The 57,142-nt window shown below is 50.8% G+C and carries 57 protein-coding genes (2 of these 57 running past the window's edge); 27 read left to right on the forward strand and 30 right to left on the reverse strand.

Annotated features, from left to right (window positions below):
• The 3 genes from tus to OGY18_RS27315 form a co-directional block, all read right to left on the reverse strand.
• Positions 1 to 352 carry the beginning of a DNA replication terminus site-binding protein gene (gene tus, locus OGY18_RS07540; protein WP_286552439.1) on the reverse strand. 578 nt of this gene lie to the left of the window's left edge, so 352 of the gene's 930 nt are visible here — the first part of the coding sequence; its start codon is at positions 350 to 352; its stop codon lies off the left edge, out of view.
• Positions 353 to 425: 73 nt separating this feature from the next.
• The gene (rstB, locus tag OGY18_RS07545; RefSeq protein WP_003832829.1) at positions 426 to 1,727 is read right to left on the reverse strand and encodes a two-component system sensor histidine kinase RstB; all 1,302 of its coding nucleotides are present in this window, start codon (positions 1,725 to 1,727) and stop codon (positions 426 to 428) included.
• A gap of 232 nt (positions 1,728 to 1,959) precedes the next feature.
• Positions 1,960 to 2,478 carry a hypothetical protein gene (locus tag OGY18_RS27315; protein ID WP_219988115.1) on the reverse strand — a complete coding sequence of 173 codons (519 nt, stop codon included), beginning with the start codon at positions 2,476 to 2,478 and terminating at the stop codon, positions 1,960 to 1,962.
• Positions 2,479 to 2,712: 234 nt separating this feature from the next.
• Between OGY18_RS27315 and OGY18_RS07555 the strand changes: the two genes are divergently transcribed.
• The gene (locus OGY18_RS07555) at positions 2,713 to 3,057 is read left to right on the forward strand and encodes a DUF1294 domain-containing protein (protein ID WP_286552699.1); all 345 of its coding nucleotides are present in this window, start codon (positions 2,713 to 2,715) and stop codon (positions 3,055 to 3,057) included.
• 25 nt (positions 3,058 to 3,082) lie between these two features.
• On the opposite strand, the gene OGY18_RS07560 is transcribed toward OGY18_RS07555, so the two are convergent.
• Entirely contained in the window at positions 3,083 to 3,874 is a 792-nt protein-coding gene (locus tag OGY18_RS07560; protein WP_048214249.1) for an MBL fold hydrolase, read from the reverse strand.
• 189 nt (positions 3,875 to 4,063) lie between these two features.
• Between OGY18_RS07560 and OGY18_RS07565 the strand changes: the two genes are divergently transcribed.
• The gene (locus OGY18_RS07565; protein ID WP_267438059.1) at positions 4,064 to 4,906 is read left to right on the forward strand and encodes an aminoglycoside phosphotransferase family protein; all 843 of its coding nucleotides are present in this window, start codon (positions 4,064 to 4,066) and stop codon (positions 4,904 to 4,906) included.
• 120 nt (positions 4,907 to 5,026) lie between these two features.
• Positions 5,027 to 6,055: a HoxN/HupN/NixA family nickel/cobalt transporter gene (locus OGY18_RS07570; RefSeq protein WP_212023682.1), complete on the forward strand. Its 1,029-nt coding sequence runs from the start codon at positions 5,027 to 5,029 to the stop codon at positions 6,053 to 6,055.
• 52 nt (positions 6,056 to 6,107) lie between these two features.
• On the opposite strand, the gene OGY18_RS07575 is transcribed toward OGY18_RS07570, so the two are convergent.
• Both OGY18_RS07575 and rstA read right to left on the reverse strand, forming a co-directional pair.
• Positions 6,108 to 7,448, reverse strand: a complete 1,341-nt coding sequence (locus OGY18_RS07575) for an L-cystine transporter (RefSeq protein ID WP_048214246.1) — start codon at positions 7,446 to 7,448, stop codon at positions 6,108 to 6,110.
• Between the two features lie 246 nt (positions 7,449 to 7,694).
• Positions 7,695 to 8,438: a two-component system response regulator RstA gene (gene rstA / locus OGY18_RS07580; protein ID WP_239606448.1), complete on the reverse strand. Its 744-nt coding sequence runs from the start codon at positions 8,436 to 8,438 to the stop codon at positions 7,695 to 7,697.
• A gap of 117 nt (positions 8,439 to 8,555) precedes the next feature.
• On the opposite strand from rstA, the gene OGY18_RS07585 reads away from it, so the two are divergent.
• Positions 8,556 to 8,891 (forward strand): GlpM family protein, encoded by a 336-nt coding sequence (locus OGY18_RS07585; RefSeq protein WP_003832844.1) that lies wholly within the window; start codon positions 8,556 to 8,558, stop codon positions 8,889 to 8,891.
• On the opposite strand, the gene folM is transcribed toward OGY18_RS07585, so the two are convergent.
• The 3 genes from folM to ydgH all read right to left on the reverse strand — a co-directional run bounded on the left by folM (position 8,888) and on the right by ydgH (position 12,219).
• Positions 8,888 to 9,610, reverse strand: a complete 723-nt coding sequence (folM, locus tag OGY18_RS07590; protein WP_020996413.1) for a dihydromonapterin reductase — start codon at positions 9,608 to 9,610, stop codon at positions 8,888 to 8,890. The two genes, OGY18_RS07585 and folM, sit on opposite strands and share 4 nt — an antisense overlap.
• Before the next feature lie 36 nt (positions 9,611 to 9,646).
• Positions 9,647 to 11,029, reverse strand: a complete 1,383-nt coding sequence (locus OGY18_RS07595; RefSeq protein ID WP_126957135.1) for an amino acid permease — start codon at positions 11,027 to 11,029, stop codon at positions 9,647 to 9,649.
• A 245-nt stretch (positions 11,030 to 11,274) separates the two neighbouring features.
• A complete protein-coding gene (gene ydgH / locus OGY18_RS07600; RefSeq protein WP_003832856.1) occupies positions 11,275 to 12,219 on the reverse strand; it encodes a DUF1471 family protein YdgH in 945 nt (314 codons plus the stop codon).
• A gap of 525 nt (positions 12,220 to 12,744) precedes the next feature.
• Between ydgH and pntA the strand changes: the two genes are divergently transcribed.
• Positions 12,745 to 14,274: a Re/Si-specific NAD(P)(+) transhydrogenase subunit alpha gene (pntA, locus tag OGY18_RS07605; protein WP_286552453.1), complete on the forward strand. Its 1,530-nt coding sequence runs from the start codon at positions 12,745 to 12,747 to the stop codon at positions 14,272 to 14,274.
• A gap of 10 nt (positions 14,275 to 14,284) precedes the next feature.
• Positions 14,285 to 15,673 (forward strand): Re/Si-specific NAD(P)(+) transhydrogenase subunit beta, encoded by a 1,389-nt coding sequence (gene pntB, locus OGY18_RS07610; protein ID WP_003832859.1) that lies wholly within the window; start codon positions 14,285 to 14,287, stop codon positions 15,671 to 15,673.
• Positions 15,674 to 15,714: 41 nt separating this feature from the next.
• Here the strand turns inward: pntB and OGY18_RS07615 are convergent, their stop codons facing one another.
• Positions 15,715 to 16,566, reverse strand: coding sequence for an aldo/keto reductase (locus OGY18_RS07615; RefSeq protein WP_286552455.1), 852 nt, complete (start codon positions 16,564 to 16,566; stop codon positions 15,715 to 15,717).
• Between the two features lie 262 nt (positions 16,567 to 16,828).
• Between OGY18_RS07615 and OGY18_RS07620 the strand changes: the two genes are divergently transcribed.
• Entirely contained in the window at positions 16,829 to 18,025 is a 1,197-nt protein-coding gene (locus tag OGY18_RS07620) for a multidrug effflux MFS transporter (protein ID WP_126957137.1), read from the forward strand.
• Between the two features lie 31 nt (positions 18,026 to 18,056).
• Here the strand turns inward: OGY18_RS07620 and OGY18_RS07625 are convergent, their stop codons facing one another.
• Positions 18,057 to 19,091, reverse strand: coding sequence for an AI-2E family transporter (locus OGY18_RS07625; RefSeq protein ID WP_286552458.1), 1,035 nt, complete (start codon positions 19,089 to 19,091; stop codon positions 18,057 to 18,059).
• Positions 19,092 to 19,229: 138 nt separating this feature from the next.
• On the opposite strand from OGY18_RS07625, the gene OGY18_RS27495 reads away from it, so the two are divergent.
• The 3 genes from OGY18_RS27495 to mdtI all read left to right on the forward strand — a co-directional run bounded on the left by OGY18_RS27495 (position 19,230) and on the right by mdtI (position 20,189).
• Positions 19,230 to 19,400 (forward strand): protein YdgV, encoded by a 171-nt coding sequence (locus tag OGY18_RS27495; protein WP_087050578.1) that lies wholly within the window; start codon positions 19,230 to 19,232, stop codon positions 19,398 to 19,400.
• Positions 19,401 to 19,507: 107 nt separating this feature from the next.
• The gene (gene mdtJ / locus OGY18_RS07630) at positions 19,508 to 19,873 is read left to right on the forward strand and encodes a multidrug/spermidine efflux SMR transporter subunit MdtJ (protein ID WP_162623449.1); all 366 of its coding nucleotides are present in this window, start codon (positions 19,508 to 19,510) and stop codon (positions 19,871 to 19,873) included.
• A complete protein-coding gene (gene mdtI / locus OGY18_RS07635; protein ID WP_003832870.1) occupies positions 19,860 to 20,189 on the forward strand; it encodes a multidrug/spermidine efflux SMR transporter subunit MdtI in 330 nt (109 codons plus the stop codon). Before mdtJ ends, mdtI begins: the two co-directional genes overlap by 14 nt.
• 34 nt (positions 20,190 to 20,223) lie before the next feature.
• On the opposite strand, the gene OGY18_RS07640 is transcribed toward mdtI, so the two are convergent.
• From OGY18_RS07640 to msrP, 6 genes are all read right to left on the reverse strand, one after another.
• Positions 20,224 to 21,045, reverse strand: a complete 822-nt coding sequence (locus OGY18_RS07640) for a trypsin-like serine peptidase (RefSeq protein WP_286552459.1) — start codon at positions 21,043 to 21,045, stop codon at positions 20,224 to 20,226.
• A gap of 100 nt (positions 21,046 to 21,145) precedes the next feature.
• Positions 21,146 to 21,229: a small membrane protein YdgU gene (ydgU, locus tag OGY18_RS27500; RefSeq protein ID WP_049259791.1), complete on the reverse strand. Its 84-nt coding sequence runs from the start codon at positions 21,227 to 21,229 to the stop codon at positions 21,146 to 21,148.
• Between the two features lie 86 nt (positions 21,230 to 21,315).
• Positions 21,316 to 21,711, reverse strand: coding sequence for an acid resistance repetitive basic protein Asr (gene asr / locus OGY18_RS07645; protein ID WP_048214236.1), 396 nt, complete (start codon positions 21,709 to 21,711; stop codon positions 21,316 to 21,318).
• 137 nt (positions 21,712 to 21,848) lie between these two features.
• Positions 21,849 to 23,336, reverse strand: coding sequence for a carboxypeptidase M32 (locus tag OGY18_RS07650; RefSeq protein ID WP_286552461.1), 1,488 nt, complete (start codon positions 23,334 to 23,336; stop codon positions 21,849 to 21,851).
• A gap of 47 nt (positions 23,337 to 23,383) precedes the next feature.
• Positions 23,384 to 24,010, reverse strand: coding sequence for a protein-methionine-sulfoxide reductase heme-binding subunit MsrQ (gene msrQ / locus OGY18_RS07655; RefSeq protein WP_008784717.1), 627 nt, complete (start codon positions 24,008 to 24,010; stop codon positions 23,384 to 23,386).
• Positions 24,011 to 25,015 (reverse strand): protein-methionine-sulfoxide reductase catalytic subunit MsrP, encoded by a 1,005-nt coding sequence (gene msrP / locus OGY18_RS07660; RefSeq protein WP_003832879.1) that lies wholly within the window; start codon positions 25,013 to 25,015, stop codon positions 24,011 to 24,013.
• 189 nt (positions 25,016 to 25,204) lie between these two features.
• On the opposite strand from msrP, the gene OGY18_RS07665 reads away from it, so the two are divergent.
• From OGY18_RS07665 to OGY18_RS07675, 3 genes are all read left to right on the forward strand, one after another.
• Positions 25,205 to 25,927, forward strand: a complete 723-nt coding sequence (locus OGY18_RS07665) for a winged helix-turn-helix domain-containing protein (protein ID WP_008784719.1) — start codon at positions 25,205 to 25,207, stop codon at positions 25,925 to 25,927.
• Positions 25,924 to 27,414, forward strand: a complete 1,491-nt coding sequence (locus OGY18_RS07670; RefSeq protein WP_286552466.1) for a sensor histidine kinase — start codon at positions 25,924 to 25,926, stop codon at positions 27,412 to 27,414. The genes OGY18_RS07665 and OGY18_RS07670 overlap by 4 nt, the downstream gene beginning before the upstream one ends.
• Before the next feature lie 143 nt (positions 27,415 to 27,557).
• Positions 27,558 to 28,244, forward strand: a complete 687-nt coding sequence (locus OGY18_RS07675; protein ID WP_003832885.1) for a CPBP family intramembrane glutamic endopeptidase — start codon at positions 27,558 to 27,560, stop codon at positions 28,242 to 28,244.
• A 33-nt stretch (positions 28,245 to 28,277) separates the two neighbouring features.
• Here the strand turns inward: OGY18_RS07675 and ynfM are convergent, their stop codons facing one another.
• On the reverse strand, positions 28,278 to 29,531 hold the full coding sequence (gene ynfM, locus OGY18_RS07680) for a multidrug efflux MFS transporter YnfM/SxtP(Kp) (RefSeq protein ID WP_003832886.1): 1,254 nt from the start codon (positions 29,529 to 29,531) through the stop codon (positions 28,278 to 28,280).
• A 107-nt stretch (positions 29,532 to 29,638) separates the two neighbouring features.
• Between ynfM and ynfL the strand changes: the two genes are divergently transcribed.
• The 3 genes from ynfL (at position 29,639) to bioD (ending at position 32,708) form a co-directional block, all read left to right on the forward strand.
• Positions 29,639 to 30,538, forward strand: a complete 900-nt coding sequence (ynfL, locus tag OGY18_RS07685) for a multidrug efflux transcriptional activator YnfL/SxtR(Kp) (protein WP_003832887.1) — start codon at positions 29,639 to 29,641, stop codon at positions 30,536 to 30,538.
• A gap of 128 nt (positions 30,539 to 30,666) precedes the next feature.
• Positions 30,667 to 31,887 carry a sugar metabolism global transcriptional regulator Mlc gene (gene mlc / locus OGY18_RS07690; RefSeq protein ID WP_003832888.1) on the forward strand — a complete coding sequence of 407 codons (1,221 nt, stop codon included), beginning with the start codon at positions 30,667 to 30,669 and terminating at the stop codon, positions 31,885 to 31,887.
• 125 nt (positions 31,888 to 32,012) lie between these two features.
• Entirely contained in the window at positions 32,013 to 32,708 is a 696-nt protein-coding gene (gene bioD / locus OGY18_RS07695; RefSeq protein WP_020996409.1) for a dethiobiotin synthase, read from the forward strand.
• On the opposite strand, the gene clcB is transcribed toward bioD, so the two are convergent.
• The 6 genes from clcB to OGY18_RS07725 all read right to left on the reverse strand — a co-directional run bounded on the left by clcB (position 32,664) and on the right by OGY18_RS07725 (position 39,115).
• Complete coding sequence (gene clcB / locus OGY18_RS07700) at positions 32,664 to 33,953, reverse strand: voltage-gated ClC-type chloride channel ClcB (protein ID WP_286552468.1); 1,290 nt, start codon at positions 33,951 to 33,953, stop codon at positions 32,664 to 32,666. The two genes, bioD and clcB, sit on opposite strands and share 45 nt — an antisense overlap.
• Positions 33,954 to 34,075: 122 nt before the next feature.
• On the reverse strand, positions 34,076 to 34,690 hold the full coding sequence (gene dmsD / locus OGY18_RS07705) for a Tat proofreading chaperone DmsD (RefSeq protein ID WP_286552470.1): 615 nt from the start codon (positions 34,688 to 34,690) through the stop codon (positions 34,076 to 34,078).
• A gap of 42 nt (positions 34,691 to 34,732) precedes the next feature.
• Positions 34,733 to 35,587, reverse strand: coding sequence for a dimethyl sulfoxide reductase anchor subunit family protein (locus OGY18_RS07710; protein ID WP_198579175.1), 855 nt, complete (start codon positions 35,585 to 35,587; stop codon positions 34,733 to 34,735).
• Position 35,588: 1 nt separating this feature from the next.
• Complete coding sequence (locus OGY18_RS07715; protein ID WP_003832893.1) at positions 35,589 to 36,206, reverse strand: DMSO/selenate family reductase complex B subunit; 618 nt, start codon at positions 36,204 to 36,206, stop codon at positions 35,589 to 35,591.
• 10 nt (positions 36,207 to 36,216) lie between these two features.
• Positions 36,217 to 38,658 carry a selenate/tellurate reductase subunit YnfE gene (gene ynfE, locus OGY18_RS07720; protein ID WP_149280923.1) on the reverse strand — a complete coding sequence of 814 codons (2,442 nt, stop codon included), beginning with the start codon at positions 38,656 to 38,658 and terminating at the stop codon, positions 36,217 to 36,219.
• Positions 38,659 to 38,806: 148 nt separating this feature from the next.
• On the reverse strand, positions 38,807 to 39,115 hold the full coding sequence (locus tag OGY18_RS07725) for a DUF1161 domain-containing protein (protein ID WP_122973942.1): 309 nt from the start codon (positions 39,113 to 39,115) through the stop codon (positions 38,807 to 38,809).
• Positions 39,116 to 39,217: 102 nt separating this feature from the next.
• Here OGY18_RS07725 and OGY18_RS07730 point away from each other — a divergent pair, with 102 nt between their 5' ends.
• Positions 39,218 to 39,928 carry a YnfC family lipoprotein gene (locus OGY18_RS07730; protein WP_286552473.1) on the forward strand — a complete coding sequence of 237 codons (711 nt, stop codon included), beginning with the start codon at positions 39,218 to 39,220 and terminating at the stop codon, positions 39,926 to 39,928.
• Between the two features lie 6 nt (positions 39,929 to 39,934).
• Here OGY18_RS07730 and speG read toward each other — a convergent pair whose 3' ends face one another.
• Together speG and OGY18_RS07740 are read right to left on the reverse strand one after the other, a co-directional pair.
• A complete protein-coding gene (gene speG, locus OGY18_RS07735; protein WP_003832900.1) occupies positions 39,935 to 40,495 on the reverse strand; it encodes a spermidine N1-acetyltransferase in 561 nt (186 codons plus the stop codon).
• Between the two features lie 35 nt (positions 40,496 to 40,530).
• On the reverse strand, positions 40,531 to 40,872 hold the full coding sequence (locus tag OGY18_RS07740) for a DUF1283 family protein (RefSeq protein ID WP_003032382.1): 342 nt from the start codon (positions 40,870 to 40,872) through the stop codon (positions 40,531 to 40,533).
• Between the two features lie 153 nt (positions 40,873 to 41,025).
• Between OGY18_RS07740 and OGY18_RS07745 the strand changes: the two genes are divergently transcribed.
• The 5 genes from OGY18_RS07745 to OGY18_RS07765 all read left to right on the forward strand — a co-directional run bounded on the left by OGY18_RS07745 (position 41,026) and on the right by OGY18_RS07765 (position 46,772).
• Positions 41,026 to 41,352 (forward strand): YnfA family protein, encoded by a 327-nt coding sequence (locus tag OGY18_RS07745; protein ID WP_286552475.1) that lies wholly within the window; start codon positions 41,026 to 41,028, stop codon positions 41,350 to 41,352.
• 107 nt (positions 41,353 to 41,459) lie between these two features.
• Positions 41,460 to 42,674 carry a starvation-sensing protein RspA gene (gene rspA / locus OGY18_RS07750; protein WP_003832907.1) on the forward strand — a complete coding sequence of 405 codons (1,215 nt, stop codon included), beginning with the start codon at positions 41,460 to 41,462 and terminating at the stop codon, positions 42,672 to 42,674.
• Positions 42,675 to 42,687: 13 nt separating this feature from the next.
• Positions 42,688 to 43,707 (forward strand): Zn-dependent oxidoreductase, encoded by a 1,020-nt coding sequence (locus OGY18_RS07755; RefSeq protein ID WP_286552478.1) that lies wholly within the window; start codon positions 42,688 to 42,690, stop codon positions 43,705 to 43,707.
• 53 nt (positions 43,708 to 43,760) lie between these two features.
• A complete protein-coding gene (locus tag OGY18_RS07760; protein ID WP_286552480.1) occupies positions 43,761 to 45,140 on the forward strand; it encodes an MFS transporter in 1,380 nt (459 codons plus the stop codon).
• A gap of 165 nt (positions 45,141 to 45,305) precedes the next feature.
• Complete coding sequence (locus OGY18_RS07765) at positions 45,306 to 46,772, forward strand: mannitol dehydrogenase family protein (RefSeq protein WP_286552483.1); 1,467 nt, start codon at positions 45,306 to 45,308, stop codon at positions 46,770 to 46,772.
• A 74-nt stretch (positions 46,773 to 46,846) separates the two neighbouring features.
• Here the strand turns inward: OGY18_RS07765 and ydfZ are convergent, their stop codons facing one another.
• From ydfZ to ydfG, 3 genes are all read right to left on the reverse strand, one after another.
• Positions 46,847 to 47,050, reverse strand: a complete 204-nt coding sequence (ydfZ, locus tag OGY18_RS07770) for a putative selenium delivery protein YdfZ (protein WP_003032393.1) — start codon at positions 47,048 to 47,050, stop codon at positions 46,847 to 46,849.
• Positions 47,051 to 47,241: 191 nt separating this feature from the next.
• Positions 47,242 to 47,928 (reverse strand): GntR family transcriptional regulator, encoded by a 687-nt coding sequence (locus OGY18_RS07775; RefSeq protein WP_003032396.1) that lies wholly within the window; start codon positions 47,926 to 47,928, stop codon positions 47,242 to 47,244.
• 86 nt (positions 47,929 to 48,014) lie between these two features.
• Complete coding sequence (ydfG, locus tag OGY18_RS07780) at positions 48,015 to 48,761, reverse strand: bifunctional NADP-dependent 3-hydroxy acid dehydrogenase/3-hydroxypropionate dehydrogenase YdfG (RefSeq protein ID WP_032943401.1); 747 nt, start codon at positions 48,759 to 48,761, stop codon at positions 48,015 to 48,017.
• A gap of 137 nt (positions 48,762 to 48,898) precedes the next feature.
• Between ydfG and dcp the strand changes: the two genes are divergently transcribed.
• Positions 48,899 to 50,944, forward strand: a complete 2,046-nt coding sequence (gene dcp / locus OGY18_RS07785; RefSeq protein ID WP_286552485.1) for a peptidyl-dipeptidase Dcp — start codon at positions 48,899 to 48,901, stop codon at positions 50,942 to 50,944.
• A gap of 531 nt (positions 50,945 to 51,475) precedes the next feature.
• Positions 51,476 to 52,402 carry a diguanylate cyclase gene (locus tag OGY18_RS07790; protein ID WP_148362674.1) on the forward strand — a complete coding sequence of 309 codons (927 nt, stop codon included), beginning with the start codon at positions 51,476 to 51,478 and terminating at the stop codon, positions 52,400 to 52,402.
• 284 nt (positions 52,403 to 52,686) lie between these two features.
• Here the strand turns inward: OGY18_RS07790 and mgtS are convergent, their stop codons facing one another.
• Positions 52,687 to 52,782 (reverse strand): protein MgtS, encoded by a 96-nt coding sequence (gene mgtS / locus OGY18_RS07795; RefSeq protein WP_003032406.1) that lies wholly within the window; start codon positions 52,780 to 52,782, stop codon positions 52,687 to 52,689.
• A 486-nt stretch (positions 52,783 to 53,268) separates the two neighbouring features.
• Here mgtS and urtA point away from each other — a divergent pair, with 486 nt between their 5' ends.
• The 3 genes in view from urtA to urtC are tightly spaced (at most 43 nt apart) and all read left to right on the forward strand, a layout consistent with a single transcriptional unit that may run on beyond the window.
• Complete coding sequence (gene urtA / locus OGY18_RS07800) at positions 53,269 to 54,540, forward strand: urea ABC transporter substrate-binding protein (protein ID WP_148361994.1); 1,272 nt, start codon at positions 53,269 to 53,271, stop codon at positions 54,538 to 54,540.
• A gap of 43 nt (positions 54,541 to 54,583) precedes the next feature.
• Positions 54,584 to 56,158 (forward strand): urea ABC transporter permease subunit UrtB, encoded by a 1,575-nt coding sequence (gene urtB / locus OGY18_RS07805; RefSeq protein ID WP_286552488.1) that lies wholly within the window; start codon positions 54,584 to 54,586, stop codon positions 56,156 to 56,158.
• On the forward strand, positions 56,158 to 57,142 hold the 5' portion of the coding sequence (gene urtC, locus OGY18_RS07810) for an urea ABC transporter permease subunit UrtC (protein ID WP_003832929.1). It continues 89 nt past the right edge of the window; 985 of the gene's 1,074 nt are visible here — the first part of the coding sequence; it begins with the start codon at positions 56,158 to 56,160; its stop codon lies off the right edge, out of view. Before urtB ends, urtC begins: the two co-directional genes overlap by 1 nt.

Here is a 57,142-nt window from a genome sequence, read left to right on the forward strand (position 1 = left end):
TTATACGCTGGATTTGTTCTTCCAGAGCACATTGCGCCGCATTATCAACCTGGTAGCACAATACACCCGGTAGGCGGACGGCCGCTTTGCTGCTGCGGTTTTCGGACTGCTGCTGAATAAACAGGTGACGGTAATGACGCAATGCCAGCGCTTCAGCCTCTTTGCTTAAGTGCTGCTTAACATCAATGTTTTGCAGAGGGGCATGCTCTGCCTCTTTGACCACTTCCGGTAACGAGAATACGCGGGCAATAAGCAGCGTCTGCTGCAACAGGTTTTCGTTCAGAAGCGCCAGTTCTTGTTCCATCTGGCGAAAGGTGCCGTTCAGGCGGTCAACGAGATCGTAACGGGCCATAGGTTTACCATTTTAGTTACAACATACTTTTTTATAACACAACATCCATCGCCTGACCACCGAGCAGAATAGATCAGGCAGCTGAAATTTCAGGAATGTTATGCCAGACGGGCCAACGGAAAGTAAAACGGGCACCGCCAAGTTCACTTTCACCACAGACGACCGTCCCTCCCATAGCCAACGCTATTGAGTGGACGATGGCTAACCCAAGCCCACAACCCCCGGTCGCCCGATCACGGCTGGGATCAAGGCGTACAAACGGTTCAAAAACCTGTTCGCGTGCGTCTGGTGCAATACCGGGACCGTCGTCTTCCACTACCAGCGTGGCTTGATTGCCGCTCAGCAGCAGACTGGCTTGCACTGTAGACTGGCAATAGCGTAGGGCATTGTTCAGCAAATTATCCAGGACCCGCTCCATCAGGCGCATATCCAACGCGCCGTAGTCGCCAGTTTCGAGATGACGTAATTGCACCACACGGTCAGGATTCACGCTTTGCACATCCTCCAGATGGGTGGTTAACCAAGCAGGTAGGTCCGGTACGCTGAGTTTCAGTTCATTTTGCGGGCGATCCAAGCGGGCGTAGGTCAGTAACTCTTCGATCAACGCTTCCAGTTGGCCGATATCACGATTCAGAGCCTGAGATTCCTGCTCGGTGAGGTTATCACTCATTTCCAGCCGGTAACGTAAACGTACCAGCGGGGTACGAAGCTCATGGGCAATACCATCGATGAGCTGTTTTTTACTGGCGATCAGCGCATTGATATTGTCGGCCATTTGATTAAACGCTACGCCCAGGCGCTCAAAGCTGGAACCACTGTCAAAATGAAGGCGTTCACTCAGATGTCCTTCACCAAAACGTTGTGCGGCGGATTCGAGTCTGAGCATTTCCTGCCAGTGCGGGCGCATCCAGATCAGTACCGGGAAGGCCAGTGAGATAGCAATAAACGCCATCAGCGCGATGTCCAGCAAGCGCATTTGATGAAGAAAATAGAGATAAGGAACCGGGCCGACGGCTAGCACGTAATGGCTGCGAGGAATGCGTTGAATAAAGGTGTATTGATCGTCAAGTGCCACAATATCGCCTTCGCGCAAACGCTGCATGGTTGGGGCATCCAGTGTGTACTTATTTAGCGGTTCAACGCGAAGGTCAAATGAGAGGTTTAAATCCATCTCCTTCAGCGTCTTACCCCAGTCGCGTGGCGGGATTTCGCGTAGTTCACTGCGCATCAGGTACAACGAGCTTTTCATCAAATCGTCGAGCGACTGTCTGCCTGCGCGTTCTGCGGTGAATTTGTATACCAGACCGACCAACAGGGTCATCACCAAAAAGCAGACAAACAGCAGGAGGTAAAACTGCACAAACAGTTTCTTCATAAAAAATCACCGAACGCTCAATAAGTTAGCGAGTGCACGTGTCCCTCAGGGGAAAAAAGTGGGCACAGCGGTATCCGCCGATGCGTGGGTTCAGAAAGGTTCTCCGATCACCATCCGGCGTGCTTGTCCACGCAGAGTACACTGTATATCTCTTTTCTGCATTCTTATGGCTCCTAAGGGCGCGGAATGACCTTTCGCTGGATCACGCATTGCTTTCTACGCTGTAAGTTAATCAAAATCGGGATGGGGTTGTTCTGGCGTATGTCACGACCGCACCTAAAAGGTTACTTTGTTTCTCAACGTAGATGGTGTTGTTATATTCGTAGTTCCCTTCGGGATAGCAAATTCTGATGTTAGTCCCGAGATCCGGATCGTCAACATCAGCCCCCGAACAGCTTTTAGAACTTCCTGTAGCATAGACGTATGTGGCGGTATAGGACGAGGGGACACCCGGAATGAACCAGGTTATCGCCATAACCATGATCACTGAAAACAGCACCATGGCAATGCTGATGCCACCAAATAATTTCAGATAGGTTTGGAAGGGACTTTTTTTCATTATCCCATTACCTACCAGAAATAAGGTAATTAACAATGACACTGCCAGAGAAATAAGCATGAGGTATTTGGATGTGAGCGGGTAGAGAAATGTCGCTCTGTATATCGTTACCTTCCACCAGTAAAAGAGAAATATTGCGCCGAGAGATGAGACGGTAACAAAAAACAAATATGGATATGAGTATTTTCTCATCCTTGTGACTCCAGAACAATTTCTCCATTTGGGTTTAATAAATTACCATTTGTTTTGAATAATGAAAACGGCTCTCTTGTTTGAATTGTTAGGTACGCCGCAGACCAGAGAATTTGCGCTATCTTTGGGGATATAGGCATAATAATAAAATGGATATTCTCACCCGTGGCAGGGATGACTGACCTTGCGTATAATGCGTGCCGATACTTCCTGAAAAGTGCTGTGACTGAAAATATGAATCTCAATCGCTGTTGTTATTCGCTACTCATTTTCGCAGCGGTCGGCTGCATTTTCACCACTTATCCTCTTGTTATATGGTTTCTACTCGCCAACGTTCTGACGCTGCTGTTATACGGCGTGGACAAAATGGCGGCACGCAAGGACTGGCGCAGAGTGCCGGAATCCACATTGCTGGTGTTTGGCGTTGTGGGCGGATGGGGCGGCGCGATAGCGGGTCAACAAATCTTTCGCCATAAAACACAAAAGCAGCCTTTCAAAACCTACTTCATTATCAGTGTGATAGTGAGTGTTTCTGTGATGGGCGTGATTTATAAGTTCTATCCATTTTTACCTTCCTGAGCATGGTTGGTGAATAAACTGCGGTTTATTTGAGGCAGGAAATATATTTTTCACCTGAACGGCGCACAATTTCATCGGCATTTTGCGTAATATCTTTTCCTTCAAATGCGCCGTAAAGTTGCTTAAATTTCACTGTTCTCAGACGTTGGATGATGTCGCTGACGGTGGCGGCTGGCAACGGTAGCATATTGGGGTAGCTCCACATAAATGAGACTGCATGGGCACCTGGTGTAACTTGAACGATGTCGCCAGAAAGCACGACGCCTTCGTCACGCGCCCAGTGCAGGACGCAGCCGCCAGCAAAGTGCCCGCCGAGACGTATCATCGTGACGTCACGGGTTAACTCAATGGTGTCGCCATCCCAGAATCTAATCCACGGGCTGTCGCGCATTACCCACCCTCTGTCGCTGGCATGAAGGTAAATCGGCGCGTTAAATTCCGCAGCCCAGTCCTGCATGGTGGTGTAGTAATGAGGATGCGAAATCGCGATAGCCTTAAGGCCGCCAAGGGACGTTATTAGCGTTTTTGTGGCATCGTCGAGCGTGGCAATGCAGTCCCACAGAATATTTCCTTCTGGGGTACGCACAAGAAACGCGCGCTGATCAATTGCAAAATCAGGAACGGTGCGGATGCTGAGGAGAGTACTGTCGTGTTGCTTCCACTTATTTGTATGCGATGCACACAGGGTGTCAAAATCGATCCATTTCTGCCCGCTTGTGGGGACATATTGACGTTCATCCAGGCAGATATCGCAATGTTCCGGATGGGCGCCAGTTACCTCATAGGATGTTCCACAGGTTTTGCATAACGTGATCATCGTGTCCTCCTCATATACCGAACACAGTCAGCATGGCACACAGATACACAAGGATGTGCCTGTTAGTGCTCTACCCGATAAGTCAGTGATGATGGAAGTGGGGGTTGTGGCTCAACCAAAAGAAAACAGGAATAATGCCGACACGGATCCTTTTGATTACCATCTTCCAGAGAAAAATGAGGATATTGTTTGGAAAATCGTCTGTTCAACACCTGGCTCAACCGTTGGGGGCTCACTCCAGATGGTGAACCGTTTGAAACGCACACATCGCAGCTTTTGCCTGTGGTGGTGGTCAAGGACGGGCAGAAAGCCATACTAAAGATCACCGACGATGACAGTGAACGGATCGGCTGTGAACTCATGGTCTGGTGGAACGGAAATGGCGCAGCGAAAGTACTTGCTCATGCAGCAGGGGCGATTCTGCTGGAACGTGCGACAGAGACATGGTCTTTAGCGGACATGTCCTGGACTGGCAACGATGCGCAGGCCTGTCGCATTATTTGCCATGCTGCCAGTAGACTCCATCTCTCCCGAAATGCGTCTACGCCTGCGTTAACACCTCTGCACCATTGGTTTCGCGATCTGGCTCCTGCCGCGAAAAAGCATGGCGGTATCCTGACGCGTTGTGCTGCGGTGGCAAACTTACTGCTATCTTCACCCCATGATGCAGTCGTATTACATGGCGATCTACACCACGGCAATATTCTTGATTTCGGAACGAGAGGATGGCTGGCTATCGATCCCAAAGGGCTGGTGGGCGAGCGTGGCTTTGATTACGCCAATATCTTTACTAACCCCGATCTTGCCGAACCTACCAGACCTGTCGCCATTGAGCCTGAAAGATTCACGCAACGAGTCAACATTGTGTCTGAAATCGCCAGAATTGAACGGCAGCGTTTACTGATGTGGATTGTTGCCTGGTGTGGGTTGTCGTCCGTCTGGTTTCTGCAAGAGGGTGACAGCGCAACGGTACCTCTGCGTATTGCGGAGCTAGCGATGGCAGAACTTGCTTCAGGTGGTAATCAATTTTGATCTACGACACTGGGTTAGTAATTCTTAAGAGTTATCATTAGCCTGGTAAACGTTGTATTAATCAATCAATGAACGGCGGTGTGGTGTGTTGTTGAGCGAAAATTTGACAGGCCGGAAACAATGAACGCATTGTTTTCATTATTAAAAAAACGCCCGAATATTCTTTTGTTGATGGTCTTACTCATCGGGGCAAACATCGTAGCGTGGCTGTGGGCTTTCACCGAGTTTAGCAACAACACTTCCTTACTGGCACTGAGTCTGATTGCGTGGTGCTATGGTTTGCGCCATGCCGTTGATGCCGATCATATCGCCGCGATAGACAGCGCGACGCGTAAACTCATGCAGCAGAAAAAACGTGCCCTGACAACGGGGGCCTGGTTTTCTCTGGGACACTCTACCATTGTGGTGCTGGCCAGCATTGGCATTGCGTTAACTACCAGCGTGTTTAAGCAACATATGGCATGGTTTCAGAATGTCGGTGGTCTGATAGGAACTACGGTCTCTGCCGTATTTTTGCTGATTCTGGCTACCATCAATCTCATTATTTTCTGCCAGGTCTGGAAGGCATTCCGCCATCTTAAACGCACCGGTACTTACGATGGCACCACGGAAGACATTACAGTTTCAGGCCCTCTGAACTGGCTTTTCCGCTCAGCGTTTCGGCTGGTAGGTAAAGACTGGCATATGTATTTTGTCGGCTTTCTGTTTGGTCTGGGTTTTGATACCGCCACTGAAATTTCTCTGCTGGGAATTTCTGCTTCAAGCGCGTCCAGCGGCATGTCAGTTTGGTCAATTCTCGTATTCCCGGCACTGTTTACCTGCGGTATGGCGTTAATTGATTGTCTCGACAGTATTCTGATGGTTGAGGCCTACGGATGGGCGTTCAATAAGCCGCAACGTAAGCTCTATTACAATATGACCATTACCGGGACTTCCGTGATTGTTGCGCTATTTATTGGCGGGCTGGAGGCGCTGGGACTTCTCTCTGACGCGTTTTCGCTTCAGGGGGGGTTGTGGGATACCGTCAGCAATTTGAGTGACCATATGGGGAATGTTGGTTTTGCGATTATTGGCGTCTTTATCGGCTGCTGGATTATCTCCGCCGTAAACTACCGTTGGAAAAAATACGACGGACTGACGTTTAGTTGACACAAAAGAAAGCCTTCCAGGAACAGGAAGGCTTTGATCTTTTTAGGACTGACTAATTCGCGTTCACGGGTTGTGGTTTTTCAGCACTCTTTTTCAGGAGCCTGTTAGCCAGCACGCCAGACATCATCGAACCGTTCACGTTTAATGCCGTTCTGGCCATATCGACGACAGGCTCGATAGCAATGAAAATCCCCACCAGCGCGACCGGGAAGTTCAGCGTTGAAAGGACGATCAGCGCAGCAAATGTTCCGCCACCGCCGACACCCGCCACCCCAATAGAACCCAGCGCAATCGCAGGCAGCATGGCGAGCAAAAAATGTACTGATAGCGGATCAATCCCAATTGTTGGAGCAATCATCGCCACCATAATAGCCGGATAGATCCCGGCACAGCCGTTTTGACCCATGCTGGAGCCGAATGAAGCTGCAATATTAGCTATGGTGTTTTGCACGCCAAATTTTTCTTGTGCGGAAATAGCCAGTGGAATAGATGCTGCACTGCTGCGTGAAACAAATGCAAAGGTTAAAACTGGCCAGACAGTTTTAAAATAGTGAACGGGATTATTACCGCTCAGAACCAGTATCAGTGCGTGGACGATAAACATCATCAGAATCGCAAGGTAACAGGCAGCAATAAAGCCTAACAGACTGGCAAATTGTTCAAATCGATACGCGGAAAATACGCCTGCCATTAATGCCATCACACCATAAGGGGTGAGGGCAATAACGATACGCACCATTTTCATCACCCAAATCTGGATAGCGTTAATGCCAGCACTTAATTTTTTACCTTCTTGCGGGGCGTCTTGTTTGACCTTTAATAATGCCACGCCGGCAAGCAGGGTGAAGATAACAATGCCAATGACGGAAACGCTTCTGGCTCCTGTTAGATCAAGGAAGATATTCGTTGGGATCAGAGATGTAACCAGTTTAGGCAGTGAAATGGCGGCAGTTTTACTCACATCGTCTGCCGTCAGTGTGGACTGCATATGAACAAACGCACTGGCGTCCAGACCTAATACATGTGCAGTCAACAGCCCAATAAAACCGGCAATCATTACCAGACAGAGCATGCATCCGACAATGGTTAACGACATTTTCCCAATGCCAGCGCTGTTTTCGAGCTTATTAATGGCTGAAAGAATAGAGATGAAAATCAGCGGAACCGCAACCAGCTTCAGTAAATTAACATAACCGTTGCCGATAACATTATACCAGTCGATAACTGTTTTACTTTCGTCAGCAGCAATGAGATGCAGGGATAAGCCGATAACGGCCCCCATAAAAATAGCGATGAAGACGCTTTTTGAAAGAGAGTGACTTTTTTGGTTGATTCTAAAAATTGCCCATGAACAAACCAAAAAGAACGCGATATACGCGAGCGTTACGAACATATTGTAGCCTCTTGCCTCATTCAGCACCTGAAATGCCGGAAAGAGATTTGTTAGTGCGAAAAAAACCTATGAACCATAAGGGTTCAGGACCGCGACGGATTATAGGGAGGGGGGAGGGTAACAGCCACACAAAAAGTGTGGAACGGCGTCGGATGGCGTTTAAATGCCTGTTCTGTAGACGATTTTACGTGACGGTGTAACGTATTGTGAACAATCCCGCCGACCAATGAGATCGGCCCGGTTGGATTACTTATGAGGCTCGTCGTCCCAGGCGTGCGGTGCGAACAGATAACCTTTGTTGCGTACCGTTTTGATTCGATAGGGTTCAGTCGCGTTATCGAGCAGTTTTTTGCGTAACCGGGAAATCGCGACATCAACGCTGCGATCCATACCGTCATAACTTACGCCGCGCAGGTTCTTTAGCAACGCATCACGGTCCATAATCTGCCCGGCATGGGTTGCCAACTCCCACAGTAATTCAAAATCAGCGGTGGAAAGAGAGATTTGCTCGCCGCCGAGCAGCACGGAGCGGTTGGTGGGATCGATAGTGAGTGTGCCAAAGCGCAGCGTTGTGTGCGGAGTGATGGTTGCCGCTTGAATGCCTTTAGACAGTGCTGAGTGTTCATTCTGGCGCAGGTGCAGGCGCAGACGAGCCAGCAGCACAGCTGGCGGCGTTGTCTTCAGAATGTAGTCACAGGCGCCCATTTCCAGCGCCAGGATATGGTTCATGTCGCTGTCCAGCGAGGTGAGCAGGACAATCGGGCCTTGCCAGCGTCCGCGTAAATCGCGGCAGATAGTCATCCCGTCTTTGCCCGGCAGCATGATATCTAATAACACCAGATCGGGTTGAACATGCAGGATTTTCTCCTCGGCCAAATCACCACGAGGTTCAAGGATAACCTCAATATCATGTCGGGCCAGATAGGCTGCAATCAGTGAGCCAACTTCGGGATCATCTTCAACAAATACGATGGTGTTCATATCATTCATTTTGAATATAAAACGCCAACATACACCGCCCCGGTTTTTCCTTCCATTAATCTTTTCTAAACAAGAACGCTTCCGTTATGCTAGGGGCTGATGTTATTGATGTGTTAAGGCAGAGTGATGGGACTCGTTATAAAAGCGGCGCTCGGTGCGCTGGTGGTGGTGTTGATTGGTTTGCTGGCGAAAACAAAGAATTACTATATTGCTGGATTAATTCCACTGTTCCCGACGTTTGCGTTGATTGCCCACTATATCGTGGCCAGTGAACGAGGGATCGAGGCGTTACGTACAACCATTGTATTCAGCATGTGGTCGATTATTCCCTATTTTGTCTACCTTGTTTCACTGTGGTATTTCACCGGGTTTATGCGCTTACCCGTCGCGCTCGGCGGTGCAGTAGTGTGCTGGAGCCTGAGCGCGTGGTTACTGATCTTTTGTTGGATCAAACTGCACTAACGCAGATGACGCCCGCCATCAAGGGCAAAACTACGGCCGGTGACAAAACAACTGGTTAGGAGATAGTCAATTAAATCAATGACCTCTTTTTCACCTGGTGCGGTTTTCATCAGTGATTTGTTCAGTGCCTGCTGGCGATACTCTGCATCGTCACCCTCGTTAAACAGGATAAGCGAGGGGGCAATCGCGTTCACTTTCACCTCCGGTGCCAGTTTGCGCGCGAACGAGCGGGTCATATTATCCAGCGCCGCTTTGCTGGCAGCATAAGCAATGTGCTTGTCGCTGCCGCGCTCCACAACATAGTCCGTGAAATGGATGATGTCGCTGGCAGCGTGCCCATGACCGCGTAGCAATCCTTCCAGCGCGTGGTTGAGCAGGTAGGGCGTATTGACATGTATCTGCATCATGCGTGACAGTACTTCGCTAAGCGGTGTGCCGGGTTTTTCGGCTACCCAGGCGCTGGCATTATGCACAATGGCGCGCAAGCCATCCGTCTGTGCTTTGACCTCATCAGCAAAGGCCAGCACACCTTCATCCGTGGAAAAGTCAGCCGGGATACAAATCGCCCCTGCTTCTCGCAGGCCGTCAATGGCAGGATAGTGAGTACGGTAGCTGACAATAACTGGCTGTTTTTGATTCAGAAAGTGCCATGCGACGGCGAGGCCGATACGACGACCACCTCCGGTGATAAGAATTGGCAAAGGGTTTTTTTTACCCATCGTAATCTCCATATGTCGCGAACGATGGGTATAACGTTACCCCATCAGCATCCAGGTAGCCGGCACAGCAGCAACAAGCAGCAGGCCGATCAGCGCCATCTCCTGGCGTTTTAATACGTTTTCATGCGTGTGCGTTTTACGGGCATAAAGGAAAACCAACAGCCCTGGCGCATACAACACCACAGACAGCAACAGATGCATCGGACCTGACGCATACAATAACCATATGCCATAAATACTCGCGCCGATACCGACAGCCTTATGAATTGGACGGGTGGCAATTTTTAACAGAAATGCGCCGACCAGCAAATAGGGCACCAGAATCATCTCTGAGGCGATAGTCAGTAACGTATTGTAGTCGGAGCCTGTGAGCCAGATCAGCACAAGGCAGATTTGTACACAGATGTTGGTTAGCCACAGCGATGCCGATGGCGCACCCTGTGCATTCTGTCGCGCAAAAATACGCGGAAACGCTTTGTGCGTGGAGGCGAGGAACGGCACTTCCGCCGCCATAATCGTCCAGCTTAAATAGGCCCCGCACACGGAAACAATCAGACCCGCAGCAATAATAATTTCGCCCCATGGCCCCATCATTTTAACCATCAGACCGGCCATTGATGGATTGCGGATCTCCGCCAGTTCTGGCCGTGCGACAACCCCGAGAGATAGCAGGGTGACTAACAGGTAAACGCCCAGTGCGGCGAGTACAGCCAACAGCGTGGCGCGACCTACATCGCGTTTATTTCTGGCGCGGGCAGATACCACCACCGCGCCTTCCACACCGATGAAAACCCACAGGGTGATGAGCATGGTATTTTTGACCTGCTCCCAGACAGGCACGCCCAACGCGACGCCGGTAAAATCGAGAGTAAAGGTGTCGAGCTTGAACAGCATGAACGCCAGCACGATAAACAGGCCTAGCGGCAGTAGTTTTGCCAGAGTAGCAACCAGGTTAATGCTGGCCGCGGTTTGTACTCCCCGCAACACCAGAAAATGGACTATCCATAACAGTACCGATGCGCCGACAATCGACTGCCAGGTATTACCGTCGCCGAACAGACGTAATTCCGGTGTGTCGGTAAAGAAACTGAGCGCAGAGAAGACGATGACCAGATACGAAACGTTAGCGATAACAGCGCACAGCCAGTATCCCCACGCAGAGCAGAAGCCAATCAACTCGCCGAAACCTTCACGTGCATAGGTGAAGATGCCGCCGTCCAGTTCAGGACGGATACGCGTCAGGATCAGCATAGCAAAGGCGAGCAAAAGAATACCCGCACCGGTAATCGCCCAACCAATCAGTAACGCAGCCGGGCTGGCTACTGCCGCCATATTTTGTGGCAGGCTGAAAACGCCAGCGCCGAGCATTGAGCTTAAAACCAGCGCGGTCAGTGCGCTCAGACCCAATTTCTTTTCCATTTGTATCCAGTTACAAAAACGAGAGTGAGAGAATAATTATTTTGGCAAACCGCATAAAAATGGTGAAAGCCACTAAGGCGCGGGATTTTACGGAGAGAAGAGAACGCATGCAATGGGGATAGAGAGATTTGTGACTAATAGTGTGAAAAGTTGTCTTAATACTGCTGTTTTTGTTTTGTCTGGAAACAGAACTGCGCGAAATTATCAGGTCTACAAGGACTGTAGACCTGATAAGGCATTGGGTATTACTTATACAGATCGGCGCTGATCGTCACGTTGTTACCACGTTCTGACCACTGGCGGGTAATGTGATAGTACTTCGCGCCTTTCTTCGCTGCGCGTTTTGCTACCTGATAAGAGACTTCCGTCATGTTGCCGTAGTTACCGGTGAACTTGATGCTGTCGAACGGTACCATCATGGCGGCGGTCGCTTTGTTCAGCTCTTCAACTTTGGTTCCATCCGGTAGCGTGACAGTGTAACGTCCGCCTTTGGTGGATTGCGTTTCGAAGAAGCGGCCAACTTCAGCACTCGGAGAAGCGGTAGTTGCTACGCCCGGGATCTCAACTTTCTTCGCGGCTTCGCCACCTGCTGCTAATGCGGCACGACCAGCATCTGAATCTGCTGGGATCGCATCAGGGCTTTGTACAATGCGTTTTTTCGCATCAGCTTTATAGATGAATGCAGTAATACGCTGGTTGCCGCCCTGGTTGGCATCGACCTGACGCACGATATAGAAGGAGTAAGCACCTTTCTCTTTCGCTGCTTTGGTGATGGCATCGTTTACTTCAGGCTGGCTACGGTAGAAACCTTGCACTGTAACGGTGTCGTAAGGTTCTATCAGAACGGCCTGATCTTTTGGCAATTCCATAACGCCGTTAATGACACGGTTTTTTGACGCTTCCGCTTTTTCAGCGTCGGCTTTATAGACGTCGGCAACAACGCGCCAGTTACCGCCGCTGCCAAAATCTGAGGTATCAACAACATAAAAGGAGGCTGCACCGTCTTTATCTGCACGGCGCGAAACGGCAGCAACCGCATCACCGATAGCATTAAAACGACCGGTGACCACAATGCGGTCATAGGGTTTCAGGGCAGCCGCTTGCTCCGGCGTCAATTCTGTCGCTGCATTTACAGAAAAAGCAGTCGCAGAAATAAGTGCGGACGCCAGGAGAGTGTTCTTAAGCTTCATAAAAATAATCCTTCGCCTTGCGCAAACCAGGTACTGGTATTGTTATTGACTAGAAACGTCGCTGATTATTGCATTTAAATTGTGTCAGTGTCTGCGTCATTTTTCACTCATCGTGTCACGTTAGGTAACAACAGCGATAACATTTTGTGATATGCCGAAAATTTCGGCGTTTGGTGACCAAAACTGATAAAGCAGTTGAATTTCATAAGTTAATTTAATGTTAATCAATTGTTTTTGACAGGTAGGTAATCATGTTTTGCCGCTTCGCTTGAGCGAATTATCAGCCTTTGTGGGCTATTTTTAGGGCATTTTATCTGTCTGAGGTTCGATTCATCTCTATTTCGCGAATTTCATAATAAATACTGTTTTTTGGCGCTAGATCACAGGCGTCATTTTCAGTAGGTTATACAGAGTTTGTTACTGTTTTATTTTATTGAGGTAACACTGACCTCTCTCGAGAGTGCGCGCATGCCTCGTGCGAACATTGATAAACCATCATCATAATTACAGATGGAAGGGAACATTATGCGAATTGGCATACCAAGAGAACGGTTAACCAATGAAACCCGCGTTGCAGCCACGCCGAAGACGGTTGAGCAACTGCTTAAACTGGGTTTCAGCGTCGCGGTTGAAAGCGGTGCAGGTCAACTGGCGAGTTTTGACGATAAAGCGTTTGTACAAGCAGGCGCAGAGATTGTTGATGGAAATGCAGTCTGGCAGTCAGAGATTATCCTGAAGGTCAATGCGCCGGAGGAGGCGGAAATTCCGTTACTCAATCCGGGCACGACGCTGGTGAGTTTTCTTTGGCCCGCGCAAAACCCTGAGCTGCTGCAAAAACTTGCAGAGCGCAACGTGACCGTTATGGCGATGGACTCCGTGCCGCGTATTTCGCGCGCACAGTCGCTGGATGCCTTAAGCTCGATGGCGAACATCGCCGGGTATCGCGCTATTGTTGAAGCTGCACATGAATTCGGTCGCTTCTTCACCGGCCAGATCACCGCCGCAGGCAAGGTTCCACCTGCCAAGGTCATGGTGATTGGTGCGGGGGTGGCTGGTCTTGCGGCGATCGGTGCGGCAAACAGCCTGGGCGCTATCGTGCGCGCTTTTGATACCCGTCCGGAAGTGAAGGAACAGGTGCAGAGTATGGGCGCAGAGTTCCTTGAACTGGACTTTAAAGAAGAAGCGGGCAGCGGCGATGGCTATGCCAAAGTGATGTCCGAAGCGTTCATCAAAGCCGAAATGGAACTCTTCGCTGCGCAAGCGAAAGACGTCGACATTATCGTTACCACTGCGCTGATTCCGGGCAAACCGGCTCCGAAACTGATCACCCGTGAAATGGTCGATTCGATGAAAGCGGGCAGCGTAATTGTCGATCTTGCCGCGCAAAACGGCGGTAACTGCGAATATACCGTGCCTAACCAGGTGACCACCACCGAGAACGGGGTGAAGGTTATCGGCTATACCGATCTGCTTGGCCGTTTGCCAACGCAATCTTCCCAGCTGTACGGTACGAACCTCGTCAACCTGCTCAAACTGTTGTGCAAAGAGAAAGACGGCAATATCACTGTCGATTTTGACGACGTGGTTGTGCGTGGTGTCACGGTGGTTCGCGAGGGTGAAATCACCTGGCCTGCTCCGCCGATCCAGGTTTCTGCTCAGCCGCAGGCAGCGCCAAAAGCCGCACCTGCGCCGAAAGAAGAGAAAAAACCTGTCTCTCCGTGGCGCAAATATGCGCTGATGGCGCTGGTAGTGATTTTGTTTGGCTGGCTCGCCGACGTCGCGCCGAAAGAGTTCCTTGGTCACTTTACGGTGTTCGCGCTTTCCTGCGTGGTGGGTTACTACGTGGTCTGGAATGTGTCACATGCGTTGCATACTCCGCTGATGTCTGTGACTAACGCCATCTCGGGGATTATCGTGGTTGGGGCGTTATTGCAAATTGGCCAGGGTGGCTGGGTGAGTTTCCTGAGCTTTATCGCGGTGCTTATTGCCAGCATTAATATTTTCGGTGGCTTCACCGTGACTCAGCGCATGCTGAAAATGTTCCGGAAAAACTAAGGGGTAACATATGTCTGGAGGATTAGTTACAGCTGCATACATTGTTGCCGCGATCCTGTTTATTTTTAGTCTGGCGGGGCTTTCGAAACACGAAACCTCTCAGCAGGGTAACAACTACGGCATCGCCGGGATGGCGATTGCGCTGATTGCTACGATTTTTGGTCCGGATACCGGCAACGTTGCGTGGATCCTGGTAGCGATGATCATCGGCGGCGCGATTGGTATTCGTCTGGCGAAGAAAGTCGAAATGACCGAGATGCCGGAGCTGGTGGCAATTCTGCACAGCTTCGTCGGTCTGGCTGCGGTACTGGTTGGTTTCAACAGCTACCTGTATCACGATACTGGCCTGGAGCCGATTCTGGTGAACATTCACCTGACGGAAGTGTTCCTGGGTATCTTCATCGGTGCGGTAACCTTTACCGGTTCTGTGGTGGCCTTTGGCAAACTGCGCGGCAAGATCTCCTCTAAACCGCTGATGCTGCCGAATCGTCACAAAATGAACCTGGCGGCGCTGGTTGTTTCTTTCCTGCTGCTGGTGGTGTTTGTTCGTACCGAAAGCGTGGGCCTGCAGGTTCTGGCACTGTTGGTGATGACCATTATTGCACTGGCCTTTGGCTGGCATCTGGTGGCCTCCATCGGCGGTGCGGATATGCCGGTTGTCGTGTCAATGCTTAACTCCTATTCAGGATGGGCGGCGGCGGCAGCGGGCTTCATGCTGAGCAACGATCTGCTGATCGTTACCGGTGCGCTGGTCGGTTCTTCTGGTGCGATCCTGTCTTACATTATGTGTAAGGCGATGAACCGTTCATTCTTCAGCGTTATTGCGGGTGGCTTTGGTTCTGACGGTTCTTCTACCGGGTCTGATGAAGAAGTGGGTGAACATCGTGAGATTACTGCGGAAGACACAGCAGAAATGCTGAAGAACTCGCACTCCGTGATCATCACCCCGGGCTACGGCATGGCAGTGGCTCAGGCACAGTATCCGGTCGCGGAAATCACTGAGAAACTGCGCGCGCGCGGCATCAAAGTGCGTTTTGGTATTCACCCGGTAGCAGGGCGCTTGCCAGGTCATATGAACGTGCTGCTGGCGGAAGCCAAAGTACCTTATGACATCGTGCTGGAAATGGATGAGATCAACGATGATTTCGCCGATACCGATACCGTACTGGTTATTGGTGCCAACGACACGGTAAACCCGGCGGCGCAGGATGACCCGCGCAGCCCAATCGCCGGCATGCCGGTACTGGAAGTGTGGAAAGCGCAGAACGTCATCGTGTTCAAACGTTCGATGAACACCGGCTATGCAGGTGTGCAGAACCCGCTGTTCTTTAAAGATAACACCCATATGCTGTTTGGTGATGCCAAAGCTAGCGTGGATGCGATCCTGAAAGCGCTGTAATTGCCAGTAAAAGTAAGACGGCCTCTGCGGAGGCCGTTTTTTTAAACATCCAGTTTACGCTGGGTGATCCATTCCACACGAGCCGGATCGCGATGCGAGAAGAACGCGCTGGTTCCGCTGTCCATCGCGGCAATTTGCGTCATCTCTTCCGCCGTTAGGGCAAAGTCCAGCACCTGAATATTCTCGGCCATCCGCGCTTTACGCACGGTTTTCGCCAGCGAAATAATCCCACGTTGATAAATCCAGCGCAGCACGACTTGACCAACGCTTTTGCCATATTTTTCACCAATAGCCGCTAAGACTGGGTTCTGAAACAGGTCATTGCGTCCTTCAGCGAACGGTGCCCAGGCTTGCGGTTGAATATTCCGGCTCTGCATCCAGGCTACTGCATGCGGCTGCTGATGAAAAGGATTCACCTCAATTTGGTTAACGGCTGGGATAATGCGATTGAAAGCGATTAAATCCGCCAGACGATCCGGATGAAAGTTACTCACGCCAATCGCGCGGATTTTCCCTTCTTCATATAATTCTTCCATCGCACGCCAGGCACCGTGCACATCGCCATAGGGCTGATGAATCAAATAAAGGTCAATATAATCCAGTTGAAGCCGTTGCAGAGAACGTGCGAATTGCGCCTTTGCGCCTGCATAGTTGGTATCCTGTAACCACAGTTTGGTAGTCACAAAAAGCGCCTCGCGGGGGACTCCGCTTTGCTTAAGTGCGTTGCCGACCTGAGTTTCATTCTGGTAGGAGGCAGCGGTATCAATCAGGCGATATCCTGTATCAATGGCATCCCGTACGGCTTGCTCACATTCGCTGGCATCGGTCATTTGATAAACGCCAAATCCGAGCAGGGGCATCTCAACACCGTTATTCAGAACTGTTGTATTCATTGGGTTCTCCTGAGCATCATCGTTGCATTGGCTGCAGATTAGCAAATCTGTGTTGATACGATTAGTCTGTGAAATTCGCATGGACCTATGAGTAGAATTCATTTCTGAAAGGTAATTGTTGGAAGTCAGTCACAAAATATGACGCCTATGATTTCACCATTCATGATTTCAGTTCATAAACTCATGCGGTTTTAACCGTCTAATCACGGCAATACGTTGTCTATATACTGCGACCTGACTTTTTAGAACATGACAGGGCACTATGCGTACACGTGAACATGCCTCACCGGTAACTACCGCAAGCCAGACCGGTCTTACTTTTATTCTGATCCTCAGTGGCCTGATGGCCTTTACATCGCTTTCTACCGATATTTATCTTCCAGCAATGCCGACGATGGCCGAGGATTTACATGGCAATGTTGAGCTGACGATTACTGGTTTCTTAATTGGTTTTACTATCGCACAGTTGATTTGGGGGCCGATTAGCGATCATATGGGGCGGCGTAAGCCGCTGTTTATCGGCATGGTGCTATTTATCATTGGTTCCGCAGGGTGTGCGCTGTCTACAAGCATCACGCAAATTGTTTTCTGGCGGGTATTTCAGGCGCTTGGAGCCTGTACCGGGCCTATGCTGGCGCGAGCGATGATCCGCGATCTCTTTGCACGTACTCGTGCGGCGCAAATGCTCTCAACCCTGGTGTTGGTTATGGCGATTGCGCCAATCGCCGGACCGTTGATTGGCGGGCAAATTATTCGCCTGAGCACCTGGCACTCTATTTTTTGGCTGCTGGTGGTGATTGGTGCGCTGATGTTTATCTCCCTAAACTGGCTGCCCGAAACATTGCCGGAAGATAAACGGGTGAAAGCCTCTTTGGCTGGCGCATTTCGTAATTACCGTTCGTTGTTAACGAATGGGCGTTTTATGCGCTATACCCTGAGCCTGACGTTTTATTACGTCGGTGCGTACGCGTTTATTACCGGGTCACCGTTTGTTTATATTAGCTATTACCATGTTGATCCACAGCATTACGGCTGGTTGTTTGCGCTAAACATTATCGGTGTTATGGCGATGAGCGTGGTTAACCGCCGTCTGGTGCAACGGCACGCTCTGGAACAGCTGCTGAAATATGCGACGCTGCTGGCGGCGCTGGCTGCGGTTGTGCTTGCGCTGCTGGTTAAGCTGGAATCAGGTGGCGTCGTTGCCATTATCATCACTGTTTTTCTGTTTTTCTCGATGAATGGCATTATTGCTGCAACGTCGACTGCTGCGGCGTTGGATGCGGTACCGAACATTGCGGGTTCAGCTTCGGCGCTGATTGGCGCGTTGCAATATGGCAGCGGTATTATCTCATCGTTGCTGCTGGCCGCCTTCAGTGATGGCACGCCCTGGACCATGGCGTGGATAATAGCGTTATTTACGCTGTTAAGCGCCGTTTTGGCTTTTCGCGCGAAACGATAAAGGAAATGCCCCGCGATGGCGGGGCGAAAACTCATTCTTTGTTCAGATCGCTAAGCAGCACGGCAATGCTTTGACCGCCGTTGGTTTGCTCAAGCGCGATTTTCACGATGATGGTTAGCGGCACAGAAAGCAGCATCCCCACGGGACCGAGCAACCAGCCCCAGAAGATTAACGACAGAAATACTACCAGCGTGGACAGCCCCAGCCCGCGGCCCATGATCCGCGGCTCGAGGATATTCCCGAATACCAGGTTGATGACCAGATAGCCTGCCAGAACCACCAGCGCATCGTAAAGACCGCTGAATGCCAGCACCTGAGCAATAGGGGGAATGGCCGCCAATACAGAACCGATATTAGGGATGTAGTTCAGGGCGAAGGCCAGTAATCCCCAGACAAAGGCAAAGCGCACATCCAATGCAGCAAGCATGCCCCAGGCGACCAACCCGGTCACAATGCTGATTGCCGTTTTAAGCACCAGATAGTGGGAGACGCTGTCGATGGCGCGTTGAATCGCCGCCATACCTTCAATGGGGCGACTCATCATTTGTTTGAGTTTGTTGGGCAGTTGCGGTACTTCCAGCAGCATAAAAACTACCGTCAGTAGCAGTAAAAATATCGATGACATAGCATTTGAAAGCTGCGCCAGTAAATTGGTCACCAGCGTCACTGCCGCGTTCGGATCGATATATTTGACGAGTTCGTCCACGGAAACGCCGATCCCTGCGCGTTGTAACCATGGTTCAAGATTTTTCAGTGGGATAACCAGTGAAGAGCGATATTGCGGTAGCGTTCGCGCAAGTTCATTTAAGGATGTACCTAAATACGCCAACAGCAGCACCATTAACATTACAATAATAACGATAAGCAATGACACCGCAATTACGCGCGGTATGCGAAGCTTGACCATCCGCTGCACAACGGGGTTGAGCACAACGGCTATAAATAACGCCAGAATAAAGGGGACGATGATATCTGCGGCAAAGCGAATACCGCTCAGGATGATAACCAGCATGCCCAGCATAATGACTATTTTTAGACCGTTAAGCGTGATGATCGGTTTCGCCATGTGTATTCCCGCATTTTTCATTTTTGAATCTGCATAATAATGTGATTTGCGTCGAGCCGTTATAACAAAAATCAAACGGGGCAGGTAAAGAAGTGAAAAGACTTTGAGTTCGTCTTGAAGCTATGATACAAATCATCTGTGTTTAACTACCGAGGACAATTATCATCCGCGATGATGAGAAGCAACACTGCGGATAATTGTAATATTATGGACAATATGTTCAGGATGTTTTTGCGTTTACCTACACTTCTTCGTACCTCCTCCACTTTCTTGCTTGCGGGTGAGCAACACTGGCGCAACGCGCTTTAGTCCCTTCTTCTGCCTGAGCTGGCGCTGTGCGCTTAGCTAACTAATTTTATTTTTTGGTTTACTGCATGCAGTAGGCCTAAAGGACTATATTCTCAAGCAGGAGAAGTATCATGTTTTACTGGATATTATTAGGTCTGGCCATCGCGGCTGAAATTACTGGCACGCTGTCAATGAAATGGGCAAGCGTCGGTCATGGTAATTCGGGCTTTATTTTAATGCTGGTAATGATCGCCTTATCGTATATTTTTCTCAGTTTTGCCGTTAAAAAAATTGCCCTTGGTGTGGCCTATGCCTTGTGGGAAGGTATCGGTATTTTATTTATTACGCTGTTTAGTGTGTTGTTATTTGACGAAACCTTGTCCACGATGAAAGTGGCTGGTCTGGTCTCACTGGTATTAGGCATTGTGCTGATCAAGTCTGGTACTCGAAAACCTGCCAAAACGAGCAAAGAGGTGACCCATGCAGCAGTTTGAGTGGGTTCATGGCGCCTGGCTTGGCATGGCCATCGTGCTGGAAATAGTCGCTAACGTCTTTTTGAAGTTTTCAGATGGATTTCGCCGCAAGATTTATGGCGTGCTGTCGCTGGCTGCCGTGTTAGCGGCCTTTAGCGCGCTGTCGCAGGCGGTAAAAGGTATTGACCTTTCTGTTGCCTACGCCTTGTGGGGCGGGTTTGGGATTGCCGCGACGTTAGCGGCTGGTTGGGTGTTGTTTGGTCAGCGCCTGAATAATAAAGGCTGGATTGGCGTGGCGCTGCTGCTGGCCGGAATGGTGATGATTAAACTTGCCTGATATCCGTGCTGCCCGTTAATGCGGGCAGCATGTGTTACTCCTTCGCCAACGCTTCCAGCTTATCGCGAAAACCGGTCACGGATATGGCGCGATTATCGGCTCGCCAGCGATCTTTCGCCGCTGGAGCGGAGCTTTGTACGCCAATCAACTGCCAGCCTGAATCTGTCTTCAGCATCAACGGTGAACCGCTGTCGCCCGGGAGCGTGTCGCACTGGTGTGACAAGACGGTATTCTGCGCCCAGCCGGTCACTACACAATCCTGATGGGTGTACAAATCGTCCAGATGATCTTCCGGATAGCCCGACTGTGTGACTTTGCGATCGGCGGTTTTCAACGCCGTGGTTAACGCCGCTTTATCACCTTCAAATAATGGTAGGGGCGTGATTCCGGAAGGCGGGTAACGCAGCACCACCAGACCAAAATCCCACGGGGCTGCTGATGGCGGCACAATCCAGCCATCTCCATCGGCTTTTAAACGTTTACCAAGTGAGGGATCAACCCGTCCTTCGATTCCATGGATTTCATAGCGCCAGACACCCTTTTTCGACACAAAGCGTAACGCGACGGCTTTATCCGGTTTGCCTTTCGGTGGAGCGAGCAAGCAGTGTCCTGCAGTCAGGGCCAGATGCGGTGAAATGAGCGTGGCGGTACACAGATTACCACTGGCTGTTTCCAGTTGTCCGATAGCGTCCCATGGTGATTGCGTTGGATCAGTCACTTTTGTGCGATCGTCATGACCAAAAAACAGCGTTTTTATGTTTTCTGCTTCAGCGGTAGTCGTTGCTGGCTGATCCGCATGCGCAACAACGGGAAAAAAACAAATTGAGCCCAGTAATACAGCAATGGTTTTATGCATATCACACTCTGGTGGGGAATTATGATTATAAACAGCAAACCCTCAGTTAATACTATAGACGGGACGGCGAGAAAGTGGGAGTAAAATCAGATAACTACACTCAGGAAAGATAAAAATGCATGGCGATGAGGGCGCAAATTATCAGAGTAATAAGAATGAACTCAAAGCGGTAATGTGACACCATTTTACCCTCCGAAAGGCGGCGCTACATCAGGTCGATCTAGCGCCGTATGCTATGGCGTGGGGGACGCCATAGTGACTACAAATGCGTTATGCTGCAGGTTGAGCTGCTGGTTTAGCGGTGTCGTGTTTTACGGCTTTTTTGGTGTGTTTTTTAGCGGCCTGAGCTTTCTGCTCTGGTGCTTTTTGTTCTGCTGCTGGCTTGGTTGCCGCTTTTTTGGTGTGTTTTTTAGCAGCCTGAGCTTTCTGCTCTGGCGCTTTTTGTTCTACAGCCGGTTTAGTGGTGGATTTTTTAGCGTGTTTCTTGGCAGCCTGCGCTTTCTGCGGCGCTGCTTTGTGCTGTTTTTTATGATGCGTGGTTTTTGCCGGCGCTGCTTTGGTGGTTGCAGCAGCAGTCGGAGCGGTAGTAGCAGTTGTCTCAGCAGCAAACGCGGCAGAAGACAGACCCATAGCAGCGGCAACAACCAGAGCTAATACTTTTTTCATTCTCATACCCTCGATTTGGTTTTTCATTCAACCCCACTGCGGGGCCGTTGAAATAACTATATCGCTGTAAACACAGGGCTTCCGTGAGTCATTGGTTTCGGCATGTAACGATATGTACAATGACTCACGGTATGAGATTACAAATAGCGGGATTCCAGATGAGAACGGAAATAACGGCTGCTGAGCGGCTCTCCGGTGGCCTGGGTAATAAGCTGTTCAGTAGTAAAGCGGCTGCCATGCTGCCAGATGTTCTGACGTAACCACTCAAACAGAGCACCGAACTCACCTTGGGCAATAGACTGATTCAAATCAGGCAATGCGCGGTTAGCGGCACTGAACAACTGCGCTGCATACATGGCGCCTAATGTATAGGAAGGGAAGTAGCCAAAGCCGCCGTCAGTCCAGTGAATATCCTGCATACAACCGTTACGGTAGTTTCCGATCGTTGACAGCCCCAACCAGGCCTGCATTTTCTCGTTCCACAATGCCGGGATATCATCCACTTCAATATCGCCATTAATAAGCGCACGTTCGATTTCATAACGCAGGATCACGTGAGCGGGATAGCTTACCTCGTCGGCATCAACACGGATAAACCCGGGCTTGACCTGCTGGTTCCAGGCGATGAAATTGCTTTCTTCAAACGCTGCCTGATCGCCAAAGTGGCGCGTTACAGTCGGAATCAACCGCATCAGAAAGGCTTTACTGCGTCCCAGCTGCATCTCAAAGAACAGACTCTGGGACTCATGAATGGCGGTTGAGCGTGCCAGAGCAATAGGTTGCCCAGACCAGCTGCGTGGCAGGTTTTGCTCGTAGCGCGCGTGACCGGTTTCATGGATCACGCCAAACAGCGCGCTGAGTAATTCGTTTTCATCATAGCGGGTGGTAATGCGAACATCTTCTGGTACGCCGCCACAGAAAGGATGTGCACTGATATCCAGCCGACCAGCGGTAAAGTCGAAACCGAGTTGTGCCATCGTTTCAAGGCCCAGCTCTCGCTGTACAGCTGTTGGGAAGGGACCTACCGGGGCGATGAGCGACTGCTGAGACTGCTTTGCCACCACCTTGTTTAGCAGATCGGGCAGCCAGCTTTTAACGTCTGCGAAAAGGACATCCAACTGAGTGCTGGTCATTCCTGGTTCAAAGATGTCCAGTAGCGCGTCATACGGCGAACAACCTTTAGCTTCTGCGCGCAGTCGGGCTTCTTCGCGGCTGTACTTCACAACCTCTTTCAGGTTATCGGAAAATCCTTCCCAGTCATTAGCTGGTCGCTGGCTACGCCAGGCATGCTCACAGCGACTTCCCGCAAGAGATTTTGCTTCTACCAACGATTCGGGCAACAAGGATGCCTGGTGATGCAATCGCGACATTTCGCGCAGGTTCGCCTGTTCTACATCGTTGAGATCTTCCTGTTGCGCTGCGGCGATCCACGTTGCCACTTTCGGGTCAGTTAACAGTTGGTGTTCAAGCACGCTCAGCTCGGCCAACGCTTCGCCTCGGGCTTTACTGCCTCCTGGCGGCATCATGGTAAACATGTCCCAACTGGCGATTGCCGAGAGGTGGGAGAAGCGAGAGAGCCGCTGGAACGTGCGGGTGAGCTGATGGTAATTATCATTGTTACTCATTTTTTGTTCTCGTTCTGTTTAGGTGTGGTTAAGAAGTTTACCGTGATTCACTCACTTTTCATAAACACACCTTTGTACCCGGTTTTCCGTAACAGCTTTTTATAGCGAAAAGCCAGCAGAACCACAAAACAGATGGCGTAGATAATAGGGAGCGGTGATAACACTTTTACCGACCACAGATAATGCAGCGGTAGCAAAATGGCGGCCAGGTAGACGTAGTTGTGCAATGTTTGCCAGCGTTTGCCCATTTTACGCTGAGCGGCTTGTGTCGAGGTCAACGTCAACAGGAATAAGATAATCCAACCGGCCATACCCAGCATTAGCCATGGGCGTGAAACCAGTTCACGACCCAACAATCCCAGGTTTTGTATACCCAGTTCCAGCAGAGCATAGCTGGTAATATGCAGTGTGGCCCATGCAAAGCACCATAAACCTAACAACCGCCGGGTACGAAATAACAAAGGCTGCTTTGCATAGCGTGCGAGCGGCGATACCAGCAGGGTAGCAAGCAAAAACTTCAGCGCGGTAATTCCCGTAAAGTGCTGGATATCTTTTCCCGGGTCGGCACCCAACCCGCCATGCTGCGCGGCCCAGAAGAGCCATAGCAGTGGTAAAAAACCGGCGAGATGCAGCAGCACTTTCAGGCCGGTTATCTGTTTTGCAGTCAACCTCACTTAAAAATACTCCCGAAGATCCATGCCCTGATATAACGATGCCACCTCATCGGCATAACCATTAAAAGGTAACGTGGGCTGTCTCTGTACATCAAGAATGCCACCGGAACCGATAAAACGCTCAGTAGCCTGAGACCAGCGAGGGTGATCAACCTGCGGATTTACGTTGGCGTAAAATCCGTATTCATTTGGTGCTGACATATTCCAGGTCGTCGGCGGCTGCTCACGCGTCAGCTTAATACTGACTATAGATTTAATGCCCTTGAAGCCGTATTTCCAGGGTACGGTCAGGCGTATCGGCGCCCCGTTTTGCGGTGGCAATGCTTTGCCATATACGCCTACGGTGAGAAGTGTGAGTGGGTGCATAGCCTCATCCAACCGCAGACCTTCGACATAGGGATATTTCAACCCACCGCCAATAAAGCGGTCTTTCTGACCCGGCATTTCATCAGGGGCGTAGCGTGTTTCAAAAGCGACGTATTTGGCGTGACTGGTTGGCTCAACCAGCGCCAGTAATTTATGCAACGGAAAACCCACCCACGGCACAACCATCGACCAGGCCTCAACGCAACGCATCCGATAAATACGCTCTTCTAATGGAAAGCGTGTGGTCAGCGCATCATGATCCAAGGTTAAAGGTTTGTTGACCTCACCGCTGATGGTTAACGTCCAGGGATCGGTTTTCAGGCTACCGGCATTGGCGGCAGGATCGGCTTTATCCAGACCAAATTCGTAGAAATTGTTGTAGCCCGTCACCTTGTCTTCTGGCGTCAGTGACAGGCTGTTTTGCCAGCGCTCGGGCTTTGTGAACTCAAGCGCTTTGCCTGCGGGGGCCGGTGGACGATCGTTGCCTTTAAACCAATCCAGCAAATTAGCCTGTGTAGGGGAGGACAGCGTGGCCGCAGCAGCACCTATCCCAAGTGCTTTGAGGATCTGTCGTCGTTGCATAAAAAATACTGACTCGGCTGTAACATCTGCTTCCCGAAGTGGACGTTTTTTTAGCATGACTTTTCCTTCTTATTTTCATGTTAAGGAAAACAAAGCGACGTTTCCCTGTTGATGTCTGACGTGTCTGTAACGACATACTGCTCGCATGCGTATCCCTGGATCCTCACGAAAAGTTAAAAATTTTGTGATAACTTCCGCCCCTTGCCTGAGGTAAGCTTTCAGCACGACGAGAGGGGGATGACACTGATGGCAGGCGCGAAAAAGATATTTTTGGTGGAAGATGACAGCGATATTGCCTCACTTTTGCAGCTTAGCCTGAAGGATGAGGGTTACGAAATTGTTCATGAGGCAGACGGAGCTCGTGCGCTTGAACAACTGGAGAAACACGTCTGGGATGCCGTTATCCTCGATCTGATGCTGCCGGGTGTCGACGGGCTGGAGATTTGTCGTCGCATTCGCCAAATGAGTTTTTATTTGCCCGTCATTATCATCAGCGCCCGCACCAGCGAAACGCACCGTGTATTGGGGCTGGAAATGGGTGCCGATGATTATCTGGCCAAACCTTTCTCGGTGCTGGAGTTGATGGCCCGGGTAAAGGCGTTGTTTCGCCGTCAGGAAGCGATGAGTCAGAACTTACGTATGGAGGCGGGGATTATCACCGTTCATGGCGTAGAGATTGACCCATTAGCGCGGGAAGTCCGGCTGCATGGTAAATCCCTCGATTTAACGCCGCGCGAATTCGATCTGCTTTATTTTTTCGCCCGTCATCCAGGCGAGGTCTTTTCGCGTCAGGCGCTGTTAGATCAGGTATGGGGCTACCAGCATGAAGGGTATGAGCATACGGTGAACAGTCATATTAATCGCCTGCGGACCAAAATTGAAAAGGATGCTGCGGAGCCGGAAATTATTCTCACGGTTTGGGGACGAGGCTATAAGCTTGCTGCGGTTAACGCGGAGCATCAGCCATGATTTATCGCCTGTCGCTGAGCCAGCGTCTGACTCTGGTCTTTACTGTCATTATGCTGATTTGCGCGGTTGCCGTCAGTGCTGTCCAGATTCACAGCAGTAAACAGTATGGCGACGCGATGGTGCAAAGGCTCTCACTGGAGCTGGCGAGCAAGATTGTCAAAAGTGAGTCGCTTATTGATGCCAGCGGGCAGGTTAATCGCCAGACCTTAAAAGGATTGTTTAATCACCTGATGACGCTCAACCCCAGCGTGGAGCTGTATCTGATTTCACCATCAGGTGAAATACTTGCTGATGCTGCACCGCCCGGGCATATCCAGCGGCAGAAAATTAGCGTGCAGCCGATCCAGGATTTCCTTAACTCAGATGCGTTGCCCGTCTATGGCAACGATCCGCGTAGCAGCCAGCAAAAGGTATTCAGCGCAGCGCCGGTTTTATATAACGGTGAGCTACATGGCTATTTGTACATTATTCTGCAGGGTGAAAACCTGAATATGCTGGCGAATACCGCCTGGCAAAAAACGCTCTGGAATACCGTGGCCTGGACGTTAATACTGGTTTTATTAGCTGGTGCAATCGCTGGATTCCTGGTGTGGCGATGGGTGACGAATCCAGTGAAAAGGCTGACTGGGCAGGTGGTCAAACTGGAACAGGACAGCATTAGCGTCATCAAACAGCTGGCGCAAAAAAATCCCGAACCGGTACCGGAGAATGAAATAGCGCTGCTGAACAATGCGTTTATCGAGTTAGCGCAGAAAATTGCCCAGCAGTGGGATTTATTAGCAGACAGCGATCGTCAGCGCAGAGAGTTTATTGCCAATATTTCGCACGATTTACGCACGCCGTTGACTTCACTGTTGGGGTATCTGGAAATGCTGTCGCTGAAAGCCGATACGATGACGCCTGAGGAAAATCGGCATTATCTTAGCATCGCGCTGCGCCAGGGGCATAAAGTTCGCCATCTGTCACAACAGCTGTTTGAGCTGGCAAGGCTGGAGCATGGCGGTATAAAACCGCAGCGTGAACGTTTTGCTATTGGTGAATTGATCCAGGACGTGGCACAGAAATTTGATCTCCCTGTTGCCACGCGTCATTTGCAGTTGCACCTTGACGTAACGGGGCCGTTACCGCTGGTGAATGCCGATTTATCGATGATAGAAAGAGTCGTGACGAATTTGCTGGATAATGCTATCCGTCATACGCCTGACGGAGGCGAAGTACGGCTAAAAGTCTGGCGTGATGAAGACCGTTTATTAGCCGAAGTGCAGGACAGTGGGCCAGGGGTAGAAGAAGCTGTGCGAGAAGTATTGTTTCAGCGCCCGACCGCGTTAATTCCCCGTGAGCAGCGGGCTGAGCGCGGCGGTCTGGGCTTACTGATCGTGCGTAGAATGCTCGAGCTGCATGGAGGGGATATCCATCTGGTTAGCTCAACGGCAGGAGCTTGCTTCCGTTTCTCGTTGCCGCTGGCGGATTCTCCTCTGAGTAGCTGACGGTGAAATTCCGGAGTAAAGAGGGTTTTGGCATTGTACCCATGGGCATTGCGTAAAAGTTGGTAGGTTGTCAGTGATAATGAGAATTTTTATCATGCATAGATAATTCATCAACTTATCTTCGATGAGCGCAAGGAGATCGTATGTCACAGGATGCCGACAACCTGTATATCGCCAGGACCAAAGCAGTTGCTGGCTGCTTTTCAATGTTTTTACTGATGTTTGGCCTCACGTTTACCCCGTTGTTTTTCCCCGCGAGTCAGGACCTGCTTGCCAAAGGGTTACTTTTTCCGCTGCTGTTTGCGCTGGAATTTGTTGTGCTGGTTCCGCTGTATTATTTCTTCTTTAGAAAAAGAGAGGGACTGGGCAAAGGCATTTTCAACGCCAGGTGGTTTGCCATTTTGTTCGCGGCGCTGCTGTTTATTCAGCTTATCCTGCCATTGATTTTGGGTCTCAGACAAACTGAAGCGTGGGTGACCAGCCAAATATCCTTAAGTAGTTATGCGTTGTGGTTATCTACGTTGACCCTGATATTTATCGCGCCAGTTTATGAAGAAATTGTTTTCAGAGGCTGTTTATTCAACGCGTTCCAGTACTGGTTCAATAATAAAACCTGGCTGTCGTCAGTGGTGGTATCGGTCATTTTTGCCATCATGCATACGCAGTATGTGGATCTACGCACGTTGCTGATGTTGTTTCTTGTGTCGCAGGTGTTGATCCTGGCCAGACTGAAAAGCAACGGTCTGTTGATGCCAATTTTGCTGCATATAGTGATGAACGGGACGGTTGTTGCTCTGCAGATGGCGGCTCAGACGTTACAGCCAGGGTGATGAAGGTGATGCCCGGAACCCGGGCATCGTGGATTATACGTGCAGACGATGGTGCAAACGCGCACCGACCAGCAACGCCAACACCAGCATCAGGGCGATAAATCCGCCCACACCGTTCCAGCCATAGCTGTGCCAGAACACACCGCCCAGCGTACCGGCAATACTGGATCCGAGATAATAGCTGAACAGATACAGGGAAGAAGCCTGGCCTTTAGCGCGTTTTGCTCGTGGTCCAATCCAACTGCTTGCTACGGAGTGCGCGGCAAAGAACCCGGCTGAAAAGAGCAGCATCCCGGCGAAGATCAGCCATAGCGATGTGAACAGGGTCATCAAAAGTCCAACCAGCATCACGCCTGTTGAAAAGAGCATTACCGGGCCACGGCCATAACGAGTGGTCATAGAACCCGCCTTTGGCGAACTCCAGGTCCCGGTCAGATACGCCACAGATAACAAACCTACAACCGCCTGGCTGAGCTCCCACGGGGAGAGCATCAGGCGGTAGCCGATGTAATTAAACAGCGTGACAAACGACCCCATCAACAAAAAACCTTCCGCAAACAGCAGCGGCAAACCTTTGTCGCGCCAGTGCAGGCGGAAGTTGATAAACAACGTTTTCGGGCGCAGCGACGTAGGTCTGAAATGACGGGATTCCGGTAAGATTTTCCAGAACATCAGTGCAGAGGCAAGGGCAAAACAGCCGATCGCCGCCAGCGCGATACGCCAGTTAAAAAAGTCGGTAAACACGCCGCTGATCAAGCGACCACTCATACCGCCAATCGAGTTACCGCTGATATACAGGCCCATTGAGAAGGCGACGAAACTGGGATGAATTTCTTCACTCAGATAGGTCATCCCTACCGCCGCGACGCCGCTCAGTGAAAGTCCTATCAGCGCCCGCATGATTAAAATACCGTGCCAGCTGGTCATCATCGTTGAAAGCAGCGTACAACAAGAGGCGAGCAGCAGCGCGGTAACCATCACCGGCTTGCGGCCAATAGCATCTGAAAGTGGGCCGGTAAACAGCAACCCTATCGCCAGCATCGCCGTTGAGATGGAAAGCGAAATACTGCTGCTGGCGGGAGATACCCCAAACTCGTGCGAAAGCACTGGCAGTATGGGTTGTACGCAATAGAGGAGGGCAAAAGTCGCCAGCCCGGCGGAAAACAGCGCCAGCGTGACGCGCATAAATGGGGATGTTCCGCGTTTGATAAAACCATCCGGCGGGGTAACTATCTGTTCATCAACATCGCTTGTTGGCGCGGTATCGACAGTTGTTGTACGGCTCACTTGAAATCCTTGCTCATTCAATTACGTCTACAGGACCAGCCATAAGAGTATGAAAATCACAATATTCTGTCTAATATATTAATAATCTCAAATAATATTTTAAAAATATGAATATCGAACTGCGTCATTTACGTTACTTTGTGGCCGTTGCCGAAGAGCTGCATTTTGGTCGGGCGGCGGCGCGGTTAAACATTTCGCAACCGCCGCTAAGCCAGCAGATCCAGATCCTTGAACAGCAGGTTGGCGCCCGGTTACTTGCCCGAACTAACCGTAGCGTGGCGCTGACCTCTGCCGGAAAGCAGTTTCTGGCGGACAGTCGGCAGATCCTCGGGCTGGTTAATGAAGCCGCCGCCAGAGCTGAGCGTTTGCATCTGGGAGAAGCAGGGGAATTGCGTATTGGCTTTACGTCGTCCGCGCCGTTTATCAAAGCGGTTTCAGATACGTTATCTCTGTTTCGCCAAAGCTACCCGGCAGTGCATATGCAAACCCGCGAAATGAACACACGTGAGCAAATTGCCCCGCTTAATGAAGGAACGCTGGATTTGGGACTTCTGCGCAATACGCAGCTACCGGATACGCTGGAGCGTGAAATCATTCTGCATGAACCACTGATGGCAATGATCCCACGTGCGCATCCGTTGGCGCAAAAACCCGTGGTTACGTTGGCCGAACTGGCGAATGAGCCATTTGTCTTTTTTGACCCCCATGTGGGGACAGGGTTGTATGACGATATTCTGGGCCTGATGCGTCGCTATGGACTGAAACCGACGATTGCGCAGGAGGTTGGCGAGGCGATGACTATCATTGGGCTGGTGGCCGCAGGATTAGGGGTTTCTATACTTCCTGCTTCTTTTAAACGGGTGCAGCTGTATGAAATGTGTTGGATCCCGATAGCGGAAGAAGATGCTGTCTCGGAAATGTGGTTAGTGTGGCCAAAGCATCATGAGCAAAGTCACGCCGCGCAACGCTTTCGTGAGCAGTTGCTGGCGGCCGTTCAGGGCGGTTAATTTAGTTTAAAAATGGGCGAAAATGTGCAGTAAATCACAAGGCTAAGTAAAAAGTTGACGGAAGCCATTGAAGTGCTTCACCATAGCCCGCAGATTATTTCGGAGCGCGAAAATAAAGGGAGTAAGTGGTGGTTGCTGATAGTCAGCCTGGGCATATCGATCAAATTAAGCAGACCAATGCGGGCGCGGTTTATCGCCTGATTGATCAGCTGGGTCCGGTATCGCGTATTGATCTCTCTCGCCTGGCACAATTGGCGCCTGCCAGCATTACCAAAATTGTCCGCGAAATGCTCGAAGCGCATCTGGTGCAAGAGCTGGAAATCAAGGAAGCGGGTAGCCGTGGTCGTCCGGCCGTTGGGCTGGTTGTCGAAACGGAAGCCTGGCACTACTTATCCATTCGTATCAGTCGCGGCGAGATTTTTCTGGCGCTACGCGATCTGAGCAGCAAACTGGTGGTTGAAGATTGTCTTGAAATGGCGCTGGTCAGCGAAACACCGTTGCTGGATCGCGTGATTACGCAGGTCGATCAGTTTTTCATCCGCCACCAGCAAAAGCTGGAGCGCTTAACCTCCATTGCCATCACCTTACCCGGCATTATTGATACTGAAAACGGTATCGTTCATCGCATGCCATTTTATGAAGATGTCAAAGAGATGCCGTTGGGCGAAGCGCTTGAGAACCATACCGGTGTGCCGGTGTATATTCAGCACGATATCAGCGCCTGGACGATGGCCGAGGCGCTTTTTGGCGCATCGCGTGGTGCTCGCGACGTCATTCAGGTGGTGATCGATCATAACGTGGGTGCAGGGGTGATCACTGACGGGCATTTGCTGCATGCAGGCAGCAGTAGCCTGGTGGAGATTGGCCATACGCAGGTCGATCCCTACGGTAAACGCTGCTACTGCGGCAACCATGGTTGTCTGGAAACAATCGCCAGCGTCGACAGCGTGCTCGAATTGGCGCAGGTGCGGCTGAAGCAGTCAATGAGTTCTTCTCTACACGGACAACCATTAACGGTAGACGCGCTGTGTCTGGCGGCCATGCAGGGTGATTTATTGGCGAAAGATATCATTAGCGGCGTCGGGACCCACGTCGGTCGAATTCTTGCCATCATGGTGAATTTGTTCAACCCGCAAAAGATATTGATTGGCTCTCCGCTCAGTAAAGCGGCAGATATCTTGTTCCCAACCATCGCTGACAGCATTCGTCAGCAGGCGCTTCCGGCTTACAGTCAGCATATAGTCGTTGAAAGTACCCAGTTTACCAATCAGGGGACGATGGCAGGGGCGGCACTCGTGAAGGACGCGATGTATAACGGTTCTTTGTTGATTCGTCTATTACAGGGTTAACATTTTTTAACTGTTGTACGAAAAATTGCGCTATCTCAAGCTGATCCTGGTCGTCATACCTTAGACTTTCTCCACTGTTTTATTTTCCTGACTTATATTTTCAAAGCATAACGGTGGAGTTAGTGATGCTGAAGCGTTTCTTTATTACAGGTACAGACACTTCTGTTGGGAAGACCGTGGTTTCCCGCGCATTACTACAAGCGTTAGCGTCAGGGGGTAAAAGCGTTGCAGGTTACAAACCTGTGGCCAAAGGCAGCAAAGAGACGCCCGAAGGTCTGCGCAACAAAGATGCACTGGTACTGCAAAGTGTGTCATCTATCGAGCTGCCCTATGAGGCGATTAACCCAATTGCGTTGAGCGAAGATGAAAGTAGCGTGGCGCATAGTGGTCCGGTCAATTACACCCTGTTATCCAACGGTCTCGCAAGCCTCAGCGAAAAAGTCGATCACGTTGTCGTGGAAGGCACCGGAGGCTGGCGGAGCTTGATGAACGATCTGCGTCCGTTATCGGAGTGGGTGGTGCAGGAACAACTGCCGGTGCTGATGGTAGTGGGTATCCAGGAAGGCTGTATTAATCATGCGATCCTCACCGCGCAGGCGATAGCCAGCGACGGACTGCCGTTGATTGGCTGGGTTGCGAATCGCATTAATCCTGGGCTGGCGCATTATGCGGAAATCATTGATGTGCTGGGTAAAAAATTACCTGCACCGCTGATCGGTGAACTGCCTTATCTGCCTCGTGCAGAGCAGCGTGAACTGTCGCAGTACATCCGCCTGTCAATGCTCGGCAGCGTTCTGTCGGTAGATAGAGTCGTGGCGTAACGTACGCGACAGCACCGACGCCAGGACACAGGCAATCAGTAATCCGGGGAGTAGGCGATACTCCCCGGTCATTTCACAAACCATCAACGTCGACATTATTGGTGCATGCGTGGTAGCCGCCAGCAGCGTGGCCATCCCCGTTAATCCCAGCAAAATGGCAATTTCATCCGAGCCTGGAAGCCATAATCCCCATACCTGACCCAGCAACATGCCCACCGACAAGCCGACAAACAGCGTTGGCGTAAACACGCCACCTGGCGCACCGGATCCACTGCTGGCAAGCACCGCCAGTAATTTGCAGATAAAAATCCCGCTAACCACGGCCAGCAGCGGTGGTGAAAGTAAATATGACTGCACCACGCTGTAGCCATTACCCCAGACCGCTGGCGTGAGCAATGAAAGCAGGCCAACGATCAGCCCGCCAAGCGCCAGTTGCCACGGCGGCGAGAGTTTTAAGCGCAAAAATACATTATGGCTGGCAGTCATCAACCACATGAAGAGCGGTCCGCAGATGCCAGCAGCCAGACCGGTGCTGACAATCATAACGTATTCCAGAGCATGTAATTCCCGCGACAGGTGCACGGTATACAGCAGCGCATTGCTGTCGCTAAGCAGATTGGTGGTGAGTAATGCGACTACGGCGGATACCACTACCGGTCCCAGTGAGGCGAGGATCAGCGTGCCAAACAATACTTCGGCAATAAATAAACTGCCCGCCAGCGGGGCATGATAGGCTCCAGCCATACCTGCAGCGGCGCCGCAGGCAATCCATAACTTCCATTCTGTACGCGGGGTAAAGCGTTGAGCAAAGCAGGAGGCCGCCAGGGCCGCCAGTAAAATCATGGCACCTTCACGTCCGATGGCACTCCCGCTAGCGACGACCAGTAACGAGGCCAGCGATTTCACCAGGCTTGCACTGACGTCAAATTGCCCGTCGGTTTGCAGGGCTTCCATATAATCAGTGGGAGCCTGTGGACGTAAACGGTTAAATTTTTGCCAGCCCCACAGTAGTAATCCCGCTGCCAGACCGCCGAGCGCAGGTGTCAGCATACGCCTTAAAGGCGAAAGGTTTGTCGCTGCGTTGACCAGACTCCCCATGTTGTTGCTCAGAAACAACCATTCGAGAAGCAGCATGGCATGACGAAATCCTGCGACGGCCAGCGCAGCAAGGACGCCAATCAACGCGGCGATCAGCAGGCGGCGGAACATGGCACGCAGGTCAGGGTAAGCATGTAAATGATGCATGAGTGGCCAGACTGGAAAATTCAGACGCTCTATTTTGCGGCTATTAGGCAACAGAAGCAAAAGCTCAGCGTGCGCAACAGGATGATGCACCACAGGCAGGACAATTCCTGCCTGTGACGAAATTAACGGAACAAAGGCTTATCGGCTACCGGGATCAGTAACTGTGATTGCCACTGTGCCAGCGTCAGACGCGCCAGCTCACCCAGCGCCTGGTAGAACGGGTGGTCGGCTTTTTCGATAAACACATTAAGGAAGCGCGATGACCATGGGAGCAGATGCCAGGCCAGCAGTTGCTCGCACTCGGTGTGGCGTTCGTTCTCAGCAAGCCAGGCCGTTAGCAACAGCAGTGAACCAAAGTGATCTTCTGGCTCATTTTGCTGCATCGCAAACTGGATGCCGTTGTCCCGCATCCACTGACGCAAAGCCAGCGTGGAGTCGCCAAACAACACGTTTTCACGATCCAGCCAGACGGATCCCCAGGGCGGAGAAGGGAGCGCATAGGGGCCAACAAACAGACGTTGCCAGGCCTGTGAGAGAGACTCATCGGCCTCAGCCTGAAACTGTGCGACCAACGGCGAGAGCGTTGTCTTTTCAAGCGGCCACTGCGCCTGCCAGCCATCGGTTCTTAACGCACTGACCAGTGCCGAAGCTTCGGCACTGTCTGGGGCATAGTAAAACAGCGCGCCGAGCACACGCGCTGCAGTAGAAAAGTTGTCTCGTTGTGAAAAATGGGTCATGCAAACAATCCTGAACAGTGCGGGTTGCCCCGCACCCGAAAGTTAACCTGCGACAGTCATTCCGACTGTCATATGTAAACCGTAAAACAATCCGCGGCCAATGATTTCACCGACAAGCACCAGAATTAATCCGAGTGCCAACCCGCCAACGGACGGTCCTTTGCAACGGATCAACGGACATATCCAGCAACCCAGACCCGCAGCCAGCAGCAGGACTCGCCAGACCTGTAAACTGCCGTAGTCGGGAACCAGCGCGCTGGCGGATTGTACCGAACTGTGGATCTCGCCGAGTGATAGTCCCTGCAGCACAATAACCGCCACGGTCACCAGCAGGGCCAGCACGCTGATACCGGCGAATCTGGCGGCGTTAAAAGAAACACCTGCAGCACGCAGCAGCAGAGCGGCAAAAAGCGGTCCACTGAGCAGCATCGTCATGAAAAATGCCAGTGTAGTATAGCCGTTATACCAGGTTGGGACGGTGTCTATCTGGTAGACGTTGGTCATCGCAAAGACAAATACCAGGCCCAGCAGCATGCTCAACAGCAGCCAGATTTTACCTAACGCTGCGGGCATTTTACCGAGAAACGCCACCAGCCACCACAAGCCCCCGACGGCGAAAAACAGTGAACCACCGGCGATTTCGTTACTCAGCGCCGATGCGCCAATTCTGTTCAGTGAGTTAAACGCGCGCAGCGGCGAACCTAGATGCATGACCGAGGCGAGAAAGGCGATGCCCATCACCAGCCAGAGAAAAAACATACTGCGAACGATACGTCGTTTTACCAGCCCATCCTTAGCGGTCAGCCAGCCGTAACCACTTACGATCAGCGCCCCGGCTACGCACTGTCCCAGCACAGTGAACAGTACCAGCGGCCATTCATGCCATCCATTTCCCATTTTACACCTCTTTTGGATTAGCCAGAAAACCCGTGGTATCCCCGGTCGGGCGGCAATTGGCGTTTGGTTTGATCACAATACTCGGTTTGGTGAAGTGCGCACCCGGCAGCGGGGCGACGGCAGCCAGTTCACCATGTTTTTTGCGCAGTTCGTCGATGGGGCCAAAATCCAGCGCACGCAGCGGACAGGACTCGACGCAGATGGGCTTTTTGCCGTCTGCCGCGCGTTCATGGCAGCCATCACACTTGGTCATATGTCCTTTCGCAGCATTGTACTGTGGCGCACCGTACGGGCAGGCCATATGACAGTAGCGACAGCCAATGCACACGTCTTCATCGACCACCACAAAACCATCCTCACGCTTATGCATCGCACCACTTGGACAAACCTTGGTGCAGGCCGGATCCTCGCAGTGGTTACAGGAGATAGAGAGATAATAGGCAAATACGTTCTGGTGCCAGACGCCGTTGTCTTCCTGCCAGTCACCACCTGCGTATTCGTAAATCCGCCGGAAACTGACGTCAGGAGTGAGGTCTTTGTAGTCTTTGCAGGCCAGTTCGCAGGTTTTGCACCCGGTGCAACGACTGGAATCAATAAAAAATCCATACTGAGTTGTCATGGGTTAGTCCTTAAACCTTCTCGATCTCGACCAGATTAGTGTGCTGTGGGTTGCCTTTGGCCAGCGGTGAAGGGCGCTGTGTTGTCAGCGTATTGACGCAGGCGCCATGGTCAATTTTGTCGCCGGCCATATCGGCATCGTGCCATGCACCCTGGCCCATTGCGCTGACGCCAGGCAGGATCCGTGGCGTCACTTTGGCCGGAATACGTACTTCCCCGCGGTCGTTAAAGACCCGCACCATATCGCCATTTGCAATACCACGCTTTTGGGCATCGACGGGATTGATCCACACTTCCTGACGACAGGACGCCTGCAGAACATCGATATTGCCGTAGCTGGAGTGCGTACGGGATTTGTAATGAAAGCCAAACAACTGCAGCGGAAATGCGCTGCGTTTGGGATCGTCCCACCCTTCAAACGTGGAGGCGTAGACGGGAAGCGGGCTAATTACTTCATCCTTCTGCAACTCCCAGGTGTTGGCAATTTTCGCCAGTCGGCTGGAGTAAATTTCAATCTTTCCAGACGGTGTTTTGAGTGGATTGGCCTGCGGATCGTCGCGGAATTTTTTATAAGCGACAAAATGCCCGTTAGGATCTTTGCGTTTATAGATCCCCATTTTTTTCAGCTCGTCATAAGAAGGGAGCGCGGGGTCCTTGGCCAGCATTTTTGCATACAGATACTGGAGCCACTGTTCCTGAGTACGGCCTTCCGTAAACCGTTGGTAGATATCATTGCCAAGGCGTTTGGCGACTTCGCTCATTATCCAGTAGATCGGTTTGCGCTCGAATTTCGGTGACGTCGCGGGTTGAATAAAAATGAGGTACCCCATGTTGCCCGCATAGTCGTTAGGAATAATGTCTTCCTGTTCGACGGTCATTAGGTCCGGCAGCAGAATATCGGCATATTTCGCCGAGGAAGTCATGAAGTTTTCGATGACCACTATCATTTCGCATTTTGTGTCGTCCTGAAGGATCTCATGCGTTTTATTGATATCTGAATGCTGATTAGTAATGGTGTTGCCCGCGTAGTTCCAGATAAATTTAATCGGTACATCAAGCTTATCTTTACCGCGCACGCCATCGCGGGTTGCGGTCATTTCCGGACCCCGGGCGATGGCGTCGGTCCAGCTAAAGCAGGATATCTGGGTCTTGATGGGATTATCCGGCAGCGGCATACGTTCAATCGTGATGGTGTAGGTTGATTCTCGCGCACCGCTATTGCCGCCGTTGATACCAACGTTGCCGGTCAGGATTGGCAGCATTGCGATCGCGCGCGAAGTCAGTTCGCCGTTAGCCTGACGTTGTGGACCCCAACCCTGACAAATATACGCCGGTTTTGTACTACCGATTTCCCGTGCCAGTTTAATGATGCGCTCGGCCGGGATCCCTGTGACATGCGAGGCCCATTGGGGCGTTTTAGCGACACCGTCATCGCCATTGCCAAGTATATAGGCCTTGTAATGTCCGTTAGCGGGAGCGTCAGCGGGTAGGGTTTTCTCGTCATAACCGACGCAATATGTGTCGAGGAACGCCTGGTCGACGAGATCTTCGTTAATCAGGACCCAGGCGATTCCCGCCACCAGTGCGGCATCGGTTCCCGGACGGATGGGGATCCACTCATCTTCACGACCCGCAGCGGTATCGGTATAACGCGGGTCGATGACGATCATGCGGGCGTTAGAACGCTCCCGGGCCTGCTCAAGGAAGTATGTTATGCCACCGCCGCTCATGCGCGTTTCGGCAGGGTTATTGCCGAACATCACCACCAGCTTCGTGTTTTCAATGTCGGATGTACTGTTGCCGTCATTTGAGCCGTAGGTGTAAGGCATTGCCGCCGCGATTTGTGCGGTACTGTATGTGCCGTAATGGCTCAGGAATCCGCCATAGCAGTTCATCAGGCGAGCGACCAGCGAGGCATAAGGGGAGGAGCGAGTAATATTGCCGCCGACAATGCCAGAGGTGTAGTTGATATACACGGCCTCATTACCGTATTTCTGTACGGTATTTTTTAAACTGGTGCTGATGGTATCCAGTGCTTCCTGCCAGGTTATGCGTTCGAATTTACCCTCACCGCGTTTGCCCACGCGCTTCATAGGATAATTGAGGCGATCCGGATGATTGATCCGTCGACGGATTGAGCGTCCACGCAAACAGGCGCGCACCTGGTGCTGACCATAAATATCGTCTCCGGTCGTATCAGACTCCACCCATACGACTTCGTCATCTTTGACGTGGAGTTGCAGGGCACAACGACTTCCGCAGTTCACGGAACAAGCACCCCAAACCACTTTCTCTTCAGCCGGTTGTATCGCCTGTTGTACCGCAGCAGCAGCTGCGGTGCGCATCCCAAAAGGTAACGATAACCCGCCAGCGGCAAGCGCCAACGAACCTATAGCCGAGGATTTCACTAACATCCTGCGGCTAATACCTCCATATTGCTCAGTATCAGACATAACTCACTCCATTATAGTTATCGCTATATATTAATCTCTATAGCGAAATTAATAGCATGCTAATAATAGAGTGAGTTTACCCATTTATGAGTATGGCATTTTAATGCATATCAAACTGGAGTAACCCTCCGCGTACGGAGGGTATGATTTATTGCGGTTCGGCGACGTGCCCGTCCTGTGCAGGCGAGCTGTTGGCAGGGGCGTTTCCACTGTTAGTCCGGGTGTAGAGAATTTTGTGCGTATCGTTTGCACAATGTCCTACCACCAGTGAATCAGGTTGATCGGCCTGATCGTTGGGGACAATGTTCAGCGTAAAGCTGGACTCTGCGACGCCATTATTGATGATGCGCTGCTCGATATCGCTTTTCACGCGTTCACATGACGCAGGTGCCGCCAGAACCTGTGGGGATGCAACTGCCAGTAAGATCGTGGCAATTCCTGTTACGTATTTCATCATCAGCTCCTTTATGATCGACATAGACTAAGATTAGCATTTCTGGTGTAAATAACTGTATTTGCTAATATGATTGAGAATTATCTTCTTATCCCGGTGAAAAATGTGAAGAAACAGACCCTGTTAGGTTTCCTGTGTGTCGTGCTGGTTGGGTGTGATAATGCCAAAGGGCTGGTTTCCTTTACGCCGGAAATGGCCAGTTTTTCCAATGAATTTGATTTCGATCCGCTGCGCGGGCCGGTGAAAGATTTCAGTCAGACGCTGCTCAACGACAAAGGTGAGGTCACCAAGCGCGTCGCTGGTACCCTGTCACAGGAAGGGTGTTTCGATACACTTGAACTGCACGATATCGAAAACAATACCGGTATGGCGCTGGTCCTGGATGCTAACTACTATCGGGATGCCGAAACGCTGGAAAAACGGATCCGTTTACAGGGCAAATGCCAACTGGCGGAACTGCCTGCTGCAGGTGTGGTGTGGGATACCGACGATAACGGTTTTGTCGTTTCTGCAACGGGGAAAGAGATGAAGGTGCAGTATCGATATGATGCCGAAGGCTACCCGCTGGGTAAAACAACCGTCAGTAAGGACAATACCTTACAGGTTGATGCCAAACCGTCGGTCGACCCGTTGAAGAAGCTGGATTACACCGCGGTGAGCCTGCTCAACAATCATCCGTTAGGCAATGTCAAACAAACGTGCAAATACGATGAATACGCAAATCCGATCAACTGCCAGCTCGTTATCGTTGACGAGAGCGTGAAGCCGGCAGTTGAACATCATTACTCGATTGAAAACACTATCGATTACTACTAATCGCCTTTACTGAGCGGTAGGTTGCAACAGGTTAGGGCCTGCCGTTTTGTGTTCTGCCAGATACTGCTGCTGGAAGATGCACATGCGGATAGTGTTGCGGTATTGGCCGTTGATAAAGAATTCATGAATCAGCTCGCCTTCCACCATAAAACCGAGTTTACGGTAAATGTGGATAGCCTTTTCGTTCTCTTTATCGACGATCAGATACAACTTATAGAGGTTGAGCACGGTAAAGCCGTAATCCATCGCAAGCTTAGCCGCCCGTGAGGCCAGACCCTTCCCCTGATATTCCGGCGAAATAATGATCTGAAATTCGGCCCGGCGGTGCACATGGTTAATTTCAACCAGCTCCACCAGCCCGGCTTTTTCACCGTCGCACTCCACCACGAAGCGACGTTCGCTTTGGTCGTGGATATGTTTGTCATACAGGTCTGACAGCTCAACAAACGCTTCGTAAGGTTCTTCAAACCAGTAACGCATTACGCTGGCATTATTATCAAGCTGATGGACGAATCGTAAATCTTCACGCTCCAGCGGGCGCAACTTAACACTGAGGGCGCTAGTCATATCGTATCCTTTCAATATCCTTCAAAGTGCAATGATTATGGGGCAACGGTGCGGCCAGTACGGCGGTCGAGGCAGCGCAGGGTGTTAGGTTCCCAGTATGCATTAATATTAGCGCTCTGCTCGCACTTATCACGGCTATCAAAGGCCGTATCGGCTTTGTCCCATTCTTTCTCTGCACGTTTATTGACTTTCTGGCGAAGCTGGCGCGTATCGTTCCATTGTTCCTTTTCCATTGCGGCTTGTTGACGACTTTGCGCACTGTCTCCGGATTCAATGACCAGTTTACTGGTTTCAGCAAATGCGGAAGAGGTGTACACAGCCGCAGCCAGCGTCAGCATAGCCGTCAGGCACAGGCGTTTGGTCAGTGTAATTTTCATGGTGAATTCCTTTTATGGGAAAGGGTAAAAACGATAAAACAGGGTTAAATTCTACACTATTCCAGTTTGCGGGCATACCCACCCGGTAGATATGGATACGCTAACGAGATTCTGTCGTATCATGGTTAAACCGAAGGTAACTGAATAACATCAATGCTTAAGACCACATTTCTTTTTTTCGTCACCGCGTTATGCGAAATCATTGGCTGCTTTTTACCCTGGCTCTGGCTTAAGCGAGGGGCTCCAGCCTGGTTGCTGATACCCGCCGGGGTGTCACTGGCTTTATTCGTCTGGTTGCTGACGCTGCATCCGGCAGCCAGCGGGCGTGTATACGCAGCCTATGGTGGTGTTTACGTGGTGACCGCGCTGCTATGGCTACGCATTGTCGATGGTGTAAAACTCAGTTTATATGACTGGTCTGGCGCGCTGGTGGCATTGTGCGGCATGTTGATCATTGTGGCTGGATGGGGGCGCGCATAGCGCCTTTTTTGTGATCAAACAGCGTTTTTTTGATCTTTATACTTGTATGGTAGTGGCTCAGTTGAGTAAATTTCCTGCATCACAAGAACAGATGTAGGGAATAAGAAATGAAGATTGTTGGGGCTGAAGTGTTTGTCACCTGTCCTGGGCGTAATTTTGTAACGTTGAAAATTACGACAGAAGATGGGATCACCGGGCTGGGAGATGCCACGTTAAATGGACGCGAGCTGTCCGTGGCGTCGTATCTGAAAGATCACGTGTGTCCGCAGCTTATTGGTCGCGATGCGCATCGTATTGAGGACATCTGGCAGTTTTTCTACAAAGGTGCGTACTGGCGTCGTGGTCCGGTCACTATGTCGGCGATTTCTGCGGTGGATATGGCTCTCTGGGACATCAAAGCGAAAGCGGCGAATATGCCGTTGTACCAGTTGCTCGGCGGTGCTTCTCGTGAAGGGGTTATGGTCTACTGTCACACCACAGGCCATACCGTTGATGACGTACTCGAAGATTATGCGCGTCATAAAGAAATGGGCTTTAAAGCTATTCGCGTGCAGTGCGGCGTGCCGGGTATGAAAACCACTTACGGTATGTCTAAAGGCAAAGGACTGGCCTACGAACCCGCCACCAAAGGGCAATGGCCGGAAGAGCAGTTGTGGTCAACGGAGAAATACCTGGATTTCACACCAAAATTGTTTGCTGCCGTGCGTGACAAGTTTGGTTTCAACGAACATCTCCTGCACGATATGCACCACCGTCTGACGCCAATTGAAGCGGCCCGTTTTGGCAAAAGCATTGAACAGTACCGTTTGTTCTGGATGGAAGACCCAACGCCAGCTGAAAATCAGGAGTGCTTCCGCCTGATCCGCCAGCATACGGTCACGCCGATTGCGGTAGGGGAAGTGTTCAACAGTATCTGGGACTGTAAACAGCTTATTGAAGAACAACTGATCGACTATATCCGCACCACCATCACCCATGCGGGTGGTATCACCGGTATGCGCCGGATTGCCGATTTCGCGTCGCTGTATCAGGTTCGTACCGGTTCACATGGACCTTCCGATCTGTCGCCTGTGTGCATGGCCGCCGCGCTGCATTTTGATCTGTGGGTGCCGAACTTCGGCGTACAGGAATATATGGGCTATTCCGAGCAAATGCTGGAAGTGTTCCCACATAACTGGACCTTTGATAACGGCTATATGCATCCAGGAGACAAACCTGGTCTTGGGATCGAGTTTGACGAAAAACTGGCGGCGAAATATCCGTATGACCCTGCATATCTGCCCGTTGCTCGCCTGGAAGATGGCACGCTGTGGAACTGGTAAGGAGTGATTTGCTATGAAAAGTATCGTAATTGAAAAACCGAATACGCTGATTATCGCCGAACGACCGGTGCCAGAACCTTCAGCAGGTGAGGTGAGGGTAAAAGTGAAACTGGCGGGGATTTGTGGTTCCGACAGTCATATTTATCGCGGTCATAATCCATTTGCACAATACCCGCGCGTGATTGGCCACGAGTTTTATGGCGTGATCGAGGCGGTAGGTGATGGCGTTGACCATTCGCGAATAGGTGAGCGGGTGTCCGTTGATCCGGTCATCAGCTGCGGACATTGTTATCCCTGTTCAATTGGTAAACCTAACGTTTGTACATCGCTGGTGGTGCTGGGCGTGCATCGCGATGGTGGTTTCAGTGAGTACGCTGTTGTGCCAGCGAAAAATGCCTGGACGATCCCCGATACAGTGCCTGATGAGCATGCCGTTATGGTGGAACCTTTCACTATCGCCGCAAACGTGACCGGGCAAATTAAACCAACAGAAAACGATATTGCGTTAATTTATGGCGCAGGGCCTATGGGACTGACCACTGTACAGGCGCTTAAGCGTGTCTATAAGGTCAAAACTGTAGTGATTGCTGACAGAATCGATGAGCGCCTGGCCCTGGCGAAGCAGTGCGGTGCAGACTGGGCAATCAATAATAGTCAGCACTCGTTGCAAGAGTTCCTTGCGGAAAACGGACTAAAACCGACCATTATCGTGGATGCAGCTTGCCACCCATCCATTTTACAGGAGGCAATCACGCTGGCATCGCCGGCCGCGCGAATTGTTCTGATGGGCTTCTCCAGCGATCCTTGTCAGATTATTCAACAAGGCATTACCGGGAAAGAACTGTCCATTTATTCCTCAAGATTAAATGCGAACAAATTCCCGATTGTGATTGATTGGTTGGTCAACGGACTTATCGATCCTAATCAACTTATTACTCACACTTTTGACTATCACCACGTTACCGACGCAATTGAATTGTTTGAGAAAGATCAGCAGCACTGCTGCAAAGTCTTACTTACATTCAGTGAATAATATAAATAACTGCGAGTAAGTGGTACGCATCTTACCTCTTAGAGATAGCCAATATGAATCAAGAAAAACACGAAAGATCCACGAAAGATCTGGTTAGAGCTGCCGTATCCGGATGGTTGGGTACTGCGCTCGAATTTATGGATTTTCAGTTATATTCTTTGGGTGCCGCACTGGTATTCCATGAAATATTTTTCCCGGAACAGTCTGCCGCCATGGCGCTTATTTTAGCGATGGGTACATACGGTGCAGGATATATTGCTCGTATCGTTGGAGCATTTATATTTGGCAAAATGGGAGACAGCATCGGCCGTAAAAAAGTACTGTTTATTACCATTACGATGATGGGAATTTGTACGACCTTAATTGGCGTGCTGCCAACATATGCACAAATTGGTATCTTTGCGCCTGTGCTGCTGGTGACGCTGCGTATCGTGCAAGGGCTTGGTGCGGGGGCTGAAATTTCGGGCGCAGGCACGATGCTTGCCGAGTACGCGCCAAAAGGTAAACGTGGCATTATTTCCTCACTTGTTGCCATGGGGACCAACTGTGGAACCCTTAGCGCAACGGCCATCTGGGCGGTGATGTTCTTTGCGCTCGACCGTGAGGAGTTATTAGCCTGGGGTTGGCGCATTCCGTTCCTGGCGAGTGTCGTGGTGATGATCTTTGCCATCTGGTTGCGTATGAATCTCAAAGAAAGCCCGGTATTTGAGAAAGTGAATGATGAAGAAAACGCTCCGGCATTAAATAATTCGTCAGAAAATACGCTGGGGGCGATGTTTACCAGTAAATCTTTCTGGCTGGCAACCGGCCTACGTTTTGGACAGGCGGGTAATTCAGGATTAATCCAAACCTTCCTTGCCGGTTATTTAGTACAGACGCTGTTATTTGATAAATCTATACCCACTGATGCCTTAATGATCAGTTCGGTGTTGGGCTTTATTACAATACCGTTGCTTGGCTGGTTGTCTGATAAGTTTGGTCGTCGTTTGCCTTATATTATCCTGAATATCTCGGCAATTATTTTGGCTTACCCGATGCTGTCAATTGTAGTGGATAAAACGTATAGCCCGGGTGTCATTATGACGGCACTGATTGTTATTCATAATTTTGCCGTATTGGGGTTATTTGCTCTCGAAAATATTACCATGGCGGAAATGTTCGGTGCGCGTAACCGGTTTACGCGAATGGCGATTTCAAAAGAAGCGGGCGGGTTAGTTGCTGTTGGTTTTGGTCCGGTTCTGGCGGGTATTTTCTGCAACATGACTAATTCCTGGTGGCCAATTCTGGTGATGGTCATCGCTTACTCACTGATTGGTTTGATTTCCGCGTTTCTGATGCCAGAAGTGAAAGATCGCGACCTGAGCGTACTTGAGGATGCTGCCGAGGTGAAAAAAGCCGAGAAGGTTCGTTGCTCGGTGACTCAGACAAGCTGATACAAGACAGTAGCATGGGCGGATGTACTCGTACGCTGCCCATGCTATTACACAGCTTTACATGATGTCATACCAATCATAAAAAGCTTAATGCAAATCAAAACATACAACCATACAGGCGTTACTCTGGAACAGTCCTGATTTCATTTATAAGTAGGCCATACCATGCAAAACAAGCTCTTAGCGGCTAAGGCTGCACTTCCTGACTACGATCGTACAAAACTGGTTCCGCGTATTGTTCATCTGGGGTTTGGCGCGTTTCACCGCGCACATCAGGGTGTTTACGCTGACATTCTGGCCGCCGATCACGGCAGTGACTGGGGCTACTGCGAAGTGAACCTGATTGGCGGCGAGCAGCAGATTTTCGATCTGAAACAGCAAGATAATCTGTATACCGTTGCAGAGATGTCTGCTGATGCCTGGACTGCGAGAGTCGTGGGCGTGGTGAAAAATGCATTGCATGCGCAGGTTGATGGTCTGGAAAGCGTACTGGCAGCGATGTGTGAACCTCAGGTCGCGATCGTTTCCCTGACCATCACTGAGAAAGGCTACTGCCATTCTCCGGCGACCGGCCAACTGATGTTAGACAATCCGATGATTGCCGCCGATCTGCAAAATCCCAAACAGCCAAAAACTGCGCCGGGCGTGGTGGTTGAAGCCCTGGCTCGTCGCAAAGCTGCGGGTTTAGCCGCCTTTACCGTGATGTCCTGCGATAACATGCCAGAAAACGGTCATGTGATGCGCAATGTTGTCACTGCATATGCCCGAGCGGTGGATATGGAACTGGCCGCGTGGATCGAACAACATGTGACATTCCCATCAACCATGGTTGACCGCATTGTCCCGGCAGTTACGCAGGAGACACTGGACAAAATTGAACATATCACCGGTGTACGCGACCCGGCAGGCGTGGCATGCGAACCGTTCCGCCAGTGGGTAATTGAAGATAACTTTGTTGCCGGCCGTCCTGAATGGGAAAAGGCCGGGGCGGAACTGGTGGCTGATGTCATTCCGTTTGAAGAGATGAAACTGCGTATGCTCAACGGCAGCCACTCTTTCCTTGCGTATCTTGGGTATCTGGCGGGATATCAACATATTAACGATTGCATGGGTGATGAAAACTATCGTCTTGCTGCACGTGCGCTGATGTTGCAGGAACAAGCACCTACGCTGAAAGTAAAAGGTGTTGACCTACAGCGCTACGCCGATCTGTTAATTGAACGCTACAGCAATCCGGCGCTGCGTCATCGTACCTGGCAGATCGCCATGGACGGTAGCCAAAAACTGCCGCAGCGTATGCTTGATTCCATTCGTTGGCACATTGTGCACGGTAGTGACTTTGCGCTGCTGGCACTGGGTGTCGCTGGCTGGATGCGTTACGTCGGTGGTGTGGATGAACAGGGCCAGGCGATTGAAATTAGCGATCCATTGTTGCCGGTGATCCAGAATGCCGTGCGTAGCAGTAACGAGGGCGAAGAGCGCGCTCAGGCGCTGCTGGCAATCGATGCTATTTTTGGTCGTGAACTGCCACAGGTTGAACTGTTCAATCGGCAGGTCACACAAGCGTATCTTACTTTACTGGCTGAAGGGGCGAAGGCGACGGTTGCGAAGTATGCAGCAAAACTGAAGTAACGAAGATTATGCTTTATGTCGCCATCTGGCTTGCAACGGCCAGATGGCGCTGTGTTTTCTGGCATTCACACCAATTAGTTCATGCCTAAACGAATCAGCTCGAGGGGGGCGTATTTGCCTTCACATCCTTCGATTTCCACTGTTTTCCCGCGGCGGATCTGCTCAGCGGTCAGGCCATCGGTATCTATCGCTGTAATGCGGCCTGTGAGTCCGGTGTCGCTGATCATGACGCGGCTGCCAGTGGTGATTGCGTTACGGTTACGATCGTATGTTTTCATGGTGTTTTCTCCTTTCCAACTTACCGTCAAAGCCCGTGGGCTTTTAGTCCCACGTAACGGGCGCAATATAAATACGCTTCTCGTTAATGATTTTTTTTGTTTTCGATCAAAATCACAGCTTTTTTTATGCAGTTATGCGGGAGAGGGGAAAACGCAGGAGAAACTCACCCCGGAGTGAGGTGAGCGTAGTATTAATCTTCGCTGAACCAGTCGCTATTTTCCTGACGAATAAGCTGAACGGACTCACCAATTTCCTGAAGATGGAGCATCATTGCGCGCTCGACCGCATCGCCATCATGCTTCTCAAGGGCGGCAAAGATATCGTGATGCTGGCGTAGCAGCATTTCAGGCGGGGAAATATGATCCAGGCTCATATAACGAACGCGGTCAATTGTAGCCTTTATATTCTCAACGGTATCCCAGGCGAGTTGGCACTCGGCGATTAAAGCCAGTTTCTGATGAAACTCATCATCAAGCTGGAAGAAATCATTAATCTGTTTTCGGTCAATTGCGATGCGCTGCTGATGCAAATTCTGTTCAAGCTGATAGCACTGCTGATCGTTGATCAGCGATGCGGCGCGGCGTACCACGGCACATTCAATCGCCTGGCGGACAAAACAACCATTTTGCACCTGCGACAGCGAAATCTTGTTCACGTAGCTGCCACGCTGCGGGCGGATCTGAATCAGGCCGTTTTCTGCCAGTTTGATGAATGCTTCTCGTACCGGTTGGCGTGACACATTAAAGCGTACGGAAACCTCTTTCTCCGACAGCGGTGTACCGGGTGCAATCAGACAATGCACGATATCACGGCGAAGAATACGGTAAATCTGTTGATTTACTGGCTGTGTAGGGTTGAGCTGCGTTTCTACGGTCATTCATTCTTACTTTTTAGAGAGTTAACCCGGATATTTTATCACTTCTTTCTGGCTATCTATACCCGGCGCAAGGCCGGGTAGAGAAATTAGCCCCGATGAATACTCAGCCCGGCAAAAGACTGTGTGACAGGCATCATTTCAAGGGTGTTGATATTGACATGAGCCGGTAAAGAAGCCACCCACCATACCGCTTCTGTAACATCTTGCGGAGTCAGCGCCGTGGTATTTTCGTAGGCTTTTTCAGCTTTGGCGTCATCACCTTTGAAACGGACATTAGAGAATTCCGTACCGCCAACCAGACCCGGCTCGATGTCGGTAACGCGAATTGCAGTGCCGTGTAAATCAGTACGTAAATTCAGGCTAAACTGGCGAACAAACGCTTTAGTCGCACCGTAGACGTTACCGCCAGCGTATGGCCAACTGCCCGCGGTAGAACCGATATTGATAATATGACCGCGGTTGCGTTCAACCATACCAGGCAGAACGGCACGGGTCATATAAACCAGCCCCTTGTTGTTGGTGTCGATCATATTCTCCCAGTCTTCAATGCTGGCCTTGTGAGCAGGCTCAAGGCCCAGCGCCAGACCTGCGTTGTTGACCAGAACATCAATATTGCGCCATTCTGCGGGTAAGGCGTCCATCATCTCTTCAATCGATGCACGATTACGTACGTCCAGTTGCGCGGTATAGAGGCGGTCACCCAATTCCTCTTTCAGTTCCTGCAGGCGCTCCTGGCGGCGTCCGGTGGCAATAACTTTATGCCCATTCTCAATAAAACGACGCGTAATGCACTCACCAAAACCTGCGGTTGCTCCGGTTACTAAAACGATCATCTCACTGTTCCTCAACGCTTTTTATGTCGTACTACCATAGCACGTCATTTCCGTTCAGAGCTATTCCTGCGTAACGCGATTGCGGTTGATTCCCGGGAAGTCTACTCTGGTAAACAAATCGTTTTCAGGAGTGGAAGATGTCGTTAACGAATCCTTTTTTACACCACAGCACGTTGCCGTACCAGGCCCCGCAGTTTGATCAGATAGATGTGCAGCACTATCGCCCAGCGTTCGATGAAGGCGTGCGGCAAAAACGTGCAGAGATCGAGGCGATTGTGCAAAACCCGCAGGCCCCTGATTTTGCCAATACGTTGCTGGCGCTTGAGCAAAGCGGCACGCTGCTCACGCGTGTAACCAGCATTTTCTTCGCGATGACGGCGGCACACACCAACGATGAACTACAGCGCCTTGACGAAGAATTTTCCGCGGAACTGGCGAGCCTTGCCAATGATATTTATCTCAATGGCGCGCTTTTTTCGCGCGTTGAAGCGGTCTGGCAACAGCGAGGTTCACTGGGGCTGGATAGCGAATCATCACGCTTGCTGGAGGTCATCCACCAGCGTTTTGTATTAGCCGGCGCGCGTCTGAATGAGGTCGATAAAGCAAACCTTAAAGCGCTCAATACAGAGTCCGCCACGTTGACCAGCCAGTTTAATCAACGGCTGCTGGCGGCGAACAAGTCCGGTGCTCTGGTGGTGGATGATGCACGTTACCTGGACGGACTTAGCGCAGAGGAAATTGCTGTTGCCGCCGAAGCTGCAAAGGAGAAAGGGCTTGAAGCGCGTTGGGTTATCCCGCTATTGAATACGACTCAGCAACCGGCGCTTGCGGGGTTACGCGATCGCCAGACCCGTGAGAATCTGTTCAACCGCGCATGGACGAGAGCAGAAAACAATGACGCTAACGATACTCGGGCGATTATTCAGCGACTGGTCGAGATCCGGATGCAGCAGGCGAAACTACTCGGTTTTGCCAATTACGCTGCATGGAAAATTGCCGATCAGATGGCAAAAACACCGGAGGCGGCACTGAATTTCATGCGGGCGATTGTTCCCGCTGCGCGAGCCAGGGCATTGGATGAACAGGCCGAAATCCAGAATGTTATCAATCACGAACAGGGGCAATTTAACGTCGAGGCCTGGGACTGGGCATTTTATGCCGAGCAGGTTCGTCGTGAGAAATATGCTCTTGATGAGGCGCAGCTCAAACCTTACTTTGCCCTTGATACGGTGCTGAACGAGGGCGTTTTCTGGACAGCTAATCAACTCTTTGGCATAAAATTTATAGAACGGTTCGACATTCCTGTTTATCACCCGGATGTTCGGGTATGGGAAATATTCGATCACGATGGCGTAGGGCTGGCGTTATTTTACGGCGATTTCTTTGCCCGGGAATCGAAAAGCGGTGGTGCCTGGATGGGCAATTTTGTTGAGCAATCGCAACTCAATGAAACCCGGCCGGTTATTTATAACGTGTGTAATTATCAAAAACCGACAAAGGGTCAGCCTGCATTGTTATTGTGGGATGATGTTATTACGTTATTTCATGAGTTTGGGCACACGTTGCACGGCCTGTTTGCCACTCAGCGTTATGCCACACTTTCAGGAACCAATACTCCGCGGGATTTTGTTGAGTTTCCTTCGCAGATCAACGAACACTGGGCGAGTCATCCGCAGGTCTTTGCTCGTTTTGCTCGTCATGTTGATACCGGGGAGCAAATGCCGCAGGCGTTGCGGGATAAGATGCAGCGGGCCAGCCTGTTTAACAAAGGTTACGACATGACCGAACTGCTCAGTGCCGCATTGCTGGATATGCGTTGGCACAGTCTGGAAAATAGCGCGTTATCTCTTTCGGTTGATCAATTTGAACAGCAGGCGCTGGCGGCAGAAGGTTTGGAACTCAAGGCTGTGCCGCCTCGTTATCGTAGCAGCTATTTTGCCCATATCTTCGGCGGCGGTTATGCCGCAGGTTATTACGCCTATTTGTGGACGCAAATGCTGGCCGATGATGGCTATCAGTGGTTTGTAGAGCAGGGCGGATTAACTCGTGAAAACGGGCAAAAGTTCCGTGAAGCTATTTTGTCCCGCGGTAACAGTACTGATTTAGCTGAACTCTATCACCAGTGGAGCGGGCGCGATCCCCGAATGGAGCCGATGCTGGAACATCGTGGTTTGAGCGCGTAAGGTTTGTTCAGAGGGGGAAAGTCCTCAATTCAGCTTAGCTAAACATAATGACGCCGATAAATTCATCATTGTGCTGAAAAGGGAATTACGCTGTAGGCCGGATAAGCGAAGCGCCATCCGGCTGCTTGTAACAGATTGCCGGATGGCGGCGTAAACGCCTTATCCGGCTTACTGCTCACTATCGTTTCGTGCATTCCCAACCGGGTGTAACGCCCGGTTTTTATATTACCTAAGAAATAACCTTGCAATTTAGGTCTCTAATCGGAAAAAGATAGCTATAAAAAGCTTAAAGCATACACATCAGCTTTCTTAGCGGTTTTTATCTATCCGCGAAAATAAAAGGCTCAATGGCCGTGTTCAATTTGAGTCTGGTATGAACTGAGTGATGTACGCTATGCCGCGACCAGTGGCATAGCGCAATGCTATTGTTAATCGCGGCTTATTAATTACTATTAAAAAATTTACATAAATTTTCTTTTTTATCGTTAAGATAATTCCATCAGAAACGCTCGAACAGGGAGAGAGAACGTGATGATGAGAAATACGAAGGAAATAGATACAATTTTGATTGAGTTGAACAAGTCCATTGATGCCCACTACAAATGGCTGGTAAAGATGTTCCGCTGCGTGGTGTCTTCAGATGTAACACAGCCTGATATTATGGGTGAAAACTCGCATTTTGTTTGTCGATTTGGACTGTGGCTTAATAATCAATCGCGGTACAATGAGGATGATTGTAGTTACGTGAGCAAGATAAGTGCCACTCACGAAAAGATGCATTTATTAGGCAAGGAGTTGCTATTGGCTATAGTGGAGAAACGTAGCCATTCATGGCATTTCGACAGTTTCCAGGACGCGCTTCTGGCATTTACCTCATCTGTAATGGACTACAAAATATATTTATTGAGTATCCGCAGTAATATCGATGTATTAACAGGTTTACCTGGCAGAAGAATGCTCGATGAGTCTTTTGATCGGCAGTTGCTCGACGCCGAACCGCTTAATCTCTATATATTGTTGTTGGATATCGATCGTTTTAAATACGTTAACGATACATACGGTCATCTGGTCGGTGACGTGGTATTGCGCGCTCTGGCATCAAATTTATTGTCATGGACGCGATATGATGAGGCGGCGTACCGCTACGGTGGAGAAGAGTTCATTATCATCATCAGAACAAAAACGGACGAGCAGGCATGCCTGGCGGGTTTGCGACTTTGTCGTCTGATTGGTCAGAAAAAAATTCCCTACGCTGATGGAGAGATCGGTATCACGGTGACGGCAGGCATAACCCGGGTTCAACAGGGTGAAACGCTGGATACCGCGCTTGGTCGGGCCGACAGGGCGATGTATCAGGGGAAACAGACTGGCAGGAATCGCTGCATGTTTATGGATGAAAATGAGCGGATCGCGTTGGTGGACACCAATGACGGAATCTCGTATCCCCTCAGTGCGTGAGTTTTCGAAAAACGTTTTGAGGTAGTTGCGTTTCGTTTAACTTTCATTGGGGTTGTCGATGATAGGTTAGCTGACTATCCGTTATCTTCGCAGGGAATTGCCAGATAGCGTATAAAAGCAAAACACAAATCTATCCATGCAAGCATTTACCGCTGGTATATCCGGCGGTTTTTTTTATCTGTAAATCAGGATAAAGGCACAGCGAGCGCGATTCAGGTAAAAAAATGGCCCCTTGTGCAGCTACGCAACAAGGGGCCGGGTCGGTGCAGGACTATCTCCGTTCATCAATCATCCCATCTGTGGCTAAAATACGCGGCCAGAAAACCGGAAAATAAAATAATTCCCAGAACAGCCATAAAAATATTCATATTACCCAGCATAGTAAATGCTCCTTTATCTGTGAGTTTCCTCTCTTACCTTAAGTTCACCTCGCTTATGACTATAGTAGCAATTCAATCTTAAACAAAGGCTGAACTGTGTGATTATTTCGACTGAAAAGTAAATTTTTGACATGATCACGTCGAATAAAATAAATAATAGTGACGAGACACATTTATCTGCGCACAAATAACCTTGTTTTTAAACCCTGAGACGCTGTTATGACGGTGTGATGCTGACACAGATTGTTGCACGTTTATAATGCAGAGTTGTCTCATGGTGGTTCATTTTTTCGTGTGATTAATCCTTTTGGAGGGAAAATGTAATACTGATTTTTGTGTGCGGGATGCTAATTTATTGATTTTATATGAGGTTTTAATATCTGGCATCGTTTTTGCCTTATCACTTCTGAACACCCTTAATTTGCACCGTTTTGTCTGCCCGGCTGCACCGGAGCTTTCAGCAAGTCTAATTTCAGGAGTGAAACTATGCAGCGTCGTACATTTTTAAAAGCTTTTGCACTTTCTGCCTCTGTTGTTGCAATGGGCGTGAGTTTTAGCGTTCAGGCAGCCGACACCATTAAGGTTGGCATCATGCATTCGTTATCCGGCACGATGGCCATATCCGAAACGCCGCTAAAAGATGTGGCGTTGATGACCATCGATGAAATAAATGCTCAGGGCGGTGTGTTGGGTAAAAAGCTGGAACCGGTGGTGGTTGACCCGGCCTCGAACTGGCCGTTATTTGCTGAAAAAGCAAGACAACTGCTGAGTCAGGACAAGGTGGCGGCAGTTTTCGGCTGCTGGACATCGGTTTCGCGTAAATCAGTTTTACCGGTATTTGAAGAGTTGAATGGTCTGCTGTTTTACCCGGTGCAATATGAAGGTGAGGAGATGTCGCCTAACGTCTTCTATACCGGCGCAGCCCCCAACCAGCAGGCGATCCCTGCGGTTGAGTATCTGATGAGTGAGGACGGCGGCAGCGCGAAACGCTTCTTCCTGCTGGGCACGGATTATGTTTATCCGCGCACGACCAACAAAATTTTACGCGCCTTTTTGCACTCAAAAGGGGTCGCCGATAAAGATATCGAAGAGGTGTACACCCCATTCGGACATAGCGATTACCAGACCATTGTCTCTAGTATTAAAAAATTCGCCGCAGGGGGAAAAACGGCGGTGGTATCAACCATCAATGGGGATTCTAACGTACCGTTCTATAAAGAGTTAGCGAATCAGGGGCTGAAAGCCACCGATGTGCCGGTGGTGGCTTTTTCCGTGGGTGAGGAGGAGCTACGCGGTATTGATACCAAACCGCTGGTGGGCAACCTTGCCGCCTGGAACTACTTTGAGTCTGTCGATAATGCGGCCAACAAGAAGTTTGTCGCGGATTACCGGGCGTATGCCAAAGCGCACAAATTACCGAATGCTGATTCGGTAGTGACGAACGACCCAATGGAAGCCACATATGTTGGCCTGCACATGTGGGCGCAGGCGGTAGAAAAAGCCGGAACTACCGATGTGGATAAAGTTCGTGCTGCTATGGCGGGGCAATCCTTCGCTGCACCATCAGGTTTTACCCTGACCATGGATGCGACCAACCATCACCTGCATAAACCCGTCATGATTGGCGAGATTGAAGGCAACGGCCAGTTTAACGTGGTGTGGCAAACCGATGAGCCGGTCCGCGCCCAGCCGTGGAGTCCGTACATCGCTGGTAATGATAAAAAATCTGAACAGCCTGTGAAAACCGCCAGCAACTGATCTAACGCCCTCCTGCGGGAGGGTAATGCTTTGGAGAACGCTCATGAAAGCTATGCGCTTGATTCGTGGTGTGTTGTTGCTGATGTGGTTTTTGCCGTGGATAGCCCAGGCCGCAGATGCTGATTCCTTTACCGCCGCCAACCGTGCTCAGCAGGCCGCCTTGCTTGAACAATGGGCGGTGAATCCCGACGTTCAGCGCATCCCGCTGCTCAGCGCGCTGCGAGATGAGAACCTGCTGACCGATAACACGAAAAATGCCTTCATCATGAACGGCTCGCACGTACAGCCGTTAGGAACAGCGACAGCCCCAAACGGCGAGCTAAAAAAAACTCGCCTGACTAACCGCCTGCGTAATTTGGTAGCCGGAGCGTTGGCTGTCCATCAGCTTTTAAGTGACAGTGTCACGGTAAGGGGGGAGGCAGCTCGTGCATTACAGCGTGAGGCGCAGCCGGGCATGCTGCCGTTTTTACAACAACGACTGGCTCAGGAGTCAGATGGTGATGTGAAATCCGCACTCGCTATTGCACTGGCAAATCTGCAACTGAGTAGCACCTCGCCGGAGGTCAGGCTTCAGGCAATCGAACTATTAGGGGCGTCAAATGATCCTGAAACTCAGGCGCGCCTGCAGCCATTCACCCGGGCTGAACATGAACCCGATGCCCGAGTGCGTGCTGCCGCTGACGAAAGTCTGAATTCCATCTCGCATCGCATGAAGGTTGGGGATCTTCTAGGGCAGGCTTTCATGGGACTGTCACTGGGTTCTATTTTGCTGCTGGCGGCATTGGGTCTGGCGATAACCTATGGATTGCTCGGCGTAATCAATATGGCGCATGGCGAGATGTTAATGCTCGGGGCGTACTGTACCTGGATGGTGCAACAGTTGATGGGGCAGTTTTTCCCGCACGGGTTAGCCTGGTATCCGGTTATTGCACTTCCGGTCGCCTTTTTGCTGACTGCGGCAGTAGGAATGCTGCTCGAGCGAGGGGTGATACGCCATTTATATGGCCGTCCGCTTGAAACGCTACTGGCGACCTGGGGGATCAGCCTGATGCTCATCCAGTTGGTGCGAATGACTTTCGGTGCGCAAAACCTGGAAGTCGCCAATCCGGCATGGCTTTCCGGCGGTATTCAGGTTTATGCCAATCTGATATTGCCATGGAACCGAATAGTGGTGCTTGGCTTTGCCATGCTGGTGCTGTTCTTCACCTGGCTGCTGTTGAATAAAACGCGCCTCGGGCTGCGCGTGCGTGCCGTGACGCAAAATCGCAATATGGCGGCCTGCTGCGGCGTACCCACCGGACGAGTCGATATGCTGGCCTTTGGCCTTGGTTCAGGAATTGCCGGTCTGGGAGGCGTGGCGCTCTCGCAACTAGGTAACGTAGGACCGGAGCTGGGGCAAAGCTACATTATCGATTCGTTTTTGGTGGTGGTACTGGGCGGCGTTGGACAGCTTGCCGGGAGCGTGGCTGCGGCATTTGGGCTGGGGATCTTCAATAAAATTCTGGAGCCTCAGGTGGGGGCGGTTCTCGGCAAAATCATGATCCTGGTGCTGATCATTCTGTTTATTCAGAAACGACCTCAGGGACTGTTCGCGCTGAAAGGGAGGGTTATTGACTGATGACGATGCCAATGACAATAACGCTGGCGCGTAAAGCGCCGCGTGCAACACGCGTGCTGGGTCTGGGCTTACTGCTGGCGTTGATTATTCTGCCGTTTCTTGCGCTGTTACCTGCGGAGCATCCGCTGGCCATATCGGTGTGGACGTTGACGCTGGCCGGGAAAATTCTCTGCTATGCCATTGTGGCCGTTGCGCTGGATCTGGTGTGGGGCTATGCCGGAATGCTCTCGCTGGGACACGGTATCTTCTTCGCGCTGGGGGGCTATGCGATGGGAATGTACCTGATGCGGCAGGCTTCCGGCGAAGGATTACCGGCCTTTATGTCATTCCTGTCGTGGAGCGAGCTGCCCTGGTTTTGGTGGGGGACGCAACATTTTCTCTGGGCGATGCTGCTGGTTGTTCTGGTGCCGGGCCTGCTGGCGCTGGTATTTGGTTGGTTTGCCTTCCGTTCAAAAATCAAAGGTGTCTATTTCTCCATCATGACCCAGGCCCTGACTTTCGCCGGAATGTTGCTGTTTTTCCGCAATGAAACCGGCTTTGGTGGAAATAACGGCTTTACCGGTTTTACCACCATTCTGGGATTTCCGGTGACCGCGACGTCCACCAGGATCGCGCTGTTTCTGGCGACGGTTATGCTGCTGGTGCTGGCAATATGGCTGGGACTTGCGCTGGCCCGCAGTAAGTTTGGTCGTATTCTGACCGCCGTGCGCGATGCCGAGAACCGTCTGATGTTCTGTGGTTACGATCCGAAAGGTTTCAAGTTACTGGTGTGGACGCTTTCAGCTGTACTGTGCGGCCTGGCCGGGGCGCTTTATGTCCCGCAGGTAGGGATTATCAACCCCAGCGAAATGTCGCCGACCAACTCGATTGAAGCGGCGATTTGGGTTGCTCTGGGCGGACGTGGAACCCTGATCGGCCCGGTATTTGGCGCAGTACTGGTGAACGGTGCTAAAAGCCTGTTTACCGTCATTATGCCGGAATACT

The organism is Citrobacter sp. Cpo142 (assembly GCF_030332425.1).
GTDB classification, from domain to species: domain Bacteria; phylum Pseudomonadota; class Gammaproteobacteria; order Enterobacterales; family Enterobacteriaceae; genus Citrobacter; species Citrobacter portucalensis.

Coding starts and splice junctions, on each gene's coding strand:
- rstB (WP_003832829.1), bottom strand. CDS start 1,727: ATGAAGAAACTGTTTGTGCAGTTTTACCTCCTGCTGTTTGTCTGCTTT.
- OGY18_RS27315 (WP_219988115.1), bottom strand. CDS start 2,478: ATGAGAAAATACTCATATCCATATTTGTTTTTTGTTACCGTCTCATCT.
- OGY18_RS07555 (WP_286552699.1), top strand. CDS start 2,713: ATGAATCTCAATCGCTGTTGTTATTCGCTACTCATTTTCGCAGCGGTC.
- OGY18_RS07560 (WP_048214249.1), bottom strand. CDS start 3,874: ATGATCACGTTATGCAAAACCTGTGGAACATCCTATGAGGTAACTGGC.
- OGY18_RS07570 (WP_212023682.1), top strand. CDS start 5,027: ATGAACGCATTGTTTTCATTATTAAAAAAACGCCCGAATATTCTTTTG.
- OGY18_RS07575 (WP_048214246.1), bottom strand. CDS start 7,448: ATGTTCGTAACGCTCGCGTATATCGCGTTCTTTTTGGTTTGTTCATGG.
- rstA (WP_239606448.1), bottom strand. CDS start 8,438: ATGAATGATATGAACACCATCGTATTTGTTGAAGATGATCCCGAAGTT.
- OGY18_RS07585 (WP_003832844.1), top strand. CDS start 8,556: ATGGGACTCGTTATAAAAGCGGCGCTCGGTGCGCTGGTGGTGGTGTTG.
- folM (WP_020996413.1), bottom strand. CDS start 9,610: ATGGGTAAAAAAAACCCTTTGCCAATTCTTATCACCGGAGGTGGTCGT.
- OGY18_RS07595 (WP_126957135.1), bottom strand. CDS start 11,029: ATGGAAAAGAAATTGGGTCTGAGCGCACTGACCGCGCTGGTTTTAAGC.
- ydgH (WP_003832856.1), bottom strand. CDS start 12,219: ATGAAGCTTAAGAACACTCTCCTGGCGTCCGCACTTATTTCTGCGACT.
- pntA (WP_286552453.1), top strand. CDS start 12,745: ATGCGAATTGGCATACCAAGAGAACGGTTAACCAATGAAACCCGCGTT.
- pntB (WP_003832859.1), top strand. CDS start 14,285: ATGTCTGGAGGATTAGTTACAGCTGCATACATTGTTGCCGCGATCCTG.
- OGY18_RS07615 (WP_286552455.1), bottom strand. CDS start 16,566: ATGAATACAACAGTTCTGAATAACGGTGTTGAGATGCCCCTGCTCGGA.
- OGY18_RS07620 (WP_126957137.1), top strand. CDS start 16,829: ATGCGTACACGTGAACATGCCTCACCGGTAACTACCGCAAGCCAGACC.
- OGY18_RS07625 (WP_286552458.1), bottom strand. CDS start 19,091: ATGGCGAAACCGATCATCACGCTTAACGGTCTAAAAATAGTCATTATG.
- mdtI (WP_003832870.1), top strand. CDS start 19,860: ATGCAGCAGTTTGAGTGGGTTCATGGCGCCTGGCTTGGCATGGCCATC.
- OGY18_RS07640 (WP_286552459.1), bottom strand. CDS start 21,045: ATGCATAAAACCATTGCTGTATTACTGGGCTCAATTTGTTTTTTTCCC.
- ydgU (WP_049259791.1), bottom strand. CDS start 21,229: ATGGTGTCACATTACCGCTTTGAGTTCATTCTTATTACTCTGATAATT.
- asr (WP_048214236.1), bottom strand. CDS start 21,711: ATGAAAAAAGTATTAGCTCTGGTTGTTGCCGCTGCTATGGGTCTGTCT.
- OGY18_RS07650 (WP_286552461.1), bottom strand. CDS start 23,336: ATGAGTAACAATGATAATTACCATCAGCTCACCCGCACGTTCCAGCGG.
- msrP (WP_003832879.1), bottom strand. CDS start 25,015: ATGCTAAAAAAACGTCCACTTCGGGAAGCAGATGTTACAGCCGAGTCA.
- OGY18_RS07665 (WP_008784719.1), top strand. CDS start 25,205: ATGGCAGGCGCGAAAAAGATATTTTTGGTGGAAGATGACAGCGATATT.
- OGY18_RS07670 (WP_286552466.1), top strand. CDS start 25,924: ATGATTTATCGCCTGTCGCTGAGCCAGCGTCTGACTCTGGTCTTTACT.
- OGY18_RS07675 (WP_003832885.1), top strand. CDS start 27,558: ATGTCACAGGATGCCGACAACCTGTATATCGCCAGGACCAAAGCAGTT.
- ynfL (WP_003832887.1), top strand. CDS start 29,639: ATGAATATCGAACTGCGTCATTTACGTTACTTTGTGGCCGTTGCCGAA.
- bioD (WP_020996409.1), top strand. CDS start 32,013: ATGCTGAAGCGTTTCTTTATTACAGGTACAGACACTTCTGTTGGGAAG.
- clcB (WP_286552468.1), bottom strand. CDS start 33,953: ATGCATCATTTACATGCTTACCCTGACCTGCGTGCCATGTTCCGCCGC.
- dmsD (WP_286552470.1), bottom strand. CDS start 34,690: ATGACCCATTTTTCACAACGAGACAACTTTTCTACTGCAGCGCGTGTG.
- OGY18_RS07710 (WP_198579175.1), bottom strand. CDS start 35,587: ATGGGAAATGGATGGCATGAATGGCCGCTGGTACTGTTCACTGTGCTG.
- OGY18_RS07715 (WP_003832893.1), bottom strand. CDS start 36,206: ATGACAACTCAGTATGGATTTTTTATTGATTCCAGTCGTTGCACCGGG.
- ynfE (WP_149280923.1), bottom strand. CDS start 38,658: ATGTCTGATACTGAGCAATATGGAGGTATTAGCCGCAGGATGTTAGTG.
- OGY18_RS07725 (WP_122973942.1), bottom strand. CDS start 39,115: ATGATGAAATACGTAACAGGAATTGCCACGATCTTACTGGCAGTTGCA.
- speG (WP_003832900.1), bottom strand. CDS start 40,495: ATGACTAGCGCCCTCAGTGTTAAGTTGCGCCCGCTGGAGCGTGAAGAT.
- OGY18_RS07740 (WP_003032382.1), bottom strand. CDS start 40,872: ATGAAAATTACACTGACCAAACGCCTGTGCCTGACGGCTATGCTGACG.
- OGY18_RS07745 (WP_286552475.1), top strand. CDS start 41,026: ATGCTTAAGACCACATTTCTTTTTTTCGTCACCGCGTTATGCGAAATC.
- rspA (WP_003832907.1), top strand. CDS start 41,460: ATGAAGATTGTTGGGGCTGAAGTGTTTGTCACCTGTCCTGGGCGTAAT.
- OGY18_RS07755 (WP_286552478.1), top strand. CDS start 42,688: ATGAAAAGTATCGTAATTGAAAAACCGAATACGCTGATTATCGCCGAA.
- OGY18_RS07760 (WP_286552480.1), top strand. CDS start 43,761: ATGAATCAAGAAAAACACGAAAGATCCACGAAAGATCTGGTTAGAGCT.
- OGY18_RS07765 (WP_286552483.1), top strand. CDS start 45,306: ATGCAAAACAAGCTCTTAGCGGCTAAGGCTGCACTTCCTGACTACGAT.
- ydfZ (WP_003032393.1), bottom strand. CDS start 47,050: ATGAAAACATACGATCGTAACCGTAACGCAATCACCACTGGCAGCCGC.
- OGY18_RS07775 (WP_003032396.1), bottom strand. CDS start 47,928: ATGACCGTAGAAACGCAGCTCAACCCTACACAGCCAGTAAATCAACAG.
- ydfG (WP_032943401.1), bottom strand. CDS start 48,761: ATGATCGTTTTAGTAACCGGAGCAACCGCAGGTTTTGGTGAGTGCATT.
- dcp (WP_286552485.1), top strand. CDS start 48,899: ATGTCGTTAACGAATCCTTTTTTACACCACAGCACGTTGCCGTACCAG.
- OGY18_RS07790 (WP_148362674.1), top strand. CDS start 51,476: ATGATGAGAAATACGAAGGAAATAGATACAATTTTGATTGAGTTGAAC.
- mgtS (WP_003032406.1), bottom strand. CDS start 52,782: ATGCTGGGTAATATGAATATTTTTATGGCTGTTCTGGGAATTATTTTA.
- urtA (WP_148361994.1), top strand. CDS start 53,269: ATGCAGCGTCGTACATTTTTAAAAGCTTTTGCACTTTCTGCCTCTGTT.
- urtB (WP_286552488.1), top strand. CDS start 54,584: ATGAAAGCTATGCGCTTGATTCGTGGTGTGTTGTTGCTGATGTGGTTT.